This window comes from Colwellia sp. 75C3 (assembly GCF_002836255.1).
GTDB lineage: Bacteria > Pseudomonadota > Gammaproteobacteria > Enterobacterales > Alteromonadaceae > Colwellia.
Genome location: NZ_PJAU01000061.1, coordinates 229,737 through 287,407, shown reverse-complemented (window position 1 = coordinate 287,407; position 57,671 = coordinate 229,737). Strand labels below are relative to the sequence as shown.

At 37.2% G+C, this 57,671-nt stretch carries 45 protein-coding genes (2 of these 45 cut by a window edge); 15 read left to right on the top strand and 30 right to left on the bottom strand.

The window, feature by feature from the left end:
- The 5 genes from CXF85_RS22450 to CXF85_RS22430 all read left to right on the top strand — a co-directional run.
- Positions 1 to 949, top strand: the 3' portion of a protein-coding gene (locus CXF85_RS22450) for an efflux transporter outer membrane subunit (RefSeq protein WP_101230873.1). The gene continues 464 nt to the left of window position 1, outside the view; only the last 949 of its 1,413 coding nucleotides appear in the window; its start codon lies off the left edge, out of view; the stop codon is at positions 947 to 949.
- 259 nt (positions 950 to 1,208) lie between these two features.
- The gene (locus CXF85_RS22445; protein ID WP_232771309.1) at positions 1,209 to 1,541 is read left to right on the top strand and encodes a hypothetical protein; all 333 of its coding nucleotides are present in this window, start codon (positions 1,209 to 1,211) and stop codon (positions 1,539 to 1,541) included.
- Between the two features lie 92 nt (positions 1,542 to 1,633).
- Positions 1,634 to 1,942, top strand: a complete 309-nt coding sequence (locus tag CXF85_RS22440) for a DUF1330 domain-containing protein (RefSeq protein ID WP_101230872.1) — start codon at positions 1,634 to 1,636, stop codon at positions 1,940 to 1,942.
- Between the two features lie 132 nt (positions 1,943 to 2,074).
- Positions 2,075 to 2,380: a DUF962 domain-containing protein gene (locus CXF85_RS22435; protein ID WP_101230871.1), complete on the top strand. Its 306-nt coding sequence runs from the start codon at positions 2,075 to 2,077 to the stop codon at positions 2,378 to 2,380.
- 112 nt (positions 2,381 to 2,492) lie between these two features.
- The gene (locus CXF85_RS22430) at positions 2,493 to 2,672 is read left to right on the top strand and encodes a DUF6435 family protein (RefSeq protein WP_101230870.1); all 180 of its coding nucleotides are present in this window, start codon (positions 2,493 to 2,495) and stop codon (positions 2,670 to 2,672) included.
- 41 nt (positions 2,673 to 2,713) lie between these two features.
- Here CXF85_RS22430 and CXF85_RS22425 read toward each other — a convergent pair whose 3' ends face one another.
- Positions 2,714 to 3,046 (bottom strand): 50S ribosome-binding protein YggL, encoded by a 333-nt coding sequence (locus CXF85_RS22425; RefSeq protein ID WP_101230869.1) that lies wholly within the window; start codon positions 3,044 to 3,046, stop codon positions 2,714 to 2,716.
- A 931-nt stretch (positions 3,047 to 3,977) separates the two neighbouring features.
- On the opposite strand from CXF85_RS22425, the gene gltB reads away from it, so the two are divergent.
- Complete coding sequence (gene gltB, locus CXF85_RS22420; RefSeq protein WP_101230868.1) at positions 3,978 to 8,585, top strand: glutamate synthase large subunit; 4,608 nt, start codon at positions 3,978 to 3,980, stop codon at positions 8,583 to 8,585.
- 20 nt (positions 8,586 to 8,605) lie between these two features.
- Positions 8,606 to 10,096: a glutamate synthase subunit beta gene (locus tag CXF85_RS22415; RefSeq protein WP_101230867.1), complete on the top strand. Its 1,491-nt coding sequence runs from the start codon at positions 8,606 to 8,608 to the stop codon at positions 10,094 to 10,096.
- A 145-nt stretch (positions 10,097 to 10,241) separates the two neighbouring features.
- Here the strand turns inward: CXF85_RS22415 and CXF85_RS22410 are convergent, their stop codons facing one another.
- Both CXF85_RS22410 and CXF85_RS22405 read right to left on the bottom strand, forming a co-directional pair.
- Entirely contained in the window at positions 10,242 to 12,635 is a 2,394-nt protein-coding gene (locus CXF85_RS22410; protein ID WP_198555741.1) for an EAL domain-containing protein, read from the bottom strand.
- Positions 12,635 to 13,540 (bottom strand): phosphate/phosphite/phosphonate ABC transporter substrate-binding protein, encoded by a 906-nt coding sequence (locus CXF85_RS22405; RefSeq protein WP_101230866.1) that lies wholly within the window; start codon positions 13,538 to 13,540, stop codon positions 12,635 to 12,637. Before CXF85_RS22405 ends, CXF85_RS22410 begins: the two co-directional genes overlap by 1 nt.
- A gap of 289 nt (positions 13,541 to 13,829) precedes the next feature.
- Here CXF85_RS22405 and CXF85_RS22400 point away from each other — a divergent pair, with 289 nt between their 5' ends.
- On the top strand, positions 13,830 to 14,126 hold the full coding sequence (locus tag CXF85_RS22400; RefSeq protein WP_101230865.1) for a hypothetical protein: 297 nt from the start codon (positions 13,830 to 13,832) through the stop codon (positions 14,124 to 14,126).
- A 68-nt stretch (positions 14,127 to 14,194) separates the two neighbouring features.
- Here the strand turns inward: CXF85_RS22400 and CXF85_RS22395 are convergent, their stop codons facing one another.
- Complete coding sequence (locus tag CXF85_RS22395; protein WP_101230864.1) at positions 14,195 to 15,490, bottom strand: HD domain-containing phosphohydrolase; 1,296 nt, start codon at positions 15,488 to 15,490, stop codon at positions 14,195 to 14,197.
- Positions 15,491 to 15,671: 181 nt separating this feature from the next.
- Between CXF85_RS22395 and CXF85_RS22390 the strand changes: the two genes are divergently transcribed.
- The gene (locus CXF85_RS22390; RefSeq protein WP_101230863.1) at positions 15,672 to 17,141 is read left to right on the top strand and encodes a sigma-54-dependent transcriptional regulator; all 1,470 of its coding nucleotides are present in this window, start codon (positions 15,672 to 15,674) and stop codon (positions 17,139 to 17,141) included.
- 66 nt (positions 17,142 to 17,207) lie between these two features.
- On the opposite strand, the gene CXF85_RS22385 is transcribed toward CXF85_RS22390, so the two are convergent.
- From CXF85_RS22385 to CXF85_RS22350, 8 genes are all read right to left on the bottom strand, one after another.
- On the bottom strand, positions 17,208 to 18,476 hold the full coding sequence (locus CXF85_RS22385; RefSeq protein ID WP_101230862.1) for a glycosyltransferase: 1,269 nt from the start codon (positions 18,474 to 18,476) through the stop codon (positions 17,208 to 17,210).
- On the bottom strand, positions 18,469 to 19,197 hold the full coding sequence (locus CXF85_RS22380; protein ID WP_101230861.1) for an acyltransferase: 729 nt from the start codon (positions 19,195 to 19,197) through the stop codon (positions 18,469 to 18,471). Before CXF85_RS22380 ends, CXF85_RS22385 begins: the two co-directional genes overlap by 8 nt.
- Positions 19,194 to 20,990 carry a glutamine--fructose-6-phosphate transaminase (isomerizing) gene (glmS, locus tag CXF85_RS22375; RefSeq protein WP_101230860.1) on the bottom strand — a complete coding sequence of 599 codons (1,797 nt, stop codon included), beginning with the start codon at positions 20,988 to 20,990 and terminating at the stop codon, positions 19,194 to 19,196. Before glmS ends, CXF85_RS22380 begins: the two co-directional genes overlap by 4 nt.
- A 150-nt stretch (positions 20,991 to 21,140) precedes the next feature.
- Complete coding sequence (locus CXF85_RS22370; protein WP_101230859.1) at positions 21,141 to 22,280, bottom strand: glycosyltransferase family 4 protein; 1,140 nt, start codon at positions 22,278 to 22,280, stop codon at positions 21,141 to 21,143.
- Positions 22,273 to 23,550, bottom strand: coding sequence for a glycosyltransferase family 4 protein (locus CXF85_RS22365; RefSeq protein ID WP_101230858.1), 1,278 nt, complete (start codon positions 23,548 to 23,550; stop codon positions 22,273 to 22,275). Before CXF85_RS22365 ends, CXF85_RS22370 begins: the two co-directional genes overlap by 8 nt.
- Positions 23,551 to 23,572: 22 nt before the next feature.
- Positions 23,573 to 24,973, bottom strand: a complete 1,401-nt coding sequence (locus CXF85_RS22360) for an O-antigen ligase family protein (protein ID WP_101230857.1) — start codon at positions 24,971 to 24,973, stop codon at positions 23,573 to 23,575.
- Positions 24,974 to 24,975: 2 nt separating this feature from the next.
- Positions 24,976 to 26,286, bottom strand: coding sequence for a lipopolysaccharide biosynthesis protein (locus CXF85_RS22355; protein WP_101230856.1), 1,311 nt, complete (start codon positions 26,284 to 26,286; stop codon positions 24,976 to 24,978).
- Positions 26,279 to 27,352, bottom strand: coding sequence for a glycosyltransferase family 4 protein (locus tag CXF85_RS22350; protein ID WP_198555740.1), 1,074 nt, complete (start codon positions 27,350 to 27,352; stop codon positions 26,279 to 26,281). Before CXF85_RS22350 ends, CXF85_RS22355 begins: the two co-directional genes overlap by 8 nt.
- Before the next feature lie 553 nt (positions 27,353 to 27,905).
- Here CXF85_RS22350 and CXF85_RS22345 point away from each other — a divergent pair.
- Positions 27,906 to 28,616 (top strand): endonuclease/exonuclease/phosphatase family protein, encoded by a 711-nt coding sequence (locus CXF85_RS22345; RefSeq protein ID WP_157829168.1) that lies wholly within the window; start codon positions 27,906 to 27,908, stop codon positions 28,614 to 28,616.
- A 27-nt stretch (positions 28,617 to 28,643) separates the two neighbouring features.
- Here CXF85_RS22345 and CXF85_RS22340 read toward each other — a convergent pair whose 3' ends face one another.
- The 3 genes from CXF85_RS22340 to CXF85_RS22330 form a co-directional block, all read right to left on the bottom strand.
- Entirely contained in the window at positions 28,644 to 29,936 is a 1,293-nt protein-coding gene (locus CXF85_RS22340; RefSeq protein ID WP_101230853.1) for a sensor histidine kinase, read from the bottom strand.
- The gene (locus CXF85_RS22335; RefSeq protein WP_101230852.1) at positions 29,926 to 30,636 is read right to left on the bottom strand and encodes a response regulator transcription factor; all 711 of its coding nucleotides are present in this window, start codon (positions 30,634 to 30,636) and stop codon (positions 29,926 to 29,928) included. Before CXF85_RS22335 ends, CXF85_RS22340 begins: the two co-directional genes overlap by 11 nt.
- Positions 30,637 to 30,732: 96 nt before the next feature.
- Positions 30,733 to 31,878: a type 1 glutamine amidotransferase domain-containing protein gene (locus CXF85_RS22330; RefSeq protein ID WP_232771308.1), complete on the bottom strand. Its 1,146-nt coding sequence runs from the start codon at positions 31,876 to 31,878 to the stop codon at positions 30,733 to 30,735.
- A gap of 581 nt (positions 31,879 to 32,459) precedes the next feature.
- Between CXF85_RS22330 and CXF85_RS22325 the strand changes: the two genes are divergently transcribed.
- Positions 32,460 to 33,398, top strand: coding sequence for an alpha/beta hydrolase family protein (locus CXF85_RS22325; protein ID WP_101230851.1), 939 nt, complete (start codon positions 32,460 to 32,462; stop codon positions 33,396 to 33,398).
- A gap of 87 nt (positions 33,399 to 33,485) precedes the next feature.
- Here the strand turns inward: CXF85_RS22325 and CXF85_RS22320 are convergent, their stop codons facing one another.
- The 3 genes from CXF85_RS22320 to CXF85_RS22310 form a co-directional block, all read right to left on the bottom strand.
- Positions 33,486 to 35,969: an ABC transporter permease gene (locus CXF85_RS22320; RefSeq protein WP_101230850.1), complete on the bottom strand. Its 2,484-nt coding sequence runs from the start codon at positions 35,967 to 35,969 to the stop codon at positions 33,486 to 33,488.
- Positions 35,963 to 36,721, bottom strand: coding sequence for an ABC transporter ATP-binding protein (locus CXF85_RS22315; protein WP_101230849.1), 759 nt, complete (start codon positions 36,719 to 36,721; stop codon positions 35,963 to 35,965). Before CXF85_RS22315 ends, CXF85_RS22320 begins: the two co-directional genes overlap by 7 nt.
- Before the next feature lie 103 nt (positions 36,722 to 36,824).
- A complete protein-coding gene (locus CXF85_RS22310; RefSeq protein ID WP_198555739.1) occupies positions 36,825 to 40,466 on the bottom strand; it encodes a response regulator in 3,642 nt (1,213 codons plus the stop codon).
- A 202-nt stretch (positions 40,467 to 40,668) separates the two neighbouring features.
- On the opposite strand from CXF85_RS22310, the gene CXF85_RS22305 reads away from it, so the two are divergent.
- Positions 40,669 to 41,400 (top strand): hypothetical protein, encoded by a 732-nt coding sequence (locus CXF85_RS22305; protein ID WP_101230847.1) that lies wholly within the window; start codon positions 40,669 to 40,671, stop codon positions 41,398 to 41,400.
- Between the two features lie 161 nt (positions 41,401 to 41,561).
- Here CXF85_RS22305 and CXF85_RS22300 read toward each other — a convergent pair whose 3' ends face one another.
- From CXF85_RS22300 to CXF85_RS22290, 3 genes are all read right to left on the bottom strand, one after another.
- On the bottom strand, positions 41,562 to 41,888 hold the full coding sequence (locus CXF85_RS22300) for a DUF4144 domain-containing protein (protein WP_101230846.1): 327 nt from the start codon (positions 41,886 to 41,888) through the stop codon (positions 41,562 to 41,564).
- A gap of 110 nt (positions 41,889 to 41,998) precedes the next feature.
- Positions 41,999 to 43,408, bottom strand: coding sequence for an FAD-dependent oxidoreductase (locus CXF85_RS22295; RefSeq protein ID WP_232771307.1), 1,410 nt, complete (start codon positions 43,406 to 43,408; stop codon positions 41,999 to 42,001).
- A 379-nt stretch (positions 43,409 to 43,787) separates the two neighbouring features.
- Positions 43,788 to 44,657, bottom strand: a complete 870-nt coding sequence (locus CXF85_RS22290; RefSeq protein ID WP_157829167.1) for a GGDEF domain-containing protein — start codon at positions 44,655 to 44,657, stop codon at positions 43,788 to 43,790.
- A 309-nt stretch (positions 44,658 to 44,966) separates the two neighbouring features.
- Here CXF85_RS22290 and CXF85_RS22285 point away from each other — a divergent pair, with 309 nt between their 5' ends.
- On the top strand, positions 44,967 to 46,055 hold the full coding sequence (locus CXF85_RS22285) for an HD domain-containing phosphohydrolase (protein WP_101230843.1): 1,089 nt from the start codon (positions 44,967 to 44,969) through the stop codon (positions 46,053 to 46,055).
- Positions 46,056 to 46,180: 125 nt separating this feature from the next.
- Here the strand turns inward: CXF85_RS22285 and CXF85_RS23360 are convergent, their stop codons facing one another.
- The 6 genes from CXF85_RS23360 to asnB form a co-directional block, all read right to left on the bottom strand.
- Entirely contained in the window at positions 46,181 to 47,320 is a 1,140-nt protein-coding gene (locus CXF85_RS23360; RefSeq protein ID WP_198555738.1) for a YcbX family protein, read from the bottom strand.
- Between the two features lie 226 nt (positions 47,321 to 47,546).
- Entirely contained in the window at positions 47,547 to 48,242 is a 696-nt protein-coding gene (locus tag CXF85_RS22275) for a tyrosine-protein kinase family protein (RefSeq protein ID WP_101230841.1), read from the bottom strand.
- A 1-nt stretch (position 48,243) separates the two neighbouring features.
- A complete protein-coding gene (locus CXF85_RS22270) occupies positions 48,244 to 50,349 on the bottom strand; it encodes an SLBB domain-containing protein (RefSeq protein WP_101230840.1) in 2,106 nt (701 codons plus the stop codon).
- 10 nt (positions 50,350 to 50,359) lie between these two features.
- Positions 50,360 to 51,229: an OmpA family protein gene (locus CXF85_RS22265; protein WP_101230839.1), complete on the bottom strand. Its 870-nt coding sequence runs from the start codon at positions 51,227 to 51,229 to the stop codon at positions 50,360 to 50,362.
- Complete coding sequence (locus CXF85_RS22260) at positions 51,229 to 51,579, bottom strand: STAS domain-containing protein (RefSeq protein ID WP_101230838.1); 351 nt, start codon at positions 51,577 to 51,579, stop codon at positions 51,229 to 51,231. Before CXF85_RS22260 ends, CXF85_RS22265 begins: the two co-directional genes overlap by 1 nt.
- 297 nt (positions 51,580 to 51,876) lie before the next feature.
- Complete coding sequence (gene asnB, locus CXF85_RS22255) at positions 51,877 to 53,541, bottom strand: asparagine synthase B (RefSeq protein WP_101230837.1); 1,665 nt, start codon at positions 53,539 to 53,541, stop codon at positions 51,877 to 51,879.
- Positions 53,542 to 54,010: 469 nt separating this feature from the next.
- Here asnB and CXF85_RS22250 point away from each other — a divergent pair, with 469 nt between their 5' ends.
- On the top strand, positions 54,011 to 54,361 hold the full coding sequence (locus CXF85_RS22250; protein WP_232771306.1) for a DUF4156 domain-containing protein: 351 nt from the start codon (positions 54,011 to 54,013) through the stop codon (positions 54,359 to 54,361).
- A gap of 7 nt (positions 54,362 to 54,368) precedes the next feature.
- Here CXF85_RS22250 and CXF85_RS22245 read toward each other — a convergent pair whose 3' ends face one another.
- Both CXF85_RS22245 and CXF85_RS22890 read right to left on the bottom strand, forming a co-directional pair.
- Positions 54,369 to 55,316 carry a hypothetical protein gene (locus CXF85_RS22245; protein WP_101230836.1) on the bottom strand — a complete coding sequence of 316 codons (948 nt, stop codon included), beginning with the start codon at positions 55,314 to 55,316 and terminating at the stop codon, positions 54,369 to 54,371.
- 68 nt (positions 55,317 to 55,384) lie between these two features.
- Positions 55,385 to 55,894: a hypothetical protein gene (locus tag CXF85_RS22890; protein WP_157829166.1), complete on the bottom strand. Its 510-nt coding sequence runs from the start codon at positions 55,892 to 55,894 to the stop codon at positions 55,385 to 55,387.
- Positions 55,895 to 56,096: 202 nt separating this feature from the next.
- On the opposite strand from CXF85_RS22890, the gene CXF85_RS22235 reads away from it, so the two are divergent.
- Positions 56,097 to 56,858: an Hpt domain-containing protein gene (locus CXF85_RS22235; protein WP_101230834.1), complete on the top strand. Its 762-nt coding sequence runs from the start codon at positions 56,097 to 56,099 to the stop codon at positions 56,856 to 56,858.
- Positions 56,859 to 56,997: 139 nt separating this feature from the next.
- On the opposite strand, the gene yvcK is transcribed toward CXF85_RS22235, so the two are convergent.
- Positions 56,998 to 57,671, bottom strand: partial view of a uridine diphosphate-N-acetylglucosamine-binding protein YvcK gene (gene yvcK, locus CXF85_RS22230; RefSeq protein WP_101230833.1) — the 3' portion only. The gene runs 235 nt beyond the window's last position; the window shows 674 of its 909 coding nt (coding positions 236–909); its start codon lies off the right edge, out of view — the gene reads right to left on this strand; its stop codon occupies positions 56,998 to 57,000.

Here is a 57,671-nt window from a genome sequence, read left to right as displayed (position 1 = left end):
TCAAGCAAGAAATGTGGTTGAGATGAATTTAGTTGCGGATGTAGCGAGTACCTATTTTTCTTTGAAGGATATAGAAGAAAAAATACATCTAAGTCAAAGTACGATAACGCTGAGAGAGCGAGCTTTTTATATTGCTAAATTAAGAAAAGAAAATGGTGTAATCTCCGGCTTAGACGTCAGGCAAGCAGAGGTTGAATTAGAGTCTGCTAAAGTGACCATTCCTAGCCTCAAGTTAGAGCAAATAAAAACAATTAATCGATTAAAACTATTATTAGCCGATGAAAAAATTAAGATCGCAGAGAGTATCGATTTAGCTGAACAAGTATTAGCTGTTTCAATACCTGTAGCTATTCCATCGCAAGTACTCATGCGCCGTCCGGACGTACTGCAAGTTGAAGCTAAGTTACATGCTGCGACGGCCAAAATTGGTATGGCAAAGGCTAATCTATTTCCGAAGATAACCCTAACAAGTGAGTTTGGCTTTGAAAGTAGTCAATTGTCAGGGTTATTGTCTGGTGACAGTTCTTATTGGGATCTGGTTGGCGGCATAACACAACCCTTGTTTAATGCAGGTAAGCTTAGAAATGACCTAACAGCTGCGGAAGAAAGAGCTTACCAAAGTAGCTTGGAATATAAAAAAGTTGTGATGAATGCTTTTCTTGAAGTAAGTAATCAATTAATGGCATTTAAATCAAGTCAGACTATTTACTCTGCACAAAAAAAGCTACTTGTCGCAGCCAGTGAGTATGAACGATTGGCCCGTTTGCGTTATCGAAATGGCGTGGCAAGTGCATTAGATTTTATGGATGCTCAGCGGAAATTATTCGATGCCCAGTTGTCTTTTAGTTCAGCTAAAAAGGAACGATTACATTCATTTGTTAATTTGTATCGTGCCCTTGGTGGTGGCTGGACAATTGAAAACGAAGAGTTAACAACAGAAACAAAATAGTTTGTTGTATGATCAGGGAGTTAAATTTAACGCCCTGATCATTCAATCGAGTAACCAATAGCTTTAATCTTGTCCTCTTTTCTTCATCATGCCTGTATGCAATAACCAATTCCTTTTTCAAAACGTGGATGACAATTTTTATATGAGTCTGTGGTCAAACGAATGTTTTTCTTCAATTGTGCTATTAGCTAGAGAATATAAAATTAGAAATGATGTACCGAAAGCGTTAAGTGCTATATGTTAGCTGCATTAATATTCTATGATTGAAAAAAGTATGGCGTTAAAAGCGGATTTAAAACAATTTCTGGACGAAGAAGGTAACGAACTCGAGCTTACAGCACAAGCAAAAACAGTGTTCAACTTTCTAATCAAAATTGTGTTATCGGTTTCTGAAAATATCGAAAAACCACGCGTTGATGTTGATTTGAAATGCAATACCCGTGCAGCAGCACTGTCTTGCGAGGGCGATATAGAAGCAAGGTGTATATCAATTGGCATGATTGAGTGGCATTGCGACACCTGTGAAGCCGCTGGAACAATCTCTAATTGGCAGGGAAGTATGTGGGACCTACAAGAACGCACAATTCACTAGCGTTGCTTTAGGTGTTAACCAGTGTAGTGATTAAGCGCTAGGTTACTATGCAATTTCTACGGCGTTATGTATTCATTAAATTTGGAGTGTTTATGTCTTTTGAGAGAATCATGGGATTGGAAGTTATTGACGATGAAATATATCAACAATATCGTGACAATATGATACCTATCCTTAAACTTTTTGGTGGTAGTTTCGGTTTCGACTTTATCGTTAGTGATGTCTTGAAATCTAAAACAGAAGAGCCGATAAATCGTGTTTTTACTATCGATTTCCCAAGCCAAGAAATGATGGATAAATTTTTCTCTGATGCATCTTACCTTGAGGTGAAAGATAAATATTTTAAATATTCAGTAAAATCAGTTACCACAATTTCAATGCATGAAAAGAGTGCACAGTAATAAAATATACTGGAATAGGTAACCATTACCTGTCCTTTTTTCGCACAATGTATCATCAGAGTTTTTAGATGCGTAGTAACGTCTTTATGTTTTCTACCTAACCCAACAATGTAAATGTTGAAGGTGAGTACAATGACAAAAAAATATACAAAGTTTTACGACTTTTACCCGTTTTACTTGAGTCAGCATACTAACCTGATATGTCGCCGACTTCATTTTGTAGGCTCTTGTTTTATTCTTTTGTTAATTCTTTATGTCGCGGTGTTCGGTGGCTTACACTTATTGTGGTTTATACCCTTGATTGGTTATGGTTTCGCTTGGATCGGGCATTTTATATTTGAAAAAAATAGACCTGCTACTTTTATATACCCACTTTATAGTTTGATGGCAGACTGGGTTATGTTTAAGGATATAGTCATCGGTAAAATTAAATTCTAATAAGTGAAATAAATCGCATACAGCAATATTTTCATGGCTAAGTTCAAATAATAAAAACTAAAATACATCTATAAACGTATAAAGATAAATGCCCAACTAAATGGTAATTAAAATGTTTTCAATATTTAAAAAAGATCCAGTAAAAAAATTAAATAAGCGATATGAAGCCAAGCTAGAGCAAGCCATGCAGGCACAAAGAAATGGAGATATTAGATCCTATGCGTCGATTACCGCTGAAGCTGAAAAAATAGCGATAGAAATACAAGCATTAGAAAGTTTAGCCAAAAGCTAACAAAGATTAGGTGCCGAGCAGCCGGCACCTATTTCTATTTGTTACATGCCATAATTGGCATCAACAAGTTCCCCAATATTAAATTCTGATATTATACTTTGCTCTTTTAACCAAGTAGAGATACTTGATATATCAGCTTCAGTGACAGAGCCATAACGCTCCTGAGAAGAAATAAATCCAGCAAAAGAGCTTAAATCTCCGCCACCGCCGATACATAGGTTTAGCGTTCCAGTATAAGCGTAAAAATCGTTCATTATGATTTCTAACTCAGACTCTTCCTTGCAGTTTAAATTACAATCTAATTCAACACCCATGGTAGCGAATTCGTCTAAATACAGTTTTTTTCTTAATCTACGAGATTTTTGAGATTGCATAATTATTCCTTGGTATAACAGTATTTTATGAGACGTCTCAGTAATGTCCGTCCCATAAGCCTTATTTAATTGGCGTTAATATCCCATATTTTCACTACCCTATAAACTAAAAATATCTTATTTTTAATCGGAATTAAGGCCTTCCTGAAGCAGCTTAGTAATAACTCAAAAGAAATCAAGTGCTATTGCTACTAATATCAGTCAGTTAGTGGTTTTTTAAATGCGCTAGAGTTATTAATAAAACTGATTTGTTATTTGACCCGACTGATTTATTGTAAAATTTATTTAGCTTTCTTTACCAATATTTCATTATTTATAACTGTCTATAAAAATGGCTTAATGTCGGTGAAAACTTGGTAATTCAAATCTTTACAGAGTTTAGCACTCTATCTCATCATCATTTTCTAACAAATAGCTACTTTTACCAGTAGCATTTTTTGCATCTTGAATGTAACTTACCTAAAAATATAGAGTTTTTACTTTATTGTTGTTAGACGCTATCAAATTGTAGTCGCCATGAAATAATACATTATGTGAATAGGCAATATTCTCAATAAAAATAGCAAGTATCCCCAATGAGCTGGTACAAAAGGGGTAAGGGTGCTTTTTAGAGTAAACACTAGTAGTTTTTTATAATTATATATTTTATTATATATTCACATAACCAGCATATATATTCACAAATAGTTTGACTCAGCCCCCTTTTAGAGGTACTTTTTCCGACCGCTTTACATAATGATTTTCAATAATAACAGTTCGTCCAATAAAGACTTAGTCGAAGTCTGACGTTCAATGTTCAAGAAATCTTAATAATATTCTGAAGGATCAGTAGCGCACACTTAGAGCATTAGAAATAGATGCCTTAATTAGCAAGCAGCTTAATTAGCATGCAAAAGCTAATAGAAATAGTTTGATGAAATAGGAATAAACAATGAATAATATGAGCAAAAAATCACAAGGCCTTTATCGCGCCGAGTTTGAACATGACAGTTGTGGTATTGGTTTTGTCGCCAACCTTAAAGGTAAAAAATCTCACGATATTATTGAGAATGCACTCACCATGTTGAGTTGTATGGAACATCGTGGTGGTACTGGTTTTGACGTCAAAAGTGGTGACGGTGCTGGTATTCTTATTCAAATTCCCCATGACTTTTTAAGTGAAGAAACCACAACATTAGGCTTTAACTTACCAGATGCTGGAAATTACGGCGTTGGCATGATTTTCTTTCCGCGCGACAAAGCACAAAATGAAGCGTGTAGAGACATTTTAAACGAAAATATTACTGAGCTAGGCTTAACCTTATTAGGTTATCGTCATGTCCCTGGTGATAACTCAATGTTAGGTGCTGCTTCATTTGATACCGAGCCAAACATTGAGCAAGTGTTTATTGCAAAACCAGCTGAACTAACTGCACAAGAGTTTGAGCGTAAGTTATTTGTTTTGCGTAAATATACCTCACATAAAATTAATGCTACTGGTATTACTGAGCGTGATGAGTTTTACGTTACCTCAATGTCATCAACAAAAATTGTCTATAAAGGGCAGTTTACTACCAAGCAAGTGCGTGAATATTATCTTGATCTTCAAGACGAGCGTACTATCTCTGGTATGGCGATGTTCCACTCGCGTTTTTCAACAAACACTTTCCCAGCTTGGCGTCGTGCGCAACCATTTCGTTATATCGCCCATAATGGTGAAATCAACACAGTGCGCGGTAACATCAACTGGATGAATGCTCGTGAAGCATTGTTTAGCTCAGTTAACTTTAGTGATGCTGAACTGAAAATGTTGAATCCTATTTGTAATAACGATAACTCTGATTCTGCCAACCTTGATATGGCGATAGAGTTATTAGTGCTAAGTGGACGTTCGTTAGCGCAAGTTATGATGATGATGGTACCAGAAGCTTGGCAAACCCAAGCAGACATGGATCCAACTAAGCGCGCATTTTATGAATATTATGCGTGTATTATGGAGCCGTGGGATGGCCCAGCTTCGTTATCGTTTACCGATGGTAATGTTATTGGCGCGACACTCGATCGTAATGGTTTACGTCCTTCTCGTTACTTGTTAACCGAAGATGGCACCTTAGTTATGGGTTCTGAAACAGGCACCTTGTGTGTTGATCAGTCTACTGTTGTTGAAAAAGGTCGTCTGCAGCCAGGTAAAATATTCATTGCTGATTTAAAGCAAGGTCGCATCATCAGTGATGATGAAGTTAAAGCTCAAGTGAGCTCAGCTCAGCCTTACGGTAAGTGGCTAGCAGATAACAAAGTTGAATTAGATAAATTACCCGTTCCAATAGCGTCTATTGCTCAACCACCACTGGCAGAACTGCGTAAAATGCAAAAAGCTTTTGGTTATACCAGTGAAGACCTTAATGTGGTGCTTGCGGGTATGGTTGGTACATCTAAAGAGCCACTAGGTGCTATGGGCACAGATACCCCATTAGCGGTATTGTCGCATCGTCCACAGCAGTTATCACATTACTTTAAGCAGTTGTTCGCACAAGTAACTAACCCGCCAATCGATCCGATTCGTGAAGAGTTGGTTATGTCGTTACGTGGTTATATTGGAAAGTCGCTTAACTTACTTGATGAAACAGCAGAGCATTGTCACAAAGTTGAAATTGAACAACCGGTATTAACAATCGATCAATTACGCAAATTACAATATATTGATAATCATCATCTGCAATCAAAAACCATTGCTATTACTTTTAACGCTAGCGGTGGACCTGGTGCACTTAAAAAGGCGCTTGACCGTGTCTGTTTTAACGCAAAAAGTGCCGTTGAAGATGGTTATGAAATCTTAATCTTGAGTGATCGTGAAGTTGATAGTGATCATGTTGCTATTCCATCAGTATTAGCAACAGCAGCTGTTCATCATTACTTAATTCGCGAAAAATTGCGTTCAGGTGCTGATATTATTTTAGAATCAGGAGACATCCGTGAAACGCATCATTTTGCTACTGTTATTGGTTATGGCGCTGCAGCAGTAAACCCATACTTAGCACTAGAAAGTATGTATGGCTTACGTGATGAAGGCGTGCTTGACAGCAAGTTAACAGATGAAGATATTGTTGCCAAGTACACTGCAGCGGTAGGTAGTGGTTTACTGAAAACCTTCTCTAAAATGGGTATTTCAACATTACAGTCATATTTAGGTGCGCAAGTCTTTGAAGCATTGGGTATTAACTCTGATGTAATTGATGAATACTTTACCGGTACGGTTAGTCGAATCCAAGGTTTAAGCTTAGATCAAATCGCTCAAGAAGCGCTGTTACGTCATCGTGAAGGTTTCCCAGAAGCGAACAGAATTGCGATTGAAAATTTATTACCTACAGGTGGTGAATACTCGTGGCGTCATGATGGCGAACGTCATTTATTTAGCCCAACAGTTATTCGTTTATTGCAACATTCAACAGCAAGTAACGATACTAACCAATTCAAGCAGTACGCAAAAACAGTTGATGATCAAAGTAAAGACGCTTTTACTCTACGAGGTTTACTTGATCTCAGTAGCGACCGTGCTTCAATTCCATTAAGTGACGTTGAGCCGATAGAAAATATCTTTAAACGTTTTGCTTCAGGTGCAATGTCATTTGGTTCAATCTCGTGGGAAGCACACACCACGTTAGCCATTGCCATGAATCGCATTGGTGGTAAGAGCAACAGCGGTGAGGGTGGAGAAGATCCAATTCGTTTTACCCCACTAGAAAATGGCGATTCAATGAACTCGCGCATTAAGCAAGTTGCTTCAGGTCGTTTTGGCGTTACTAGTCATTATTTGGCTAACGCAGATGAACTACAAATTAAAATGGCGCAGGGCGCTAAACCCGGTGAAGGTGGACAATTACCAGGTGATAAAGTTGATGCATGGATTGGTAAAACACGTGGCTCTACGCCGGGTGTTGGTTTGATTTCACCGCCACCACATCATGATATCTACTCTATTGAAGATTTATCTCAGCTTATTTTTGATCTTAAAAATGCTAACCGTGAAGCGCGCGTTAACGTGAAATTAGTATCAGAAGCAGGTGTTGGTACTATCGCCTCGGGGGTAACTAAAGCTTACGCTGATGTGGTACTTATTGCAGGTCATGATGGCGGCACGGGTGCTTCTCCACTTAGTTCAATTAAACATACCGGCTTACCGTGGGAACTTGGTTTGGCTGAAACTCATCAGACGTTGGTACGTAATAAACTGCGTAGCCGAATTACTGTACAAACGGATGGCCAACTTAAAACACCACGTGATTTAGCGATTGCTACGTTACTTGGCGCTGAAGAATACGGCATGGCCACAACAGCTTTAGTTGTTGAAGGTTGTATCATGATGCGTAAGTGTCATTTAAATACTTGTCCAGTTGGCATTGCCACGCAAGATAAAGGTTTACGTGACAAATTCACCGGTCGTGCTGATATTTTAGTTAACTTCTTTACCATGATGGCTGAAGGGTTACGTGAGATTATGGCAGAACTTGGTTTTAGAAGTATTGAGGAAATGGTTGGTCAAACGCAGTGTCTTAAGCAACGCGAAGATGTAGACCATTGGAAATATAAGGGTGTTGATTTATCGCCGCTATTACATAAAGAAGAATGTGGTGAGAATGAAACACTGTATAAATCAATAGACCAAAAACACCTGATTGACGACATTATCGATCGCAAGATGATAAAAGATGCGCAAGCTGCACTAGATAAACAACAAAGCGTAGAGCTTGAATATGACGTTATCAATACAGATAGAACCATTGGCGCAATGATTTCCAACGAAATCTCGAAAAAGTACCAAGACAAAGGGTTACCAGAAAATACTATCAAAGTTAAGTTTAACGGCTCGGCAGGTCAGAGCTTTGGTTGTTTCTCTGCTAAAGGTTTACGTTTTGAACTTGAAGGCGATTCTAATGATTACTTTGGTAAAGGGCTATCGGGTGCAAACCTTGTTGTTTACCCAAGTAAACAAGCTAAGTTCTCGCCACGCGATAATATTCTGATTGGTAACGTCGCCTTTTTTGGTGCTACCTCTGGTACTGCCTTTATACGTGGTATTGCCGGCGAACGTTTCTGTGTTCGTAATTCAGGCGCTACCGTAGTGGTAGAAGGTATTGGTGACCACGGTTGTGAATACATGACCGGTGGTAAAGCAGTCATACTAGGCGCAACAGGTCGTAACTTTGCTGCTGGTATGTCTGGTGGTGTTGCTTATATTCTTGATGTGAATAATGATTTCGCACCAAAATGTAATATGGAAATGGTTTCATTAGAAACCGTTGATAGTGATGCTGAAAGCCTTGAGTTAAAAGCGTTAATTACTCAACACTTTGATGATACAGACTCAGATGTTGCCAGTGAATTATTAAGTGATTGGCACAACAGCGTTAAACGTTTCGTTAAAGTAATGCCAGTTGATTTCAAGCGCATGCAAGGTTACATGAATGACGTACGCGAAAGCGGTAAATTCGAGTCTGAATATGACATTGCCGTACAAGCATTCGATATCCATTTAAACAAACTAGCAAGCGCAAAAGCTTAAGCTGCCAAGGAGAATATATTATGGGAAATCCAACTGGGTTTATCAACGTAGGTCGTGCCTTGCCAACTGAACGTAATGCAGGTGAACGTTTAATTGATTGGCTTGAAGTATATGAAGAGATTCCACAAAAAGAGGTAGAGAAGCAAGCTTCTCGCTGTATGGACTGTGGTGTACCATTCTGTCAGTCGGCAAAGTCAGAGTTTGCACCTGTCGTTGCTGGTTGTCCTGTGAACAATGTTATTCCTGAATGGAATGACTTGATTTATCGAGGTCGTTGGAAAGATGCAATAGAACTATTACATAAAACCAATAACTTCCCTGAGTTTACTGGTCGAGTATGTCCTGCTCCTTGTGAAGGTGCTTGTGTACTCGGTATCAATGCTGATCCTGTCGCTATTAAATTGCATGAAAAAGAAATTATTGATCATGCTTTCAAAGAAGGTTGGGTTGTTGCTCAAATACCATCAGGTCGTACGGGTAAGAACGTTGCTGTGATTGGCTCAGGACCTGCGGGTCTAGCTGCTGCTGCACAGCTTAATAAAGCGGGTCATATGGTTACTGTTTATGAGCGTGCTGATCGTATAGGTGGTTTGCTAATGTACGGTATTCCAAACATGAAATTGCAAAAGGAATTAGTGCAACGCCGTGTTGATATTTTAGCGGAAGAGGGCATTGTTTTTGTTACTAACACTGAAGTGGGTACTGACATTAGTGTTGAACAGCTTGAAACAGATTTCGATTCGGTAGTTCTGTGTATCGGTGCAACCGTGCCACGCGACTTACCTGTTGAAGGCCGTGAACTTAACGGTGTTCATTTTGCTATGGATTTCTTGAAAGCAAATACCAAAAGCTTACTCGATAGCGAACATAAAGATGGTCAGTACATTAATGCGCAAGGTAAAAATGTGGTAGTTATTGGTGGTGGTGATACCGGTACCGATTGTATTGGTACCTCATTACGTCATCAGTGTAGCAGTGCTATTCAGCTAGAAATTATGCCACGTCCGCCAGAAAAACGTGAAGAGAATAGTAATCCATGGCCACAATGGCCAAAACGTTTGTTGGTTGATTATGGTCAAAAAGAAGCGATTTCAATTCAAGGGCAAGATCCTCGTCAATACTTAGTAATGACTAAGAAAATTGAAAGTGATGAGCAAGGTAATGTTAAAGCCGTTCATACGGTGGATATTACTTGGGAGCGTAATGATAAAGGACAAATGTTCCCACAAGAAGTCGCGGGTAGTGAAAAAGTTATTCCAGCCGATATCGTACTTATCGCCATGGGCTTTATGGGTCCTGAAGGTGGCTTGATTGAGCAATTTGGTCTTGAGCAAGACAACCGCTCTAACATTGCCGCAGAATACGATAAGTTTGCCACCAGTAAGCCAGGTGTCTTTGCTGCCGGTGATGGTCGTCGTGGTCAAAGTTTGATTGTTTGGGCTATTGATGAAGGTCGACGTTGTGCACGTGAGGTTGACAGTTACCTCATGGGTAAGAGTTATTTGCCTTAAGCACTTGTCTTAAGCAATTAACTACGACGGTTATATCCTAAAGCCAGATCATAAAAACCGCTACTTGCTTAAGTTGCGGTTTTTTGTTTTTAAATTTATTATTTATTACAAAGCACGGGCAGTTAAGGTTTTAACATTATTATAGCTAGATATCATTTTCGATTAAGCGTTCAAATTCTTTAATTGGCACGGGTTTACTGAAGAGATAACCTTGAAAATTAATACATCCTTGGCTTATTAAGTATTGTTGCTGTTCTTCATTCTCTACACCCTCTGCTATCACATTTAACCCTAAGCTATGTGCCATCGAGATTATTGTCTTAACAATAATCTTATCGTTACTATCTATACCAAGATCACGCACAAATGACTGATCAATTTTAAGTTGATATAAAGGCAATTTCTTGAGGTATTGTAATGATGAATAACCGGTACCAAAATCATCTAATGAAAATTGAATACCCATTTCAGCTAATGAATTCATTTTATTTATAATTTCTTCTATATTTATCAATAACAAGCTTTCGGTTAACTCGATTTTAAGCAGTGATGGATTAATATCATGGACATCGATCATTTTTATAATTGTTTTAACAAAGTCAGCTTGATGGAATTGTTTTGCACTAACATTAATTGATAGTGATAACACGGCAGTGTTACTGTTTTTCTGCCAAAGCTTAAGTTGAATACAAGCACTTTCGATCACCCATTTACCTATTTCGATGATAATGCCAGTATCTTCTGCTAATGGAATAAAGTTAAAAGGTGGCACTATTCCACGTTCAGGATGAATCCAACGGATCAGAGCCTCTGCACCTAAAGGTCTGTTTGAGCTATCTACTTGTACTTGATAGTATAGTTGGAATTGTTGATGTTTTAGTGCGTAGAGTAAATCACGTTCAAGTGCTACTCTATTGGTAATAGTGCTCTGCATTTGAGGATCAAAAAAGCAAAAAACATTTCGGCCTGCCTTTTTTGCCTGGTACATAGATATGTCGGCTTGTTTTAGTAATTCATCAGGGGTTGTTTGATGTCCTAGAAATAATGAGGCGCCAATACAAGTACTACTAATATAAGTATGACCTGCAATATTATAAGGCTGGTTGATCGTCGCCAAAATTTTATTTCCAATAGTCTTAGTCTCTGCTGCTGCAATAACGGCATTCTTATGTAAGTTTTCTAATAGAATGACAAATTCATCACCACCAAAGCGAGTCACCGTATCACCCTCACGGGTGATCGAAATTAATCGTTTGGCAACTTGTTGTAATAACATATCACCAATGTCATGACCTAAAGTGTCATTCAGTGTCTTGAAATTGTCCAAATCAAGAAATAACAAGGCACCATAGTGCAGATTACGATCACTAAAAACTAATGCTTGGTTTAACCTGTCATGCAATAATCGTCGGTTCGGTAATTCAGTTAAGGGATCAAAGTAAGCGAGTTGCTCTATTTGGATAGCATCGGCTTTTTGTTGACTGATGTCTTGTACCATTGCGACCAAATAATCAACACTGCCATCGTCTTTACGAACACAACGTACCACCAACATAGTGTCGATCACTTTACCTGTTCGACTAATAAAACGTTTTTCCAAGCTGTAACCATCACTTTCATTGGCTAGTAATTTGGTGAACTGTTCAACATCAGCTTCTAAATCCTCAGGGTGAGTTAAATCAACCCAAGTCATTTTTTGCAGTTCTTGTTCTGAATACTCCAACATAGTGCATAAACAAGCGTTTATACTAATCCAACCTTTTTCTGGCGATGTAATGGTTAAGCCAACTAAATCAAGTGAATAAAATGACGATAATTGCGCTTCCCTTAGCGCTAGGCTGTCGAGCATACTATCAAACTGTTTGGCGAGTAACGCTGCTTCATCCGTTCCTTGCATGTTTACACGTAGGTGGTGAGCTCCTTCTTGAACTTCATCTGCTACCTTTTGAATAACATATAGGCGACGGGTTAAATAACGACTAGCTAAAGTGGTTATAAAAACACCAAAAAAGATGGATGTGAGTGCATAATAAACACTCTTTATTTTTATTTCCGTAATTTCGTCAATATAAAGTTTCCTATCTAAACCGATAATAACCCAACCAATTTTACGTTCAGTTAGTCTTATGGCCTTTGTAACATCAATGCTATCAGTTGAAAATTGTATAAGTTGATTATTGTTATCTTGGGGAAGATTATTAATGTATAAGCCAACTTTACTTGGATCAGTATGCGCTTGAATTTGACCACGTAAACCTAAGACCATGGCATGACTTAAATTGGGGTAATGCGATACACCGTTAACTATTTCTTGAAGGCCACTAAAATCTCGCGAAGCGACCCAAATAGCAGACGAAGTCGCTAAACTATCAGCAATGGCAATAGCTTGGTCTTTATATTGCTCAATCTTTACTGTTTGTTGACGCTGCGTCGTATTCCAGACAAATAGTCCCATCATTAGTGTCACGATTATTGTCATTCCAACAATCATTTGACGACGTAATGTTCCTAACATTAATTGTTGCAGTGTTTTAAACATTAATTACCTTCCACGAGTCGCACCTTCTTTTCAAAGCGTTTTATGTACCTGCGAACAACATTATAGCTTTCATCTTTAGCCAGAGTGAATTGAGCTGTTTCCATGCCAGTTAGAATGACCTTACCTTGTGCTGACTTTGTTAAATTAACAATTAAATGCTGTATTTGTTTACTAATAGCATCAGGAAAATCATCACGTACCATTACTGAGTTATTGATCAGGGGGGGCGTTTGCCAAATTACTTTGAGCTGCTTAGCTTGTTCTGGATGGTCTTTTTGAAATAACCGCCATGGTGGTGGCCAAGTTGCACCGACAGTAACATTACCTAGATAAACATTCATTATCGATGATTCTTGCGACCCAACATAAATATTATCAATATCATTGTTGGTATCAATACCATTATTATGTAAAAAGAATTGCGGCATAATAGCCGCAGCAAGTGCGGTACGAGCAGGATAACTGACCCGCTTTCCCTTCAATTCTGAAGGTTTCTTAAGTGTATTATCCTTTCGAATAATGAATATACCTTTAAAATCTTTAGCATCTCCAGCCATAGCGATAACATGGTAACCATTATCCATTGCTTGCAATGTTTGCCATGGATTAGGTAATAACAAATCAGGCTCGCGAGCGCGAAATTTATTTTCAAAGGTTGGATAGTCTCGAGATGCTTCAAGTTCTATGTAAATAGTGGGGATTTCTTGATTAATATAGTCAACGAGTGGCTGATAAGATTCGAACAGCTTCTGGGGGTTGTGTAAGGGATGTATAGCTAACCGATAGGTTACTATTTCACTCTCAGTAGGTGAGGTACTGTATTGCAGGTTTTTTTCAGTAGGCTGTCGCTCACAAGCGGATATTAAAATAATGATAAAAGTAAATATAAAGTTTTGTTTTTTCATATAAAAAATCAACTTGTATTTAAGTATATTAGGTTTTTTTTAAACGTTACTGTTGAGTATAACTACTAATGAATATCCCACACTTATTTAGACAAATATTTGGCTGATGATAGAGTGTTGTCAAGTTAGATAAATTTATTAAGGCATGAATTGTCAGTTTCCCCTTTATTTGGAAGATTCAAACTGTATTCAGTTTCTACTGTTATCTCAATATAATTTAATATCTTATAGACAAAGTCTTTTATTGATGTAATCTAAAATAACACTTTAATTTAATAAGAATAAAAATATGGAAAGATTAAAAGAATCTCAAGAAGCGTTAACGCTTATCTATAATGCTTATAATGAAGTAGCCCCGAATCCTCTAACACCATTAGATATTGATGATGAAGCGGGATTGAAGAAATTACTTAATACCGTGATGAACCGAGAATCGGTGTCGCATATGCAAAATAAAAAAGCACTTAAAGAGAGTACTGAACTACGTAGCTCTATAGCGGATGTACTTTTGTTGTTGGATAATTGTGATATTAAGGAAATTAAAGCGAATATGAAAAAAGCGGCAGCAGCAGAAGCCGCTGAATAACTTTGAATAAGAATGTGTATCTTACCGTCAGCTTGCACAGTATTCATAAAGCAAGCTGCGGGTAAGGTTTACACTCGATTTTGAATAAATACCGAGAACTGTTCGTCCCGTTCACCACTGATCTCTATTAACTTATCTATATGACTTTGCTCAATGACAGTGCCTTTTGTTAACAATACACTTGATGAGCTGTTTACAATGTCTTGCGTTAATATTAAGCCCTCGCATAATTGCATTAAATCTATTGGAAATTCTAGGTTACTCGCTGCATTGCTCTCAGGAACTGCTGATAGCATATCAAGATATATTGATAGCAACTTAGGGTCAAAGCGGCTTCCTGCCATTTTAGCCAACCTTTCTTTTGCTTCCGTTACTGATACTGGCACTAATTGTTGTCTACCGATCACTAGATTATCAAAATGAGTTACAAGCGCGAGAATACGAGAGCCAAGAGGTATGTCGTCAGCATTTAAATGTTCAGGTAGTCCTGAGCCATCATAGCGCTCAGGGATATGCTTAATTATTTCAACAACAAAAGAAAGTTCATCGACATCACTTAATAAATCAGCACCTGTTTGGTAAAAACTATCAAAGAGTGATTGTTCTTGATGATTAAGTTGGTCATAAGGGCCTCTAAGCAGCTTTTGCGGTAATGCTATTTTTCCTGCCTCATATAATAAACCAGCGATGTATACTTGATAACTGGTTAATTTATCGCAACCTTGTAACTCGGCGATGTAACGAGCATGTGAGGCAATTCTATAATTGTGCTGGCTGTATTCCTCATTATGCAACGCAATACTGTTGGCATATATGCCAACAAAGGTATTAAAAGTTTTCTTTAAACGGGCAAAGCTTTTTGCTTCTTTTGTGGAGATTAAATCAAGTTTCTTTTTACTCTTATTAATTTCGAGCTCCATAGAGCTATTGATTAAAGAGAGTTTGGCATTTTTTTCTTTATTCACTCTGAGTAATTTCTTGGTACTTAATTCAGATAAATAGACGGTAAAAGCATCTTTCAATTCGGCAATAAGCTCTACGTTATCCCATGGTTTGGCAAAGTAGTGACTAATTTTCCCTTCATTCACGGCGGCAACCGTTAGATTTATATCGGCATGGCCAGTTAATAAGAATCGCTTCGAGCTAGGGTTAATTTCACTAATATGGCCTAATAAAGTCGCACCATCCATCGTAGGCATTCTCATATCAGACAAGACTAACGGCGTTGGCTTATCTCGATAAAATTCAAGCGCAGCAATGGGATCAGAAAAAAGGAATAATTCAAATTCTTTTCTTAAGGCTCTATTTAGTGCGTTTAGAACTTCCTTTTCATCATCAATAACCAGTAAAGCCGGTTTGCTCATTTCGTCATCCTTAGGTTTTACCAATTTATAACTCTAATATAATACTTTCACGCCAGAATAGAAGATTTTCTTTAAAAATTATTTAGTTATTAACAATATTCTTATATTGCAAATGATTTTTAGCAAAATGCGAAAATTGTCCTAGACTTAAACATACCAAGTGCAAAGACAAGTAATTCATATGAATATAGCTAACGAAACCCAAGATACATGTTTACCGCTACTGGTGTTGGTTGATGATGAACCAGAGATCCTTACGGCCTTGGAAAGGGTTTTACGTGGACTACCTATAAACATTCAAAGCTTTAGTTCTGCGCTTGCGGCATTGGATTATTGTCAACACAACCAACCCGAAATTGTTATCTCTGACCAACAGATGCCAGAAATAGAAGGGTGTGCCTTTTTACATGAAATTAAAGCACTATGGCCGCAATCTCAACGCATTATTTTGTCAGCGCATCAAGATTTTGACAAAATATCGAAAGCCTTTAATTCAGGTACAGTCGACAGGTTTATATGCAAGCCGTGGAATAATAAAGAGTTAAAGTTCATTGTTACTAAGGCATTAGATAATACCCCATTGAAAAGTACGGAAGTCGCCGAAAAAGACTTTATCAATGAGCCGATAAATTTTCATGGCATTGTCGCAGCTGATGAGGCGATGAAAGAACTATTTGTGAGTATTCGTCATGCGGCGACAACGAATGCGCCTATTTTTATAACGGGTGAAACAGGTACCGGTAAAGAGTTAGTGGCTAAAGCATGTCACAAAGAAAGTTATCAGCAAGACCAGCCTTTTATAGCCGTTAACTGCGCTAACTTTACCGAGCACTTAATGGAGTCGCAGTTATTTGGCCATACAAAAGGTGCATTTACTGGGGCTACTGCTTCGCAGGAAGGACTATTTGCAGCAGCTAAATCCGGCATGTTATTTTTAGATGAAATAACGACCTTATCAAAAACACTTCAAGCTAAGTTACTGCGGGTCGTTCAAGAACGTGAGTTTACCCCGCTGGGCACGAATAAATTAGAAAAATTTCATGCGCAACTTATTTCAGCGTCTTCAAATTCGATAAGACAAGCGGTGTTAGATGGTGATTTTCGAGAGGATCTTTATTATCGCCTAAACGTTATTACCTTTTGTTTACCACCATTAAGAGATCGCGGTGGAGATATTGTATTAATTGCCCGTTACTTTCTTAAAAAATACAGTAAGATTGAAAATAAATCATTTATCCGATTTTCAAAGGGCTGTCTTCAAATTATTTGCCAATACGATTGGCCAGGCAACATTAGGCAGCTAGAAAACATTATTCACGGCATGGTAATATTAAATACCGGCGAGAAGCTTACCAGTGAGATGATTATCAAGGCTTTATCGAGCACGGTTGGTTTATCTGATAATATTTTACCGGTATCGGGTAGGGTAACAAGACCTGCAATTCAGTCGGAAAAACGGTCTGATACCACCATTGAAAAAACGTCAACTGCGATACCCGCCAATAATCAAACTGAAATAATACCGTTATGGTTGACGGAGAAAACCGCCATTGAAAATGCGATAAATTATTGCCAAGGAAATATTCCTCAAGCAGCGGCATTACTTGAAGTAAGTCCATCGACACTGTATCGAAAAAAACTTAGTTGGTAGTACACGACTATTATAGTGCGCCTAAAATGGCTAATGATTGTTAAAGGATATACATGCTTTCGCTTATTAACACATCATTAAGTAGCGTTGAACATCCATTGCTCTACTTTCCCATGATTCATTAATGACTGATGATTTTCTTGTTGTTTTTATGTCTGTAATGGCGAGTAAGTCACTTATATTTTCAAGTTTATCAAAATTAACAGCGGGTGTTATTTCGGCATTTGCTAGCAGTATCGCCTGATGAAAAGGGGTGACATCACTAGCAATTTGCAGGTGTTTTCGATAGCCCTTTAATGCATTGAAATCTGTGGTGACTATCGGCGTACCACTAGCTAAATACTCTCTTAATTTTAGCGGGTTACACATTTGTATTTGTTTGTTATTTACAAAGGGTAACATTGCCACATTCCAGTTCTGTATGTATTTAGGTAAGTCATTATGTGGTCTAGTCCCTAAAAAATAGACATTGGAAAATTGTTGTAGTTTATCCACATTACAGTCAACTTTACCGATAAAAACAAAATGCCAATGCGGCAATGCTTTAATGGTTTTCACTAATAAATTTTGATCTAACCAAGCCGAAATACTACCGTAAAAACCAGCGATAGGTTTACCTTGTGGTAAATCATCTGGTGTATGCATTACCTGCTTACTAAAGAGTGAAAAATTGACACCATGGGGAATATTCACTGCTTTATCACGCGGGAATTTAGCTAACATTTTTTCACTGGCGGTAAAAATATAGTTAGATTTTTCAACTAACAACGCTTCTTTGTCTGATACAAATTGGTGATCAACACCTGCAAGGCTATTAAAGTCATCTCCGCAATAATAAACGCAAGGGGCATTATCAAAGAGTTCTAAATAATCAACGGCGGTAGGTAAAGATGACCAAATAATAGGATCTTTTATCGCAAGTTTTTTACATGCTAAGTTGAGCTGCCATTTTAAAATAACTTTACTCAGTTTTAAAGAAAACCAACTATCAGCGCATGGCATAACTAACGGGTTTATGATGAGGAAGTGACTGTTGGTGTCAATATTAGTGACTTCTTCCGCATCATGGCCTTTTTCATTGTTAGTGGACTGATTAACAAGGAAAGACTTAACTTTGTTAAAAAGTCGTTTGAAGTCATGTGGTGTTAGCTTTGGCTTTCTTAGTCCAATTGAATTAAGCCAAATAACCGGTCTTGTATGACCGAGAACTTTCACTATATGCTGAGTTGAGCTAGGGTGCGCTCCCCAGTCTTCGCCAAAAACGATGAGAGGTCTATTTTTAATTGATGGTAGTGACACCTTTGAAGGTTTTGAATTACTTTTCATGTTAGTCATGATTATCCTCCTCGATTGACTTAATAACCCTTGCTGGTACGCCAGCAGCGAGTACAAAACAGGGTAAGTCTTTGGTGACTACACTTCCTGCTGCGACGATGGTGCCACGACCAATGGTTACCCCAGGCATTACTTTTACCCCTGTAGCTAGCCAAACGTCGTCATCCAAAATAATGTCACCGACTTGTGAATTTTCATCTGGTTTACCTAAAGCGCGTAACTTGGCATTAATAGGATGTCCAGGATAACCGGCTAAATAACAATCACCCGCAATGCGTACATTATTACCAAGGATAATGGTATTACCCACAGATATTGAGGTACGCCAACCAATGCCAACATTATCACCAATAATTAACTGCGGAATGTTATCTCCAACAGCACGTCCACTGATTGTTGTCATCGCAGCTAGTCTGACTTTATCCCCCATAATAATATCTAAACTGCCAATTACTACAGGCAAGCCACCATATAAATACAAACCTTTAGGATTATTCTTTATTCTAGATTTAAGTAAGGGCGTGTAATAAAGAATGCGCAGCACATCAGAAATCGTTTGTTTTAAAACCACATGAACTAAATAAAGTAGCTTAAATACAACAGGGATATTCGGCATCTCTAAGGCTTTAATTTTAAACCATAGTGTTTTTATCAGCTGGGCTAAAAAGCTATCACTTGTTTTAGCCCACTGCTTGGCGTGATGTACATTAAAGGTATTCATTCTACTGTAACCGATTTAGCTAAATTTCGAGGTTGATCAACATTTTTCCCTAACATTTGAGCCGTATATAAAGCCAGTAATTGCATGGGGATAACACTGATTATCGGCAGTATTGATTCTGGTATTTCTGGCAGTTCAAAGAACTCATCTTCTTGTAAGTTGATTTGCTCTCTAATACTACTATCACCAATGATAAGCAGCGGGGCATTTCTTGCTTGTACCTCTTGAATATTTGAAAGTAATTTATCTGTTAACGCATTTTTAGGTGCAATAACCAGTACCGGCATGTGTTCATCAAGCAAGGCGATAGGCCCATGTTTTAACTCACCAGCAGCATAGGCTTCAGCATGAATGTAACTAATTTCTTTCAATTTTAATGCACCTTCTTGTGCGATAGCGGTAAGTGAACCCCGACCAAGAAATAGCGCATTTGAATAGTGAGATAGCTTTCTCGCCATTTTTTTCATATCAGTACAGCGTTGTAAAACTTTCTCCATGATATAAGGCAATTGCACAAAGTTAAGCGCTAACTGCTTAACTTCAACATCGTCGATAAAGGCTCTTTGTTTTGCGGCCTCGATAGCCATCTTATAAAATATTGCTAACTGACAGGTAAATGCTTTGGTTGAAGCAACCCCAATTTCTGGGCCAGCGAAAATTTCAAAGGTGAAATTCGCTTCTCGCGCTATGGTACTGTTCGCAACGTTGACCAAAGCGAGTGTTTGAGATTGTTTACTTTTTGCATAACGTAAGGCTGCTAACGTATCTGCGGTTTCACCAGATTGAGAGACAAAAATAACCAACTCATTGTCGATAATGATAGGTGAACGATAACGATATTCTGAGGCGATATCTATTTCAACTAAGATATTGGCGTACTTTTCAAACCAAGTTTTTGCAACAGAGGCAGCATAATATGAGGTGCCGCAAGCTATAATAGTGATCTTATTTAAGTTTATGAAATCTATTGTTGAATATTCGCCGGTGTGATTATTAACTGATAATCTTTTAAGGAGATCTACTTGCTCAAAAATTTCTTTTTCCATAAAAGAGCTATGATCTCCTTTTGATATTACCTTTGTGCAGTGTTTGTTATTAATATAATGAATTTTTTTATTGAGTGAACCACTACATAATTTTATTTCATTGGTATTTAACTTTATTAGTTCATTATCTTTAGGGTAATAAATCTTGCCGCTATCAGGGCCTAATGCCATAGCATCTGAAGCCATATAAGCACCGTTATTACCTTGTGATATCACTAAGGGACTGCCTTGCTTAATTGCATAGAGGTTTTTGCTAGCGCCATTGATTAACACACCAAGGGCATAGCTGCCTTTTAATTGATTGATCGTTTGTTCAATGGCTTCTTCCTGCGACATTTGCTGAGCCAAGTAGTGATTGATTAAATGCGGGATAACTTCACTATCCGTTGAGCTATTAAAGTGATGGCCCCATTGCATTAGTTGCTGCTTTAACTGCAAGTAGTTTTCAATAATGCCATTGTGTACAACAGAAACTTGACCACATTGATGAGGATGAGCGTTAGTGACATTGGCTTTACCGTGTGTTGCCCATCGGGTATGACCTATGCAACAGTCCCCCTCTAATGGTTGCATTGACAATCGTTGTTTTAGATTGTTAAGTTTACCCTGAGCTTTTATCGTTTGAATTTCGTTATTTGATAATATTGAAATACCTGAAGAATCATAACCGCGATACTCAAGTCTACCCAAACCTTCTAATACAGGATTTATTGCTGATTCTGCTACTGCTCCAATAATTCCACACATAACAAGTACCTCTTAATATTATTAGTTTATTTACATTGTGAGTTTATTGTTATTACTGTTGCAGTTATTGAGCCATAATGTTTTAGTATTATAATCAATAATTTACGCATCAGGTTGTGTTTTCTTTGCATTTTGCAATGTGATATTTTGCTAATTAGGAATACATTTGAGAATCTGAGAGTAGGATTGAAGATGGCAATATTGTTGTGCAGAATTTTTACCTTGTTGAGAAATTTTCTGTAAGAAAACTGGCTCTTCCATTAATCGAGTTAATGCTTGAACTAAACTATCCATGTTATTAGGATCATATTTTACACAATCGAAACCGTGCGTTAGATGTTGATCCCAATAAGCATTATCAGCGGGAATAACAATGGCGAGTCCTGCAGCCATTGCTTCTAAAATTGACAAGCCAAAAGGCTCATCTTCTGAAGTAGAAATAAACACAGATGAGTTGGCTCTGATATCATTTAAATTTTTAGGATCCGCATACCAGTGAATATTTTCGACTTTATCAAAGCTATTTATATCAACATAGGCATCAGTTTGTGGCTCAATATAACAAACACTAGCAAAATATTTATCTACGTCTCTAGAAGTGCCATTTAGCTCAGCCATAGCGCTGATAAACAACTCTATACGCTTCCATTTTAATAAAGAGGCAGCCCATAAAAAGCCGATTTTATCCTTAGGTTTATCCTCTGTCTTTTTTACTTTTATGGTTGTGCAGTCAATGCCATTAACAAAAGGCATGTACTTATCGTCCGCCATGTTCTGATTATGAAAGCGGTTACTAGGATAGGATTTTAGTGCATGTAAAATAGAGGCAAGGGTAGAGGGTAAGTAAAAGACCTTTTTTGCCCTTGCTAAACCAAAACCGGCAACGTTAGAGTGAGCTATATCTCCTTGAATAAGTTGAATAATATCTATATTTATTAGCTCAGTAAGTAGGTATAAAGAAAAATCTACGTTGGGACCAGAAAAACCAATTATTTTGCTAAATCTTTTCAGTTTCATCATATTGGCTATCAACGACAATAAATAGATAAAGTGCTTAATAAAGTAAAGTATTCCGGTGGTTTTATTTTGCAAGTAACGAGGGGAAAACAACGGTACGAAGTGAATATTCCTATTATCACAATCGTCGCCATTGTCACTCCATGAGGCTCTGTCGTTTGAAATAACCCAGACCTCAATATTGCGGGGTAATTCAGCGACAATTGTTTTCATTACTTTTTTAGATCCACCTTTAAAAGGCACGGGATCATAAATCAATACACGATTAATCATGACTTTTCCCCGATGAAAACTTGAAACCCAAGTGCTTATAACCGCTCGTTAACGCTTTAGTGATAAATGCAGTAAATAAGGTTTTAGCGTGTAATAACAACATTTTCGTTAAACCGTGTTTAGTTTTACGCTTTAACAAGGTTTGATAAGCATTATCAAAAGCAATCAACTGTTGCTCTAAAGAGAATGTTTTTACTATGTGTTTTTCTGCATTTTCAGCAAGACTCTTTCTCAACTGTGGCCGGTCAATTAACGACTTTATTGCAACAACGAGTTCATCGGTATTATTCGGTGGTACTAATAGGGCGTGTTTTTTATCGGTATATATTTCATCAATACCTGGAATATTACTGGTGATGACAGGAAGGTTAGCAATGCTTGCTTCGGCCAGCGTAAGACCAAAAACTTCTTCCGAAGGCACTGAAATAAAACAATCTGCATTGCTTGAATACATTTCAGCGACTTTATCGCAAGCTGAAAAAAATTTAACCTTGTTATGTAAATTAAGCTGATTAACCAAATGGGTTAATTTAGCTTCTTCACTACCAGAGCCGACTATAGCAAGTTTTATTTGATAACCTTGCTTTAAATTATCGACGGCATACAGTAATTGATGCACTGATTTTCTAGGGATTAATGAGCCAATATACAAGATAACAAAATCAGTACTTTTTGCTGAAAGCTCTTCTCTAATATCTATAGGAGTAGGGCAAAGTACCCTATTTGGATCAATACCATTATAGATGACATCTACGTTCTGATGGCTAAACTCATTTTGTTTAAATATCTTAGTGACTGATTGGCTGACACCTATGATGCTATCCGCGCCATGAAACAATAAAGTTAATCTGTCTCTAAACATATAACGCGCATGTAAATGCAGTAATAGCGCTGTCCCGGTAAATTTACAAATGGGTACCATCCATTGGCAGGGGGCACCATTGTTGCAATGCACTAGGGAAACGTTATGCATTTTTATTATTTTCTTAGCTTTTAGGAGTAATTTGAAAAACTGTAAAAAATCCCATTTAGGCAAGGTCCAGTAGCCCAAACAAACAAAGTTATCTTGAATAACTTCAATGCCCAAATCAGTCGCTTTTGTAGCTAAAGCATCACTATTGCACCACAGCAGTGGATCGTAATTATTTTCTTTAGCCGATTTGAGTAAGTCTAATAAAACAATTTCACTGCCTCTGATCCAGTTATCACCGTAGTGAACATATAAAACCTTCGGCTTAACTTCTTTATCTTGTGCGATATATTCAGACATATTCACTACTCCTATTTACTGGCTATAGTTTTTGTTCGTCTTGAGTCGTTGCTTGAATTGGATTGGATTTTTTTAGTTGGTTATTTTTAGAGGTTAAATAACGGTTTAACGCGATAACCAAAGCGACTTGTAAATAGATTGCCCAAATAAAACCTTGGGTTAAAAAGGTGCCAGAAACAATAAAACCAATAATACCGGCTGGGGCAGCATTAAGCGCGACACGTATGCCTGGGGTATGGCATTCATCGTTGACTGTCTTCAACATTTTTAAAGACATCAGTAAAGTGCTGACAATTAAAGAAACGAATAAGGTAAGGCCAACGAAACCAGATTCAGCCAACACACCAAACCAAGTAGAATGAACAGCATGATTTAACCCATCCCAGTGAGGGCTATAGTAAAAATAATTGTAATAAAAATTACTAATGCCAACACCTAATATGGGGTTGTCTAGTGCCATATTCCATGCGGCTTCCCATGCATATAATCGGCCCATTGCTGATTCGTCTATGCCTGCTTCTGCAGCGCCTCCGGAAGAACGTTCACTAATGCCTGCAACGATAAATAAAATCATTACAGAAATTGCACCACCTGAAAATAGTAAAACTTTAGAGCGTATACGGTTATAGGCAAATAGGCTGATTACCGCTAAGAATCCTAATAAGCCGCCTCGGCTTTGAGTGGCCAATATCGCATAAAGTAAAATACAAAAAGTAGTAAAGCTAAAAAGTCGTTCGAACTTAGAAAGCGATTTTTCTAGAAAAGTGGCTATAGCGAAGGCCATTGGATACAAAAGTACCAGCGCTAAATCATTGGGATCGCCAAGTAAAGAACCTATGCTTCGACCTATAGTGACGCGAGTGCCTTCAACTAATCCAATATTGTTGAACTTGTTATACAAGGCAACCAAACCAACACAAGCACCAGCAAAGATAAAGACTCTACTTGCGGTAATAAAGTGGATTTCTTTACGCATCATCCAAGCGATAATAAAAGTCATTAATATAATTTTGCTATACGTTCCTGACCAAGACTTTATCGCTACGGCGACATTACTAGCAAAAGGTATCGCAATAGTTACCAAAATAAAAAACAGGAATAAGTAGGTAAATTGTGGACACCAATATGGGTTAAGGTTTTTACTAATGGTCGCGCGTAAAAAAATGACAAATATTGAGGCCAACGCTAATAACAAAGGTAATTTTAACGGCTCTAGAAACGGAAAGACTTCATGGATGCGGAAAAAAGAAAAAACGACGAATGCTAAGACAATATAGAATGAGAAACTAACCATTCCCCAAAGCGCAAAGGGAATCAATCCTATAACAATGAGTATTAAGGGGTGAGGGAAAAAGAATAACGCTAATGTCGTTAGCATTAGTATCAGCACCATACTTGTCATTGCTAAAGGAGAATAAGTCATGTTTAGCTCACTTGCCCAAACCAGGTGGCGACAACAGCGGCGCTAATTGCTGGATATAAATAACCAAATTTATACGGCAGGTAGACCTTTTTTTGACTGAAATAATAGAAAAGCCCCATACGGGTAATACCGGCAACGATAAGCGCGATGAGTGCACCATCGATTCTAAATAGCGGTACCAACAGTATTAGTAATAACCCACCTATGGCACTGGCGACTAAATTAATATTCATTTGCACTTTCGAGCTTTTTTCTACAAAACAACCCAAGTTTAATAGGTCAGACAACATCTTTAATAAGGTGCACAGCAATAACCAGGGTAAAATACTAATTGCTCCATGGTAAGCGACAGGTGTTAAATGATGAATGAGTACCGGTCCTAGTAAGCCTAAACCTCCGCAGATAAGCACTGAGATGATGGCGCCAACCACAGCAAAGTGTGCATTAATGCTTTTACCATCATGTTCTTTCAGCACAGAAAACCGTTTAGGAAACCACCATAAGGTGAAAGGTTGAATAAGTAGGGTAGGGACTAAGGCGAATTTGATTGCGATAGCATAGGCAGCAATTTGAGTAGCACCAAAATGATCAGCGAGTAACCACCGGTCCATGCCTGATAAAGTAAATGTCGCCGCACCACCAATAAATATGGGACCTGCATAAATGACGATGCTTTTGATATGCTTAAAAGAAAAACTAATGTGTGTTTCTTTTAACTGAATAATACATAAAATTATCGCAACAATGACTGATGACACAGCGCCTGCAGCTAAAATACTGGTGATTCCCCAACCCTTGATCAACCAGTAAAAAGTGAGAGAAACTTGCAGCACTACTTTTAGCATCGAAATGGTGAAGAATAATCCGGCTCGTTCAGTAATCCGTAACCAAGCTAATGGAATATTAATTAGGCCACCAACAGACAATGCTACGCCAAGTAAATAAAGCTCGTTCTCTGTGATATCTCCCGGTAAAAAAGGCAATAACGCTTTAGAATAGAAATGGAAAATAGCATAAGAAATAAGGGCTATTACGCCGGCGACTAATAAGCATTCAGCGGCATGACGTTGTTTCTTTTCAATACCATCGGCTAACCCGACAAATCGATATAATGCCTCGACTAAACCAAAGCCTAAAACGATAGAAACAATATTAGAAAATACTACTAGCACTTCCAAGCGTCCGTAGTCTGATGGCATTAAGTAGCTGGTATAAATAGGCAGCATCACTAAAGAAATACCTTTCATTAGAAAAATACTGAGGCCATAAAGTGCCGATTGGTTTAAGAGGTTTTTATATCGATTATTAAGCATGAGAGCCTCCTATTAAGGCTTTGCTGTAAACATCAAAAATTTGAGGAACAACCGCGTTGGTGGAGAAGTTTTTCTTAATATGAGAATAGGAAAATGAGGACATTTTTCTTCGTTGGTCGTTTGTTAACATTTGTCCTTGTTTGATTGACTTTAAAAAGGCTGTTTCATTATATGGCGCTATTAACCAACCATTTAGTTTGTTTATTACCACAGAGGCGATGCCGCCAATATCAAAGCTAACAACAGGTATTCCTCGTACAAGGGCTTCAATAGCAACAAGTGGTAAGCCTTCTTCTCTACTGGTAATGCATAACAAACTTATTTTTGACCAGTGTGGATCCATTGACTTTACCTGGCCTTCCAATGTCACGTTACTCGTCACAGCAGTGCTGATCTCTTCTAACATAGGGCCACTGCCGTATATTGAAAAATCGTACTCGGGTAATTGCTTAGCTAGACGAATAAATACATCAGGACCCTTTTCGTAACTTAAACGGCCAACAAAAGCGATTTGTGTTGCTGGTGCTGTTTGTTTAATGGATATGGAAGGTGATTTGTTAGGTAAGTTACGAGGTGATTTACTTGGTAATTCAACAAAATTTTGAATTACCTCAGCAGTTAAATTAGCAGATTTTTTTATTTGTTCTGATACACAAATACAGTGAAATGAATAGGCCGTCATACGGTCAACCCAGCCATATAACTGCATCTTTATATTGCCTTTTTCACCAGAGTGAAAGGTCGAAACCACGGCTGTGTTCGTTAATTTACAGCTGATCCGGCCAATAATCCCCGCTTTATAACCATGGGTGTGAACAAGGTCAATAGTAGATTTTTTTAATACGTTATAGAGTGCGGCAAGGTTACCGTCTAGTTTTAATAGGATTGAACTAAGGAATTCATCGGATTCAAAAACGGGATGCTCGCCAAAGTTGTTTAACAAAATTATTTGTACCGTATGACCCGAAGAATGAAGTCCTTTGGCAAGGTTAGCAACATGAGTTTCTATCCCGCCATAATCTTTGCTATCAAGCAGTAGTGCTATGTTTATATTTTTAGTTGTCATAGTAAACCTATCTTGAATTAAGTTATCTTTGAACGTTGTATACCCGTTCCACTTGAAGTTGCATAAAATAGACCAGTTTACAAAAGCCATTAATACGGGCTAGAGCGACTTTTTTTCAAGGAGATAGCTTATTATTCGCAAATTGCACAAAGTGCTGGGATTTTGCAAAGCAAATTAGCACTGTTTAGCATTATGGATAATTCAATAACCTGAACGGGGTTATAATATTTGAGCTAAGATTTAAGGATAAGAGACATTGTTATTCTGCTGGAGTGGTAAAACGATGGAAATAAGACACTTCATACCGTTAATACTCATGTTTATTTTGGTATTAATGCCAAGCCTTATTTGGCTGTTACTAAGGCAAATTCACTCGCCGTGGTGGCTCGAAAATGCGGTTTCAACATCCTTTGTTATAGTACTTATTTACAGTATTTTGATGCTGATATTCATTCACTTTATCTCATCCTTTCATTGCGTAATTTACTTTTTTATTAACTTCCTTGTGGCTGCTTTGTTAAACAATTTAGCCAGTGTTAATAACAGTGCTAGCTTGAATCAGAAAGTATGCACAGACCCAGTTACTTTTTTTCAATTCAACATAAAATATACGGAAGAGGAAAGTGAACTCAACGAATTGATAGAACACCTTATTGCAGGGCAATATCATTTAATTACCTTACAAGGCGTCAGCCAGCAATCAAAGCAACAGATTATCGAAAAGTTAAGCCCTTATTTCCCTTATTTTATCCGTGGAGAAAGTGATAATCAGTACGTTGTGAGTGATCAACTGCTATTTAGTCAATATGCTTTTACTCGGATTAAATATCATCAAAGGGGCGGCAGTTCTTTTTTAATATCCAGTCAATGGCAGTTACCTTTTAGTGTAATAAATCTGCATACGTTACATCCGCCTTCACCACGTAATGAACAGCTTTGGCAAACCAGAAACAAAACATTGTACCAATTAAAACATGCACTTAAAAACTCATCGTTGTCTGATTCGTTAGTGAAAAAGTCACTGGTTATAGGGGATTTAAATCTTTCAAAACATTCAGGTAGAATAAATATATTAAGAGATGATATGAATACAAAATTTGTCAATTCATGGCCGAATAAAGGTTACGTGTTACCGTTTATGGGGTTTGCCATTGATCATTTCTGGGTTTCAAAGCCAGCCAATATTTGTTCAAGACAACGCATTAACAAATTTAGCTGGTCAGATCATTATGCGGTTAAAACTGAGGTTGATTTTAACCGCTAATGTTAATTAACACGGCCCACTTAACGATTATGCAAAGGTAATAGAAATCTTGGTGCCTTGCTCACTTGAAAATGTTAATAACCAACCTTGATGTTCACATAAACGTTTTACAATCGATAAGCCAAAACCATAACCGGTACTTTGGCTACCTTTAACTGCGGGGTCAGTTATTTTATCTGAAATGCTTGGTTCAATGCCAGGACCGGTATCAGCAACAATAAGTGTTTTATCTCGCATCTCAATAGTGACCTTTCCCTCTTGCGTATATTGAAAAGCATTGCCAATTAAATTGTCTAGTAATACGGTTAACATACCTGATTGCGCATAGACGGCTACGTCACAATTATCATTCACCTCTACTTCTATCGGTTTGTTATTGATGAGGTGATGCTGGTCAATAATAGATTGTTCAATTAATGGCAGTATTTTCATGTGCTTTTTGTCTGCCTCGGTATGCTCCTCCCTTGCGAGGGTAAGCAATGTGGTAACGGTCTGCTCCATTTGAGTACTTGCTTGGGATATACGATCGATAACGGGGTTATTTTCATCTGTTGAATGTTGAACACGATATACCTCTACCGCATTTTTAATGATGGCAACAGGTGTCCTTAGTTCATGGCTCACGTCACGAGTAAAGCATTTTTCTCTGAGTAGACTCTGGTTTATTCTAGTCATGGCACTTTCTAAAGTTTGCGCTAAAATACCTATTTCATTATTGGGAAACTGCTGTGCAAACTTATCAGGTATGTTTTCAGGGGCAACGCCATTCACTAAATCGGCGAGTTGCTTTAATGGTAAAGCGGTCTTTCTGCCTAGCTGCCACGCGATAACAAAGGCAAGTAATACTAATATTAAGCCAGCAATAAGCATTACTTTTAATACCGCTTCGGTGATAGGTCGAACTAATAACATTTCACTGACTTCAGCTACAAGATAAGTGTTTTCTGCTTTTGGTAGTGCTAATAAATGATAGTGCCGGCCGTTTTCCCCGGAAAATTCTTTTCTTTCAGGCTCGGTAATAGACAGTTGTTTGATATCTTCAGGTAGGGTGTTTTTTGAGAAATATAATTTCATATAGTTGACACGAGAGGCTGGCCACGCTTTGTTTTGATCATAACCTTGTTGTAAATATTGTGCTTCTTGCCTGACTTCACGTTCAATAAATTCATCTTCAAGGGTGTACATTAAGATGAAGCAAAACATGCCCCACACTGCAGATATTAGTAGGGTAAATAAACAGAATTGGCTGACAATCTTTCTGCTTAAACTGTGAAACTTTTTTGAGTTTTGAGAGTGTAATTGACTATTATTATTGTTCATTATTTTTCACATCGCTTTTTACATGTAATAAGAACCCAATGCCATGCATGGTTTTTATCATAGGATAATCAAACGGTTTATCTAAAACATTTCGTAATTGATATATGTGAGATCTAAGGGCATCAGATTCTGTTGGCTCGTCGCCCCATAGTTTTTGAGATAACTTTGAGCGACTAACCACTTGCGGATATTCTTGGGCTAAAATGAGAAGAATTCGGTAGCCCATACTATGTAACTCAAGGGTTTTTCCAGCACGGGTTACTTGTTGTCTTTTTCTATCAATGATTAACTGATCAAATGTTAAGGTATCATTGGTTTGTAATAAATGGCGTCTTGATAAAGCGAAGCAGCGAACTTCTAGTTCAGCTAAAGAAAATGGTTTAGTTAAATAATCATCGGCACCTGTGGTAAAACCCGATATTTTATCGTCGATGCTGTCTCTTGCCGTTAACATGATAATTGGCACATGATGTTTAGCTTGTTCACGTAATTGTTTACAAACTTCAAGGCCATCCATGACTGGTAAATTTAAATCGAGAATAACTAAATCATAATGATTGGTTAACGCTAGCTCCAATCCTTGATCACCTTGTGTAGCAAAATCTAGAACGTGACCTTTATCTTCCATATAATTAGCAATATTTTGGGCGATACTTTGCTGATCTTCAACGACTAGAATATATAAAGATTTATTATTCATTTAACTTCTCAAATTAAAGTGCCTTAACGATTACTTTGTTTAAACTTTTTTATTTAAAGTTACCGTTAAGGACTGACTAGTTAAGGACAAATTACCTTACAACGTTTTTAACATGTCTTGCGCGGGTTTGAAATCAGGTTTTGCAGTAATTAACTGATTCAATGTCACTTTTGCATTAGCTTTTTGGCCTAATTTAGTTTGGGTTTCTGCTATTTTCATATCTAAATTGGGGCTATCAATGGCTTTTTGAGCCACTTTCATCAAGGCTAATGATTGTTCAAAATCAAGTGTCGTATCGGCTATTTTTAGGAAGTAGAAGCCATACATTCCAACTAAAGGCATATAATATTGCGCTTGATTATTAGCTAGCGTTTCAAGCGCTGATTTATCACCCGCTATAAATTTGGCTACAACTGCCATCGTTTTATCTTCAATCTCAATTTCAGCGTTAACGGGCGTTAACCCTAAGCTCTTAACTAACGCTGTTGCTACATCGACTGTTGAAGTAGGGTTTTGACCGGTAATTAAACGTCCGTCAATGGCTACATGGCTTAACATGATTGAGCTTGATTGAAAGTTAGCACCGTGTTCAACCAATTTATCTTCAAGCATGAAGTCAAAATCGTTTATCCACTTTTTACCAAACAATTTTTCTTCTTGGTTAGTAAAACTGTTTATCGCTTTATTGGCAACTAAATAACTACCATCTTTTAGTTTTACATTAACTAATGCCGCTGGACCATGACAAACCGCTGCAACAACGCCTTGTTGTTGATAAATTTCAGCGATGACTTTATGCAAGGCAGTGTCTTTAGGTAAATCAAACATCGCACCTTTACCACCAACAACAAAAACTGCATCATAATCTTTTGCATTTATTGAGCGAGTAGTGAGGGTATTATTAAGTTTGGCCATAATAGCTTCATCAACTAATACCTTAGCATTATACGATTTTTCAGGGTTGTAGTTATCGGCTTCAACTTGACCACCTTGAGGGCTGGCGATATCAACGGCAATGCCATTTTCTTTAAAAACAGAGTACGCTTTTGAAAACTCATCAAATTCATAACCTGGTTTTTCGTCACCTTGTTCACTCGTTTGGCCATTACCACTGACGACCATTAATACTTTTTTATTAATGTCAGCGGCGGTTACTGGAGTAACGACAAATATTAAGGTGGCTGCAACCAAAATTGATTGTTTTACATTTTTTATAACGTTCATAATTTTTATAGTTTTCATAAGTTTCTCTCCTAAAGTATGAAGCTAGTTTATTGGAGGGTTTGTGAAATGGATGTGAAAGGATATTTTAAGTTATCAATAAGTAACCTTAACTCTGCTTAATACATATTGTTATAGCTGATTTTCAACCTACTTTATCGGTAAAATCCCTTACAATAGGCCAACTATTGACGCGTAAATTCGGCTTGAATTAAACTAAAATATGAAGCTATAAATACTCTCAACTGTAGAAGCTAAATAAAGATCGAAGAAAATTTAGCTGTACGTTTTATTCATCAAAAAAGTACTCAAACACGTCAAGTAAAGTTAGAACTTGGCCTTACATTAGTGGCAGTTGGCTTGTATTTTAAAGAAAGTGCGGTAATAAAACCCTGTGAAGAGTCAAAGTCTGTAGCACGACAGGATATCTTCCAACATGTTTCGTCAAGCTAGCGCTAAAGAAAGCAGTCTCAACAGTTAACGGTGAGTACCTTGTTATGTCTTAAAGTCACTTTTCTTAACAACAGCTAAAGTGTAATGCAATGATCTTAAATTCATATGTCTACGTATAAAGATTGTATAACTCATAAATAGGTTATCTTATGAATATATTTAGACTAATTAGAAGCTTGATCTTATGTGCTTCAATGGTAAGTATTTTAGGCTGCAACAGTTTACCTGGTATGCACAACAACGGAACAGACAGAACGATTCCTGTTTGGGAACAAACAGCTTCAAAGGGCGCATTAAAAGTAAATCTATTGTGGGCTAAACCAATTGCTAAGGGCCCTCTGCCTACTATTATTGTACATCCTGGAATGCTACAAAACGCCGACGATATGAGGGGAGTACTCATTGATCTTGCTAATCAAGGATTCTTATCTGTAGCTATTGATTATGAAAGACTCATTGATGGTGAATGGGCAGAATCTACTATGCCTTTACGAAAAAAGCATGAGATAGATTTTGTTATGAACCAAGTAATACAGAACCCTTGGGTTGATAAGCTCAATATTGGATTATTAGGTTTTTCATTAGGCGGTGCGCATAGCTTGAAAATAGCGGAGAGTAATCCATTAATAAAAGCGGTAGTTGTTTATTATCCAATGACTGACTTTGTTGGCTGGGCTAAATCATTTGAAAATGATTTAATTTTATCATTCATCGTGAATCAAATTAAATCATCATATTTAGATGAATCTACTAACCATACAAATGCAACACACCTTGACCTTGTCAGTAAATATTCAGCTATAAATTTTACCAATAAAATTCAAGCTTCAGTGCTGGTTATTCATGGTGATGACGACCAAATTGCACCGATAAAATACTCAAAAACATTTGTAAAATCATTACAACTAAGCGGCAATGATCGGTCAAAGTTAATGGTCATCAACAATGGGTCACATGGCTTCAATTTCAAGCGTAGTGAACAATCATTAAATTCATGGTTTACTTCTTTGAACTGGATGAGTGAGCACCTTAGGGCTGTATCACAAGAAAACCCGGTGTTAGTTTCTACTACTAAAGCTGTTTATTAAACAGAGTTCAGGTTAAATAAAGCTTAAAAAATGCTGTTATGAATAATTACAACAGCATACTTGAAGATAATTAATGTAATAAAGGGGTTAGTTATCGGCCATCAATTGTTTCACCGAACTTTTTAAACTATGTCGGCTGGCGTAAATACCTAATAATGTTACTGTGCTCAATATAATGGTCAAGGTAATGAACAAAATCAAAAAATCAGGTTGATAGGGCAGTGAGAACTGAGATTGATAAATTAACATGCCAGTAATGTATGTACCGGCTATCGCGCCTATTGCGATGATTAATGCCGTAATTAGCCATTCAATAATGTTTAGCTGTAGACAGGTTTTTTTTAAAAAACCAAAGCTCATAATAACGCTATTCTTTTTCTTTTCTTTACCTTCAAGGGCATTGATTGAAGACAAAATCACAATAATGGCGAGTAAAATAATCATCACGGCAAAACCACTAATGACTTTTGTGACCATTGCTAAGATAGCATCGAATTGCTTTGTTAATTCTTGTAGCGATACCATGCGGATTGTTGGGTGCTTTTGCCACAATTGACCTAGCAGTGGCCATTGGTCATCATTAAGCTCTAAGCTTGCCATATTGTAGTGAGGCGCGTTGATATGTTGGATCGCCGTTTGGGGCATTTGTACCCAGAATATAATTGACCCCGATCCCGGTTTATAAACATGACTTGCGGTAATAGTGAAGGTATAACTTTGTTGATTAATAATAAAAGTAAGTGTATCGCCAAGGTCCAAACCTAAATCAGTCATCACTTCTTCTTCAAGTGAAATCTGCTGCCATTTTTCAGCGTCTTTTTTCCACCATGTTCCTTGAACCAAGCTGTTAGTCTTTGGAATATCTTGTGTCCAATGAAGGCGGATAGAGTGTGATAACGTCGCTAAGCTATCACTGGGTTTTGTGGTAAATTTATTGAGTGCTTGGTTATTAATTTTTACTACTTTGGCATAGACGTAAGGTTTAGCTTGGCGCAGGTTAATATCATATTCTTTAGACCATTTTTTGATGGCATTCATTTCTACCTGACTCGCTTGTGAAACCATGACATTACCATCATGTGTTCTCTGATATGCTCCCATGGTGTTACCTAAGTCTTTTAAAAACATCAGTGTAAACAATAATAGAAAGGTGCTTAAGCCAATGCCCAATATTTGAGTGCTTTTACTTAATAAGCGCTGTTTCATCATAAAAAAGGTAAAAGGAACTAAGCCAGAAAATTGTTGGGTAGTTTTTTCACCCAAAGTTAACACTACCCAACTAATCGCAACAATTAGTATGATGGTTATTAAGATACTGCTAACCAACATCAAGGTTAATAAGCCATTATCAGAGTAGTTGACGGCCACCAAAACAAGGACGAGTAGGGCACATAGTTTAACTAAACCTAAAGACATACTTTTATGATTTTGATGAAACAACTTAGACACTGATGTTTGGCATAGTGTTAGCCAAACGGGTGAATGAAATACCGCAAAAAGTAATACACTTGTTGCTATCGTTTTAGCCGTAAGCCAAAGTTCTAATTGCCACGTTATTTCGGCAAAGGTTTCAGATAACCAACTTACGACCAACCAATGAAATACGCCAGATAAAAGGGCGACTACAGGTATTAGTACCACTATGTTAATTAGCCATTTGAAAAGTGATAATTGTAAGCCTGTTGCTTTTGACGCACCTAAGCTCATACAAATGGCTGAGAAGTATTGTTCTTTCTTTAAGTGAACTTGCGCTATTTGTTCAATAGCGATAGCGGCCATAAAAAATAAAATAATGGAGGCTAAGCCTAAAAAGTTTTCAGTTCGTTGCCAAAATAAAGCTAACGGATGGGCACCTAATTTATGGTTAATGTGAGCTGCGGGAAGTTGTTCTTGTTGCCAATCAATAAGTTGCTGCACTTGTGATTTTGACGCTGAAATAAGGTAACGATGCTGAATAAGATCTGCTGGAAAAGCCAACTTTTTCATATCACTTTTATTAACCAGTGCTCGCATCGCAACATTATGTCCTTCCATCAACCTATCAGGCTCGTGAATTAACACCTTTGATACGATAAATGTTTGCTCACCTAGTTTGATAACGTCACCAATTGATAGCGTTAAACTGGCTAATAAGCGACTGTCTAACCATATATTACCGGCTAAAGGACCACCATTTGTGACTATTGCTGGGCTTTGCAACGACGTTGACGTGAGTAATTGACCTTGTAAAGGGTAATCATTTCCTACTGCTTTTAATTTTGCACTTTGCCATTTTCCATTAAATGTCAGTGTGGTATTAATCTGCGATGTATTAACCACTTTGTCACTGAAGTTTTCTAATAAGGTTAGTTGTTTAGTTGTTAACTTGTTTTTTTGAGTTAGCACCGCATCAGCGCCCAAGAGGTTCTGCAGGTTACCCTGTAGGTAATGTTGAATGGTATTACTTGATAAGGTTAAAGTGACAATAAAAATCATTAAAATGGCTTGTACCCAGCGCAATAATTTTTGATGAGGTTGGCTATATTCTTGTTGGAAATAATACCAAGCTAGTTGTAGCTGATGTTTTAACATGATGCTACCTGCTTTTCTTCATCTTGTTGTTTGTTAACTGAGTTGGTCGATGATGTTTTAGTCAACTCGCCATTGGCAAGGCAATAGATATTCTGCGCTTTACTCGCAAGGTCACTGCTGTGAGTCACAATAATTAAACCGGCGTTGTTCTCTTTGCAGCAGGCAAATAAAATATCAGCAATTTCATTGGCATTGTGTTGGTCTAAATTACCTGTTGGCTCATCGGCAAATATAAACTTAGGTGAAAAGACTAACGCACGCGCTATGGCAACTCGTTGTTGTTCTCCGCCACTTAATTGTGAGGGTTTATGATTAGCTCTATCGGACAATCCTACTTTTTCTAGCCAGTGTTTAGCTTTTTTAATTGCCTGTTTATCACCACGTAATTTCAAAGGTAAAGCAATATTGTGTAACGCTGTTAACTCAGGTAATAAATGAAATTGTTGAAAAATAAAACCGATTTCTGAACGTAAATTATCAAGTGATGAACTGTGATTATCGTTTATCTGTTTGTCGTTAAGGTAAGTACCTTGACCTGATGTTGGCTTTTCTAATCCAGAAAGTAGCATAAGTAAACTCGATTTACCGGCACCGGAAGGGCCTGTTATGGCATATGATTGTCCTTGGTGTATTGATAAATCGAGATTTTCAAATAACGTAATAGTTGAAGCATTAACTTTAGAAGCAATACTTGCAGAAGAAATGTTTTCAAATGATTGAGAAACGCTTTTTAATTCAATTGAACAAGGCATAAAGTTGCACCACAATAATATTTCGTGATGCTATCGTAGTTAACTGTCTGTGAAACGAATGTGAAACACTACGTTCACTTAAATATTCAAGTAGAAGCTAATTTTATGTTTTTACATTTTCTGGTTGTACAACTTTTATTTCACACTTGGGTAGCCAGCGCTTTAATGCCTCTTGCAACTTATTTGGATTGACCGGTTTAGAGATGAAATCATCCATTCCTATAGATAGACACTTCTGTCTATCTCCTTGCATTGAATTAGCGGTCATGGCAATTATTGGTATCTCGCGATTAAGTACCTTTGATTCGGGAAGGCGAATTTTTTGCGTAGCTTCATAACCATCCATTACCGGCATTTGACAATCCATGAGCACTAAATCAAACGGGAGATTTTCTAAAGATTTTAATGCTTCTTCTCCATTAGCCGCTATATCAACTTGTATACCAAACTTTTTTAATAAACCTTGAGCGACTTTCTGATTAACTGCATTATCCTCAACTACCAGTACTCTTGCTTTGAATTGAGGAAGTTTCCGAGCACTGTATGCTGTGATCAGTGGTTGTTCTGTGGAGTTAACCCCTGCTATTGTCATTAAAGCATTGTAGAGAATAGACTGATCGATAGGTTTATTCAGGTATCCATTAAATCCACTCGCTTTTAATTTTTCAGCGTCTCCACGTTGTCCTTGTGATGTCAGCATCATTAAACGGATCTTTGGAAAAAGGCGACTATTATCTTTAATCTTAGTCGCCAGTTGAAGCCCATTCATTTCAGGCATTTGCATATCTAAGATGGCGATATGATAAGGAACCCCTTTCTCAGCAGCTTCGGTTAGTTTTTGTAAAGCTCGAGGACCACTATCTACCAAGGTATGTTCAACTTGCCACTTTGTAAGGATCAAGCCTAACAAAGTCCGGTTAGTAAAATTATCATCTACGACAAGTATTTTTTGATGTTGTAAGTTGTCATAAACTTGCTTTGGTGGCGGGTTATTGGCATTGGCAATCTTTAATGTGAACCAAAATGTTGAACCTTCGCCTTCAACACTTTTTATGCCTATTTCACCACCCATTAATTCAACTAATTGTTTACTGATAGATAGACCTAAGCCGGTACCGCCATATTTACGGGTAGTTGAGCCATCTGCCTGACTGAAGCGTTCAAAAAGTTTGTTTTTTTGTTCACCAGTAAGACCAATGCCTGTATCCGATATCTCAAAGAGTAGTTGTGCACCTTGAGTAGTCTGCTCTTGCACTTCACAATATACTGAAACCTCGCCTTGTTCGGTAAATTTGATGGCATTACCAACCAAGTTATTAAGTATTTGTCGTATACGGCCAGGATCAGCGATAAACGACCGACTAGGCATAATGTTAGCGGGGCAAATCAGCTCTAGTTTTTTATCATGAGCCTGAAAAGCAAAGGTACTACCAAGGTCGTGCAACAGCAGCTCCAAATCAAACTCAAGCGGTTCAAGATCTAACATACCGGCTTCAATTTTTGAAAAATCAAGAATATCGTTAATAATAGTCAGTAGTGATTCAGCACTGTTTTTTACGGTTTTGGCAAAATTTAGCTGCTCTGGATTTAACGATGTATCAAGTAATAGGTTAGTCATGCCTATCACGCCATTCATCGGCGTTCGAATTTCGTGACTCATATTAGCTAAAAAATCATTCTTTGATTCATTGGCAACATCGGCTTGTTTTTTTGCTTCAGCTAAGCGAGTAATAGTTACTTTTTGATGGGTAATATCGGTACTAATATAAGTGTACCCAAGCAATTCATCTATATTATTGTATAGTGGGACAATAGTAGTATCTACCCAATAGAGTTGGCCACGTTTGGCTTTGTTGCAGACTTCTCCCTGCCAAAAATCCCCTTTAGAAATCTCTAACAACATGTTGCACCAATAATTTTTTGACTGATTTTTAGCGTTTAAAATACTATTGTTTGCACCAATGAGTTCTTCACGGCGATAACCACTGATATCACAAAATTTATCATTTACGTAATTGATAATACTTTTATTATTAGTTGTGTATACGAGTGAATGTTGATCCATGGCTGATTTTTGTACCATTAAATCTTGTTGAGCTATAATGCGTTTTTCTTCATTTATAGCTCGCGCATTAATTTCTATTTTAAGTCTTTTGTTCATACGGAAAAAAATGAAAATGGTCAATATTAGCAATGAAATTATCGGCAGTGCCCAAACAATAATGGTTGATAATTTGGTACCTGATTGTACGTGTACCGATAACCAATTATTGGCAATAGAAGACATTTGTTTTTCATTCATCGCAGCAAAAGTTTTGTTTAAAATGGGGATGAGTGGCTCAAGTCCTTTTCGAACCGCCATGGATAATTCAAGTTTATAGGGCGTAAATGCAGTGACAATAACATTGCTAATTTTACTTTTACTCATTTCATAATTAATCGCTGCAATAGAATCAACAAAAGCATCTATTTCTCCTGACTGCAATTTTTTAATTCCATCTTTAACCGTAACTACATCTACTATATTTATATCTGGGTAATCTCGATGAATGAGTTCATTATAAATATAGCCTTTAATAAGGCCCAATTTCCTACCATTTAGTGATGATAAACTTTCAGCATAAAACCCTTCTCTTTTACTCAAAATAACTAATGAAATTTCAAAATATGGTTTAGTAAAACTGATGTTTTTTGCTCTTACTTTTGTATAAAAAATTGAAGACATGACATCAATATTGCCCAGTTCGAATTCTTTCAGCGCTTCGCCCCAAGTTATGCCTAATGTAGGTTTTAAATTTATTTGTAGTTGTTGTTGTGCATACTTCATGTAATCAGCCGAAATACCGCTATGTTTACCCTGTCCATCATTAAATTCAAAGGGGGCCCATGTAGCATCGGTACCTAAACTGAATGAATGATGTTGCGACAGCCACTTTTTTTCAGCGCCGGTTAAACCAGCAGCAGTAGATAATTTATGGAAAAAGGGTTTTAGGGTAGGTAACCATTTATTTTCTAATTCAATAATCTTATTCACAGGAATATTTTCGATACCTGCATTGATTTTAGCTAATAATCCAGGTTGTTCTTTTGCTATAAGACCGAACACATTATTAGAAACAAGTACTTCATCAGAAATAGTGAATACGCCGCTTAATCCCTGCTTGGCAATTTCTGCAAAGGCCCGAGGTAATTCAGCCACAACAGCCTGGACTTCGTTGTCTAACAACTGATTGAGGGCATCATCAAAATTTTTAAAGGTGGATCGCTCGAGATAAGTGAAATGCTCCCTAAGATAGGACTCTTGAAAGCTAGAATGTTGACTCGATATTTTTATATCATTTAATTCGCTAAGTTTAGAGCTTTTATTAATTGAGCTGTTATAAATGACACCCGTCTGTACATTATGTATAGGTAAAGAGAAATCGGCCCATTGTTCACGTTCTTTATTCCTAAAAAGACCCGCATGTAGCGTATTTTTTTGTCTTATTAACTGTAAACCTTCTTCAAACGGCACCACTACAAAATGTATGGGAATATTATTTGTTTTAGACCAGAGTTGCCAAAATTCTACATAGAGTCCACTCGGAGTGCCATCCGGTAGGTTGAAGCTAAAGGGTAAGTCATTTTCAGTCGCTACTATGGTAAGAATGCCTGACTGCTCTTGGCTCTGCTCTTCTGACAACAGTGGGGCACTGCGGAAAAGTACAGAAGTTAATAGCAGATAAAAGGCAATTTTTAATTTCATATGCTTCATATTAGTATAATTTATTCAATTTGTTCTCTTTGTTCTCTTTGTTTTTATTTCAAGACTTTACTGAGATATTCATCCCATTTAACTCCATATTCTCAGAATGACTGCTTACATATAAATAAAGCTAAAACCATTTCACCTTTATTTCACACAAAGAAGAATAGAGTTTGCTTTTAATATCCTATGAGTCAAAAACATGAAGAAGAAATATTACTTGCTACTAATCTGCTTTGGAGCCGCTTTTAATAGTATTGCAGCGGAAAATACTACTGAAGATCTTGTATCGCTTAAGGAGAAAATAAATTTCGCTATTCTAAAAGTTGAACAGACAGATAGGGCGCTTTGGTCTTATCAAATTTCTCGCTATGAAGACGAAGAAGGAGACATATCAAGCAGTATTGAGCTGCATTCCCCACAAGCAAGTGAACCATGGTCCCTTGAACAAATTAATGGTCAGCTACCGACACAAAAACAAATAAAGAATTTTGCAAAGAAAAAGTTAAATAAAGAGAACAAAAAAAATAAGGGAAATGATCAAGAAGAGAATATACAACTACCGTTACGTCAGCTAATTAATGAAGAAAGTCTGTATTTAATTTCTATTGACCAAAAACAGATTGTGATGGGATTTAACGTTTATTTGCATAAACTGGGAAAAGATTCCAATGGTAAGCTACAAGGAAAGTTAGTTTATCAAAAAGAAAAACAATTCATTGAAAAAATATCGATTTGGAATAACGCTGATTTCTCGCCTATGTTTACCGCTAATATTACAGATTTAACGCTAACGTTTACCTTTTTAAATATTAATGGCGCAATACTCGTTAAGAAAAATGAAATGAAGATGAAAGGTAGTTTTGCTTACTTCACTGAAATAAACGAAACATCCCAAGATGACTTTTCAGGTTATTTATATCAAAGTGAATGAATACAAATAGTTGGAGTATAACGCGTTACCTTTACATAAAGGTGAATAGGTGATTACTCGGATAGTTTATTTTTAGAAATCTAAGACTCTAATGAGGATGGATTTTTAAAATGTTTACTGTCCACAATAAGAGTGACGGAGGATAATTTTATTTTGGCTTATTAAAATAATGCTTGAATGGCATCTGATACCGTTGAAAAGTGAATTTTAGTAAGGCATAACTCGGCTTTATTGAACTCGTTGGCGCGAATTAAATACGTTACTTCATCGACAGTTAAAATCCGCTCTGTTTTGATTAACGTTAGTTGTTCAGGTATTAGCTGCCCTGAGACTGATTCAATTAAATAGCACAAACCAGCAGAGTCTATAACGTAGTCATCATCACTAAAGATTAGTTCTTGGCACTCTGAATTAAAATCTTGTTCAGAGGCTAAACAAATAAGCTCATCATCACCCTCGAGCTTTAAAATACATGGCCAATAAATCATAAATTAGTCTTATTAAATACTACGACCATTACCGTCGTTGTTAGTTTTCTCGTTGCTCTGTCCATTAGAACATTTAAAAATATCATTTAGTTTGCTTCGTTTGCTTAGTCTTATGATTCTTTGTTCTGTAGGCATCGCCCTCTAGGCTCATCACCTTCATGAAGTACCGTGTCAGAATGGAGGAATTGTGCAGCTTCTGCTGAATCTTTCACCTTAGAAGCACTGCGAGCTAACATTTCAGTTTCGAAGTCAGTTAATACACTGTGCCTGACTCCCGCTTTCCGCCATTGTGAACGGGGTCTACACTCTATTGAAATCTTTCGAGCCAATGCTAGTGCATCGAGTAATGCTTGATTCGCGCCTTGTCCTTTAAAAGGACTCATGGGGTGAGCCGCATCGCCTATCAGCGTTGTTTGTGTTCCTTTTTCTAATAACTCTGACTCGAGTAGTGCGCGGTCGTACACAGGATAACCAGAAACTTGGGCTTCAAGGGTCGCTGCTAAAATTTGTGGAATAGGATCGTGCCACTGACACCGTTGTAACGCTGCATCTTTAAGCGCTTTTGGTCCTAGAGCACTCAAGGCTTTTGCCTCCTCTTCGGGCATGGGGAAGCTAAGCTGCCACATTACCGAATCTGATGCATAAGGCATCATGTAAATACGCTCATGGCCATTGGCCGTTTGAAATACCGTAGCCGAGTCAAGCAAAGAACTTTCAAGTCCGTCGAGATCTGCTAAAGGGCAAATACCCAAGATCACAATGCAACCTAAGTAACGTAGAGGGCTTGTCTCGTCACCAATCAGTAATTTTCGGACAGTACTGCGAATACCATCGGCGCCAACTATCAAATCTGCCTTGGCACTTTTAATTTTTCCATCAACTTGAAAATTAAGGGCAACAGCACTCCCTTGGCATTCATCACTACTTTCTTTATCACTCTCCTTGAAACTGACTAACTGGTGTCCCCACTGCACTGCATTATGTCCACCAAGTTCTTCAAGCAAAGCTAAGCGCAAAGACTGTCGGGCGATATGAATATTAGTACGCTTGGGTGTCTTTATCGCATCAGATTGCAGCCATTTTCTGATGCCCCATTCACCTATCACTTTTCCGTCGGTGGTATGAACCACATGCCGTGTTGAAATCAGGCCGTTTTCTAACGATAAAATACCCAATGCCTCAATGGCTTTACTCGCTTGTTGCAAGGTAAGTCCATAACCTTGAGAGCGAGCATCAAAGCCACTATCGCGTTCATAAAGTGTAAAAGGAATACCGCGATGCAGACAAGCAACAGCGAGAGCAACGCCACCAATACCGCCACCGATAATAGCAACATGTGGGTAACTTTCTTTATCCGCTACAGGGTAGGTCACAGATTGAATCAAACCGGTACCGTGACAGTTCAAGCAATCGTAGAGGTGACCTTTTGGTCGAATAGGGGCTGGACCTTCGTTCTTCGTTTTTTCAAAGTGATCCAACTGTCTTTGGTAGCTCAGTCGAACCTTCTTACGAAGTCTCATTCTTTTTTTTCCTTGGCCCTGACATTCCAGGCAAGGAGTCCAGTTATCCTGTTCACTTTTCAACGCTTCACTACCTTTTTATTTGCTCAGATTTTTACTTGTTCTATGAGATATATTTTAACTGATACAAGGGATGCTAACCTAATAGTAAAATGGTGATTATGTCTTTTATTATTGATAAGCCACATTATTTCGAACTCATTGAACATTTTTTCATACACCATTGATTGGTCAGTGATGAAATTACGTTATTTCAGCGTGATGACTTCAATTCAATTAAACCTCAATGAGTGGTAAATATGGAAGGAGGGTTTGTAATGTTCATCTAAAACAGGCGACTATAGTTGTATAATTCAAATGAAGTAGTGTTTCTCAAGTCTTATTTAAAAAGACTCACTTGATTCTTACCATTTGCTTTGGATTGATACATTGCCTTGTCAGCATTAATGATTGATTGTTTTGTATCACCGTTTAAAAGGGCAATACCAAATGATGCAGTAACTTTGATTTTTTCAGAATATTCATTATCAGATATTAGCTTGCTGAGTCTTTCGATGACTGGCTGTGCTGTTTCCATATCAGTATCGGGCAAGCACAGTAAAAATTCTTCTCCACCATGCCTCGAAGCGCAATCGCTTTCTCTTATAGAGGCTCTAAGTACATCAGAAAATTCACGAAGGATCTGGTCACCCGTATCATGTCCAAATGTATCATTGACCTCCTTAAAATTATCTAAGTCTATCAAAACTAGGCTAGTCTTTGTTTCCTTACGGTTTACTCGAGATAGTTCATGTATCAAAATAGGCTGAAAAGCTCTTCGGTTCAGGAGCTTGGTTAGGGGATCAAATTGATATTGTGCTGAAATTACCTCGGTTGCAAGTTTCCACAATAATTCAAAAAACATATCATTTTGAGCTAGAAAATTTTCATAATGATCAATGTCAATTTTACCCGTATCTTTAAACTGGCTAGATAGCAATACTGCTATGGATTGAAGTTGGTTATGAAGCGCCTCAATTTTATTCATGTCGTCATTATTTTTGAACTCTTCTCCTATAAAAGAGCGAAAAAAATTATTATGAAGAGGCAGTTTTGAATGGTTCAATACTACATTTTTACTATTTTTAAAAATTAAAATCTGGTTGATTTCTCTGATAAAGCGTATGTGATCGGAAAGCATTGCTTTAATCGTTGTCGCTAATTCTTTAGAAGTTTCTAGGTCTAAATTTCTAATGATATGTTCAATCACAACTCTGCTCCAACAAACAACTACATCGTTTAAAGTGTAGTTGATAAACATAGACAACATAAACAACAGAATCAAACCATTTAAACTTGATGCTTATGGGTAAATTTAGACCACGTTGTGTTGTAGATGACAAGCTAACGGAAAAATCATTAAGCGATTAAATATCTTGTTCACAGCATTAAAAATATTGCTATTAATCAAGGTTTTTACATATTCCCGTCATTTTTCTCACTAAAAAATTAAATCATCTCCTTATTTGTTCATATATAACTATAGTTACAGTAATCATTTACAGATGGCCGACTAAAAATGTATAAAAACAAGGACAGTATTAACATTCTTATTTGCGATGACTCCGTTACTAATACACTTATTCTAAGTACTTTTTTAAACAGTGAAGGATATGTAAATACAACTATCCTTAACGATCCAGAACAAGTTTCTCCCACTTTATCTGCAGGTAATTATCACTGTTTGTTCTTAGATATTGAAATGCCAAAAATGAATGGTTTTCAAGTGATGAATGAAATAATAGGAAATAATATTGTTGACGAGTTTTTTCCTATTATTGTTATGACAGGTCTACAAACCCCTGAAACTAGAAATAGAGCCCTTGCAGAAGGCGCATCAGATTTTATTACTAAGCCATTTGACCAAACTGAAGCTTTACTGCGTTTTGAAAATGTAATGAAAATTTACTTTGCTTACAGTTACAAATCGCAAGCTAACATAAAGCTAACTGAATTGACTGAGCAACGTACAAAGGAGCTTTTGATTGCCAGTGAAATACTCATTGACCGCTTAGCCAAGGCTGGCGAATACAAAGACAGTGAAACGGGCCAGCATGTCTTACGTGTTGGTCAATATGCTAAAGTGCTTGCTGAGGCTTTATACTTTCCATCAGAGTTGTGTTTTTTAATTGAAAAATCGGCACCTTTGCATGACCTCGGTAAAATTGGTATCTCTGACGCGATATTGCTGAAAAAAGGCAAGTTGACAGTAGAAGAGATGGAAGAGATGAAAGAGCACACAAAAATTGGTGCCAATTTGTTGGAAGGTCAGGATTCTCTACTCATTAAAATGGCTGCATCAATTGCGCTTTCACACCACGAAAATTGGGACGGTTCGGGTTATCCATATGGCTTGAGAGGAGAAGCTATTCCAATTGAAGGTAGGATAACGGCCATAGCTGATGTATTTGATGCACTGACTACCAAAAGACCTTATAAAGATGCTTGGAGTATAGAAAAAACGGTAGCAGAGATAAAGTCATTAGCAGGCATTAAATTCGACCAAAATTTGGTCGATTTATTTCTTGCTAATTTAGATAAATTTGAAAGTATAAGACAAGATTTAGCTGACCCAATAGAAAACCAAAAGGTCAGAGTTACTGGCTGATAACAGCTAAGGTAAACACATCAAAAAGGTGAGCCTAAAGTTGAACGAGGTTCATTCTTTCGCTCTTCGTTTTATCAACTGAAAATAACTCGACTTTCTCAACGTAGTTGATCATTTTATCTGAGTTAACGCGCAAGAATTACGTCAGTTTTTGGAATACAACTACACATTAAAATATAATCTTCTTTCATTTCTGCTTCGGTTAAACCGTCGGTTGATAGTTGTTCTACTTGGCCTTTAACAAGCTTTACTTTACAGCGACCACACATGCCGGCTCTGCATGAATAAGGCAATATCAAACCCGCCTTTTCACCTTGATCCAATATAGTTTGTTGGTTGTCACCTTTGTGAGTTTTATTCCAAGAATCAAATTTAATAGAAACTTTTTTCTTATTTTCTCGTGAAACTGTTTTTGGTGTTGTGTTCAAGGGGATTGAAAACGTAGGAGCTGCTTTTTTCTTAATAATGGTAATCGTATCGGTTAATTTAATTTGCCCCTGATTAAGCGGGATTAAATTTTGTCCAAAAAGAATTTCGCCTTTTAAATCACCATCTGCAGCTTGTCGATACGTTTTTAAACTAGTTATCGGCTCTTGATGTATGTCTTTAATAGCTGTTTCTGGATTGATGGTAGTAAATATACAACGTGTACACGGCTTTCTTAATTCGAATTCTACTTCTCCTATGCGTATATGTTGCCAAGTATCTTCTGCAAAAGCGTCACAATTATCGATGACTAAATTAGGTCGAAATTGATTCATGGTAATTGTTGTTGAGCAACGCTTATTCAAGTCATCCAATGACGCTTGAGAAATTAACAATAGCGGGTAACCGTCAGCAAAAGCCAGCTGATTTGTACGGTTACTTGTATCCGGGACTTTGCGGGTTGATAATTCACCAAAATGTAATAATTGACATGGACGCTTTAAATAACGGCTAAACCACTGATGATGTTCAGTATTACCTTGTTGAGCATTAATATTATCATCCCAGACAAAAACGGTTTGATAAAGTTCTGTCAGTTGATGATAATTAATCACCAGTTTTGGCATATCAGGCGCAGTTAGCACTAAGCCAGTTGCTGTTATATTCGCTTGTATCAAACAGAGTGTTGGCTCCGTACGTGCGGTAATAAACTGACCTTTATCATCAGACAGTACAAACCTTCGATCAAAACTAAGACCTAATTCATCAACCCAACTGTTTGACACTTGGATGCCGGCGGAAGATTTTAATGGATAAACACTGATTTGTGATAATTGCATGCTAGAAGTCATATTAGTGAGATAGTTTCAGTAGTGGATTTAAGTAAAGCCAGTCTTATTTAGCGAATAGTATTACATTAAATAGGTAGGTTGTCGTTATAGAGTTATGATTTTATACGAGAAATATCAATGAAGAAAACAAAATGATATTACAGTTATACAACAATAACTATAGGGTGTTTATAAACCTTTTAAGCTAGAACTTAATACAATAGTATTACTACACCTAAACAGAAATATTAAGTAACACTAGGCTGGCAAGTGTTTTTCTAAACTTGGTCATTACTCTAGGAAATAGTCGGTCAAGGCGACAGGTTTCTCTTTGTAATTCAGCTAATAACGAGGGATTATTTTTGTCATTTATTATCGAGCCAATTAAGTTAACCTTTTTTAGTTTCAGTTTTTCAATACTTTCTTGTATCAAGTTTGTTGGTGTTGTTCCTGCTTCAATGACAAGTAGCGCGCCTTCACATACTTCACAAATGATTTCAGCAGGTATATTGCTTTGGTTGAGGGAGGTTAATGCGGAGGTATCAAAGATAATACAATCAAAATCAACCAGCCATTGTTTGATTGATTCAAGTAACAAATGACTTTCTCGATATTGTAAAACATCACGGATACTTTGTGGGGCAGGTAGTAGACTATAACCTTTATCTTCTACAGCAATGATCTCATTTGAAGTGACAGGGCTTGTTATAGACATGCGTAAGGCTTCAGATAAAACAGGATTAAAGGTATTCATTTCAACCAGTAACACTTTTTTACCAACCACTTGTGTTCGTTCGACAATAGCCTGCGCCACCGTGGTTTTTCCTTCTCCCGCTTTAGCAGACGTGATCGCTACGGTTCTATAACCTGCACCAATAGTCTGGTTATAAATGGCTTCTACTTCGGCATAATGAATGGGTAATTCTTGCATATTATAGTCCTCCAACAATGGCAACAAGCGACACGACACTCAGCATATCTTTGACATTAGCCATAAATACATTCCAATTACTCTGGGATACATCAGGAACAAAAATTGTATCACCCACACGTACCAGTGGTAACTTAGTGAAATCAGGATGTTCAATAAATTTTTCTAAATCAAAAACGTGACTGACATTTTCTTCTGACTTGCTTCGAGAAATATTGACCACCATGATTTTTTCTAAATAAGCCGATTCGGTAGGGCCACCTGATTCAGCGAGAAGATCTAAAATTGTCATGTCTGCACTAAATTTATAACGACCTGGTTTTTCTACCGCTCCTATGATTCGCACCGTTTGTTCTTTTTTATTGTCTATCCATGGCTTGTCTCTTTCTGGTACGTAAATTGTGTCACCTGATTTTACTTGTGGCAATAAGGTTTCATCGCCTGTTTCAAAGTACAAACCTAAATCAAGGGTGCTAACTTTACTCTGAAAACCATTACGGTGAGTAATTTTTATGTTATGAATATCTGCATGCTGATTTGGTCCATCAGCGGCTGAAAGTATATCTAAAATATGTAGTTTATTATTAAACGCGTATCGTCCTGCTTGGCCTACTTGGCCAAAAACATAAATGGATGACTCTTGAGATTGACGTAACCAACGTGCTTTATTATCGATAACATCACGTGGACGTTCACTGATAATAATAGTATCTCCAGCTCCTACTTTAGGTAACAAAGAGAAGTCGCCACCTTCCGTGATAAAGCTATCTAAATCGAAAGGTTCCATTCGTTTTGTCTGTCCTTTCTTGAGGACTCTTACTTGAGACATATCTGCATCTTGAGTGGGTCCACCAGCATGAGCTAAAATATCAAGGAAGCTCATTTCATCACCCCATTCATATCGGCCTGGCTTTTTCACCGCACCTATCACTCTTATTGCTCTGTCAGGCGTGATCTTTAGCCAAGACTTTTCATTCATATCAGTTTTTTCTGGGACAAAAATAGCATCACCTGGAGATACTGTCGGGATAGCGACTTGCGTTAATCCTTCTGTATAAGCTTGAAGATCAAAAGCATCAACTTTGCCTGTGGTGCGTAGGATCCTAATTTTTCTCGACTCGGCAAAGCGAGTAGGGCCTCCGGCATTAGCTAAAATATCAAAAAACTTAGTACCTGCAGGCGCTTCATATGCGCCAGGTTTAAACACTTCACCCATAACATAAATTGTGCGTAAACCACTTTTAACTTCTTCTTCTTGGATAGGAATAAATAGGGTTGATCCAGGGGTGATCTTAGGCATATGAGACGCATCACCAGTATCTAAATAGGTTTTTAAATCAAACAACTCAGGTGTGCCATTGTTAATCACCCGAATATGTTCAACTCCAGCATAACGCGTAACACCACCCGCTCTCATCAACATATCGACAACAGTATTGCCTTTTTTGAAAGAGAAAACACCGGGTTTCAGTACTTCACCGAAGACTTTAATTGCGGTTCCTACTTCTGAGCCATCACCACTAGCAGATAAGGTTGCTGCATCAAAGTCCATTTGTACATTACCAATTAAGGGCGAGGCGGGTACAAAGATGACATCTAAAGGCTCTATAGTAGGTAATATTGAAAAATCACCAGTGTCCAAATATTTTTTATAATCGAAGATAGTTACTTTACCTTGTCGATTTAATTGTATTCTGTCGAGTTGAGCCCCCGCTACAGCACCACCGGCTTTTTGTAATGCCATTTGTATGTTGCCGCCTTGTGGTAAATCTATCATGCCAGGGACTTTAACAAAGCCTAACACCTGAATAGGTACACGTCTTTCAACTAAGTAAACTTTGAAATTGTTGATGGCACGATACTCTTCACCTAAGAGTTTCGCTAGATCTTCATTTGCTTGTGTCAATGTTTTACCGACAATTGAAACGTTACCTACTTCGGGTAATTTTAACGTACCATCGCGTTTTACTTGAAAGGTCTTTTCAAAATCTATTTCACCGGGGATTTCAATTTGTAGTACATCACCAGGGCGTATTATAATTTCAGCTGATAGCGCATTATTCATAACAAATATACAACTCAGCATTGCTATTAATAATTTGAACATGGTCAACTCCCTAGATGTTACTTTTGCCGCTGGTATCTAAAAGTAAAGTGATTGATGTATAACGATTAAACGCCCTTGAAACATCATTTATCTCTACTTCCCTGATATTTTCTTCACCCTTACTTTTTAAAATGATTTGTGAAGATTCAATACCTTTATCAGTAAAATACTGTGCAACGCTTTGCGCTCTTCTTTTACTGAGTTGACTGTTATATACAGTGCTGCCTTTACTATCGGTATGTCCGCTGATAAGTAATGTGGAATTTGGATAACTTTTAATTAATTCAACCAGCTTGTTTAGCGAAGGGTAATATATTGGTTTTATTTCATCTTGATTAAAATCATGCAGTGTTTCAGTAATTAATAGGTGATTTTGTTCAAGTATCTCTTTTTCTATTTTTTTTGTAACGACTTGCGGTTTTATTGCTGTTTTAGCGATTGTTGAGTTGTCACATTGATTGAAGTCACCTTCATCGTACCATCGTTTAAGCACTACTTTTTGATTTGAATAGCTACAACCCAATTGCCCCTTTATATACTGATTAATGCAGTGGATTTTACGTATTTGTCGGTCAAAATCGATTAATGTTATAAAAGCATCTTTTTCCATTTCGGCATTATGTTCTGCTGTTGCACGTGTTAAATAAGATTGTGCAATAGCTAATTGACCTGAGATACACCGTTTAGACTCTTGTAGTTCTAATGACAACAGTTGAGACTCAGCGTTGGCAATATAAATGTGCATTTGTTCTTTGTCGAAATTTGCTGAATTTTCAATATCAGTAAATATATGATCATTGTGACTAGTTGTTTTTGATGTACTACATGCTGATAATGCCATGACAGCACATAGCGACACCAAAACAGCTTGAGTATTCATTAGCTGGCAACTTGCAAAATGTTTGATGTTTCGAAGTAACAGTCAACATTTGCGTAACAATTGATTGTTTTATCTAAAAATAGCATTTGAAACAGCTCTAGGGGCTGTTGTGTTAAACCGGTTACGGAGACACTAAAACCTTTAGCCACCATTCTTTTATATAAAAAAACGATTGCACCAATGCCTGATGAGTCGATAAACGGTACTTGTTCGAGGTCGAAGATAATATTGCTACTATATTTACTGTACGCTTCGATATCATCTTTCATGACCTTTACCGTATCGGCATCAAAGTTTCCGTGGAGTTTAATAATAAAATCGTTATTTATTTTATAAGTTTCATTTAACATAACAAACCCACCTTTTAAGTTAATACACAGTAGGTTTTGCAATGTTCGCGCCAAAAATAATATAACCAAATATCAATTACTTATATTTATGGTGTTCACTTGGACAATGAGAGTAAAGGTTAAATGCAAATTGCGAATCGCAAGATGCAAATTAGGAACAGGTATAAAGGTTTTTCTGCAACCGATGTTTTAGCAGACAAACAAATCATATTTTAGACATTAAAAAAGCCGATAATAATTATTTATTATCGGCTTTTTCTTTTTACTGTTATCAAGTAATGGTCTTACCTGAAGCAACTAGTAACTTTCGTTATGAACGCTCAGCACAGCGCGACCCGACGGATCGGCGTTGTTTTGAAAACTCTCATCCCAGGCGAGTGCTTCTTCTGTACTACAGGCTACAGATTTTCCGCCTATAACACACTCAGCGGCAGACGCTAACGGGAATCTTTCTTCAAAAATACAGCGGTAGTAATAGCCTTCTTTACTATCCGGTGTATTTACCGGAAATCTAAAGCTAGCACTTTCAAGTTGTTGATCAGTCACTTGTGCTTCAACATGAACTTTTAAGCCGTCAATCCACGAATAACCAACACCATCAGAAAATTGCTCTTTTTGTCGCCATAAAATCTCTTTAGGTAAATAACCTTCAAATGATTCGCGTAAAATTGCTTTTTCCATTTTGCCATTGCCACAGAGTTTATCTTCAGGATTGATGCGCATAGCAACATCCATAAAGTTTTTATCTAAAAATGGTACTCTGGCTTCAATGCCCCAAGCAGACATGGACTTGTTAGCGCGTAAACAATCAAATTTATGCAGTCTATCTAACTTACGGTTTAATTCTTCATGAAATTCTTGTGCATTTGGCGCTTTGTGGAAATACAAATAGCCACCAAAGATTTCATCTGCACCTTCACCAGAAAGTACCATTTTAATGCCCATCGCTTTGATTTTACGTGCCATTAAGTACATTGGCGTAGAAGCGCGGATAGTTGTTACATCGTAGGTTTCTAAATGGTAAATCACTTCTTTAAGCGCGTCGATACCTTCTTGCTCAGTAAAAACAATGCTGTGGTGAATAGTACCAATACTATCAGCGACGGTTTGAGCAGCAATTAAATCAGGAGCGCCTTCCAGACCACAAGCAAATGAATGTACTTTTGGCCACCAGGCTTCTGCTAAATCGTTATCTTCAATTCTGCGTGCAGCAAATTTTTGCGTAATAGCTGAAATTAATGAAGAATCTAAGCCACCCGATAATAAGACACCGTAGGGTACATCGGTCATTAAATGACTCTTAACAGACTCTTCTAATGCTTCGCGGATTTTAGTGGTACTGGTAGTATTGTCTTTAATCGCAGCATACTCTTGCCAGTTACGTTTATAATACTGTTGTAATTTACCAACTCGGCTATCTAAAATGTGACCAGGAGGAAATTCAGAAACTGTTTTACAAATTGGCATTAGTGCTTTCATTTCTGAAGCAACGTAAAAGTTACCATCACTATCATAGCCAGTGTATAAAGGAATAATACCAATATGATCACGGGCAATTAAATAGCTATTATCTGCGGCGTTATATAAACAAAAAGCAAACATACCTTGAAGTTTATCAACAAACTCAACACCAAACTCTTCATATAAAGGTAAGATAACTTCACAATCAGATGCAGTTTGAAAAGTATAATCAACGTTTAAGTTACTGGCTAATGCCTTATGGTTATAAATTTCACCATTAACTGCGAGTACATTGCTTTTATCACCATTGTATAACGGTTGCGCGCCATGCTCAGTATCAACAATTGATAAGCGCTCATGCACTAATATTGCATTATCGTTGTGATAAATACCTGACCAATCAGGTCCGCGGTGACGTAAAAGACGAGAATATTCTAACGCTTTTGGACGAAGTGCATCAGCACCTGTTTTTATATCTAATATACCAAAGATTGAACACATTGAAGCGCTACTCCTTTAATTATTGTTTGAATTGAATTGTGGACTGAATACAATTATTACTGTTAATCAGTAATGATGAATAACTATTCAGCCTGTACACAGTGCCACGTTATAGAAAAAAATCAATACCCATAAGTAAAGTTTTTACACTAAATGATATAAGCGACAATAACATTAACTCTGTTACGTTGAGTAACACTAATACTTTGTAGTGTTTTTGAGCAGGCTAGAATGACAGTGTAGCTATATCTAGCACTTACTTCTTACGCCTTTAAATATAAAGTCACCTAAGAAAGATGTATTAAAGAAAGTCTCACATTTAATCTAAATTATTCACATTATTTAAAATCTCTTCAGCCATTAATTATATTCAGTTAGGAGCCGAAACAGATTAACTAATTGATGTAATATGATTATAATTCATCGAGAGATATGTTTTTACACAATGAGTTGCAAGGAATTAGGCTTTATGAGTTCAATTAACATTAAAAATTTACTTCTGCTAGTGGGCTGTTTATCGATCTCATCATGTAGTTTGTTAGATACTCACCAAGTAAATGAAATATCTGAGCAAGTAAAAATTTATGATGATTATGAACAAGTGCAGAAATGTCGTTATCTGGGCGAGTTAGTTGGCTCTGAAGGCAGCTGGTATACTTTCTTTTTTATCTCTAATACTGATTTGACCCTTGCGAGTATTGCGGATTTAAAAAATAAAGCTATTAGCATAGGTGCTAATAGTATTCATATAGAAGACCATATGGGTTTTAGTACATCAGTGACTTTTTTAGGGCATGCTTATGAATGCCCTCAATCATAAATTGGTATTAATCACCATAATAACTGATTAAGTTGAAAGCAATACCGACTTCTCTTCTAAAGTCATTTAGCTGATTAAACTCAATAAAAGGCTCAACTTCAAAGTACATCCAGGATTTATAAAGAAGATTTCTATAACGTGTTGATACAACGTAGTTTTCATTAGCAATATCAAGCTTATTATTACTTTTATTATATTGCACCCCAGTGACTAATATTTGGTCTCGACCTGTGCTTTTTATATGAAAGAAACCCACTTTTCGACGCGATCTTGACTCGTTTTGTAGCTTTTGCCAACTTGCAGATAAAGAAAAGTAACTCTTTTCAAGTGGGTAGTTAATAACGCCTTTAACACTGGGTCCCCAACCGTCTTGTAAGAAGTAATCGAGCCTAGGTTGTAATCTAAAAGCAACGTCTTTTATGTGCCAATTAAATTGTATTTCACTACGAAGATATAACTGCTTTCGACTCACACCTAGTCTGTTTTTTATTTGCCATTTTTCATTAAATTGCTTTACGTATTGAAGTGCAACGTTTACACCTGACTGGTCAGTAGGGGAGTTATCGGTTTCATAATCGAGTAAGAGTTCATCTTCATCATCATTATCGATAATTAAAGCCAGCCTGTCGTTCCACTCAGGTAAATTAAAATAGACTTTAAATTTTGCATCTACGTCATCTAAATCACCTGTGCGAGGCAGCCAAGATAATTGTAAATAGCCGTTAGCAGAAGCATTGTCAGTTTTATTAGTCGAATTTTTTTTGTCACTTTCATTGCTCTCAGCAGTGTTACTATCGCCAATATTGTCTAACCATGATGCGGTATTTTGCATCATGGTATTGAGCTTACTTTGCAGGAGGTCGGCTTTAGGGCGTTCTGCAACAACAGACTCACCTGCAATACTGCACAAGGGGAATATGAGTAAACAGTAAATGAGTGACTTGATTGATGCCATTGGATATTTGCTAGTTATATAGATAATTATATTCGTTATTAAGCTCAACAGATAATATCACTTTCAGTTTAACTGCCCATCACATTATGGTGACATTGCACGTAAAGGGTATTGACATTACTACCGCCATTTACATTACCATAAAAGTCAGAACTAGCAAAAATACCAGAACGATGATGTACAGACCAACCCAAGTAACACTCTTTAAGTTTTGGCACTTTAAATACGTCACCAATACTGACATCAATACTCCAATCTATATAATTGAGGAATTTAGACGCGGAACGATTTTTTGCTTCAACATGTTCTCCTTCAACAAAGGGTACTTTAGCTGCGTAAGATACTCCTTCCGCGATCCCGATACGGGTTTTGATAGTATCAGACCAAGGGAATTTCGAGAAATACGCTTTAAAACCTAATACATATTCATTAAAATTATCTTGAAATCCTTTTTCAAAACGTCTTACGTAACCACCAGTAACATAGGCATCAAGGGGTAACCACATAAAGTTATCTGCTATTTTTTTACCGACAAATACACTAGCCAATCCTGTGCCACGCTCTTCAGGTTTAAACATGTTTTGAAAACGTACCAGTTGATTAAAGGTTGTCTCGGTATGGCGCCCAGCGGCTACTCGCCAATACCATTCACCCTTTGTTAAATCTTTGGTGATACTGCCATTTACATAAGGATTGTCTTGGTAATCATTAAACTCATAGCGATAGGTAGCAAAGCTACTAAACTGGCCATTTATCGCTAAACCTATTATCCCTGAAAAAATGTTTAAAATTATGGCGCAATGGATTTCACCTAAAAAATCATCCTCGACTGTTTTAGCACAAGATACGCTACACACTGGGGCTAAAGGTAATAAGGTTGATTCGTTAGCCAATTTAAGAACAGAGCCGGATTTAAAAGCTGCAGACGTCATTCAAGGCCTAGTACTTGATAACACGAACGAAATTGATATTGAAAAGGGCTTAATGCATTGTGGCGGTAACGCTGCACTTTATCGCAAGCTATTAGGTAAATTTATTCAAAGCAATGATGATGTTTTAAAGCAGTTTCAAGCATTGGGAGATGATCATGAAGGTAAAAAACGACTCGCTCATAGTATTAAAGGTAATGCCGGTAGCTTAGGTTTAACACAGGTCTATCATTGTGCGGTATTATTAGAACAAGCTTGCTTCACTAGCAGTGATATAAACGCGAGTGAGGTCGTTGATTCACTCGCAGTAGATCTTGATATCGCAGCGAAAAAAGTCATTAAACAACTTAACAACCAGCTCTCTTCTACTGACGTCAGTGAAAGTACATTGATTGAAATGACTTCAATAGAGGTAACTGAACACTTTATGGTATTACAACAAGCGATTGTTGATTACGATAGCAGTGCTATCACCAGCTTAGAAACACTGCAACAGGTAAGTCGTTTACAACCCATAAAAGCAGAGCTGAAAGTTTTAGCAGAGCAACTTGAACGCTTTGATTTTGAGAGTGCCAATCAACTTATGGTAACTATTATGAAAGAGTTCAATTGAGTTTGACTTGATTTATTTGGAGTTTAAATTTACTTATTGCTGTGTAATTTGATGATATTGATAGCCATGTGTTTTATTGTTTAGGACATATGAAAAGGACCAATAAGGTAGCCGCTTTGGCATCTATATCCTTTAGTCACTATCGTTGAATTAGCTCAAGTAGTTGTTCTCGATAAAACGTCTGTTGATGTCTGCCGCTTGTATCGGCAGGAAGCTCAGCGATGGTATAAGGTTTACATAATTCGATAGAATCAGGAATGCGATGACGAGGAATTAAAGAGTGAACGGCTTTTGTTAATCCTAATTTTTTAATGAATTCAAGCTGATAATGTATTTCTTCGTGTTGCTTGTTGAGTGCGTTGTTAAACTCGTCTTTAACATTGGTAATAAAATAAATTTTCAATTTGGTATTTTGATTAATTACATCAATGACAGCATCCATTAAGAGGCTGGGTAAGGTACTGGTATAAAAACTACCAGGACCAAGAAATAAAATATCCGTATTTCTTAGGGTATCTAAAACTTCTTCACTTGGCTTAACGTCTGGTGTTAAGATGAGCTTACTAATGCCTTGGTTAGCGTGTTCATCTACTTCAACCTCACCAAAATAGCAGTGCTCAGCGCAATGACTCACTAGGTGTGTTACCGCATCAGACATAGGTAAAATGTTTGCCTTAATACCTAAATATTCTCGCATTACCTGCACCGTTTCGGTAGGTCTGATACAAAGGGAATCAACGGCGCAGAACATTAAATTTCCTAAACTATGCCCCGATAGATCACCTACGTTGTCGAAGCGGTATTCAAATAATA

Coding starts and splice junctions, on each gene's coding strand:
- CXF85_RS22445 (WP_232771309.1), top strand. CDS start 1,209: ATGATTGAAAAAAGTATGGCGTTAAAAGCGGATTTAAAACAATTTCTG.
- CXF85_RS22440 (WP_101230872.1), top strand. CDS start 1,634: ATGTCTTTTGAGAGAATCATGGGATTGGAAGTTATTGACGATGAAATA.
- CXF85_RS22435 (WP_101230871.1), top strand. CDS start 2,075: ATGACAAAAAAATATACAAAGTTTTACGACTTTTACCCGTTTTACTTG.
- CXF85_RS22430 (WP_101230870.1), top strand. CDS start 2,493: ATGTTTTCAATATTTAAAAAAGATCCAGTAAAAAAATTAAATAAGCGA.
- CXF85_RS22425 (WP_101230869.1), bottom strand. CDS start 3,046: ATGCAATCTCAAAAATCTCGTAGATTAAGAAAAAAACTGTATTTAGAC.
- gltB (WP_101230868.1), top strand. CDS start 3,978: ATGAATAATATGAGCAAAAAATCACAAGGCCTTTATCGCGCCGAGTTT.
- CXF85_RS22415 (WP_101230867.1), top strand. CDS start 8,606: ATGGGAAATCCAACTGGGTTTATCAACGTAGGTCGTGCCTTGCCAACT.
- CXF85_RS22410 (WP_198555741.1), bottom strand. CDS start 12,635: ATGTTTAAAACACTGCAACAATTAATGTTAGGAACATTACGTCGTCAA.
- CXF85_RS22405 (WP_101230866.1), bottom strand. CDS start 13,540: ATGAAAAAACAAAACTTTATATTTACTTTTATCATTATTTTAATATCC.
- CXF85_RS22400 (WP_101230865.1), top strand. CDS start 13,830: ATGGAAAGATTAAAAGAATCTCAAGAAGCGTTAACGCTTATCTATAAT.
- CXF85_RS22395 (WP_101230864.1), bottom strand. CDS start 15,490: ATGAGCAAACCGGCTTTACTGGTTATTGATGATGAAAAGGAAGTTCTA.
- CXF85_RS22390 (WP_101230863.1), top strand. CDS start 15,672: ATGAATATAGCTAACGAAACCCAAGATACATGTTTACCGCTACTGGTG.
- CXF85_RS22385 (WP_101230862.1), bottom strand. CDS start 18,476: ATGACTAACATGAAAAGTAATTCAAAACCTTCAAAGGTGTCACTACCA.
- CXF85_RS22380 (WP_101230861.1), bottom strand. CDS start 19,197: ATGAATACCTTTAATGTACATCACGCCAAGCAGTGGGCTAAAACAAGT.
- glmS (WP_101230860.1), bottom strand. CDS start 20,990: ATGTGTGGAATTATTGGAGCAGTAGCAGAATCAGCAATAAATCCTGTA.
- CXF85_RS22370 (WP_101230859.1), bottom strand. CDS start 22,280: ATGATTAATCGTGTATTGATTTATGATCCCGTGCCTTTTAAAGGTGGA.
- CXF85_RS22365 (WP_101230858.1), bottom strand. CDS start 23,550: ATGTCTGAATATATCGCACAAGATAAAGAAGTTAAGCCGAAGGTTTTA.
- CXF85_RS22360 (WP_101230857.1), bottom strand. CDS start 24,973: ATGACTTATTCTCCTTTAGCAATGACAAGTATGGTGCTGATACTAATG.
- CXF85_RS22355 (WP_101230856.1), bottom strand. CDS start 26,286: ATGCTTAATAATCGATATAAAAACCTCTTAAACCAATCGGCACTTTAT.
- CXF85_RS22350 (WP_198555740.1), bottom strand. CDS start 27,352: ATGACAACTAAAAATATAAACATAGCACTACTGCTTGATAGCAAAGAT.
- CXF85_RS22340 (WP_101230853.1), bottom strand. CDS start 29,936: ATGAACAATAATAATAGTCAATTACACTCTCAAAACTCAAAAAAGTTT.
- CXF85_RS22335 (WP_101230852.1), bottom strand. CDS start 30,636: ATGAATAATAAATCTTTATATATTCTAGTCGTTGAAGATCAGCAAAGT.
- CXF85_RS22330 (WP_232771308.1), bottom strand. CDS start 31,878: ATGAAAACTATAAAAATTATGAACGTTATAAAAAATGTAAAACAATCA.
- CXF85_RS22325 (WP_101230851.1), top strand. CDS start 32,460: ATGAATATATTTAGACTAATTAGAAGCTTGATCTTATGTGCTTCAATG.
- CXF85_RS22320 (WP_101230850.1), bottom strand. CDS start 35,969: ATGTTAAAACATCAGCTACAACTAGCTTGGTATTATTTCCAACAAGAA.
- CXF85_RS22315 (WP_101230849.1), bottom strand. CDS start 36,721: ATGCCTTGTTCAATTGAATTAAAAAGCGTTTCTCAATCATTTGAAAAC.
- CXF85_RS22310 (WP_198555739.1), bottom strand. CDS start 40,466: ATGAAATTAAAAATTGCCTTTTATCTGCTATTAACTTCTGTACTTTTC.
- CXF85_RS22305 (WP_101230847.1), top strand. CDS start 40,669: ATGAAGAAGAAATATTACTTGCTACTAATCTGCTTTGGAGCCGCTTTT.
- CXF85_RS22300 (WP_101230846.1), bottom strand. CDS start 41,888: ATGATTTATTGGCCATGTATTTTAAAGCTCGAGGGTGATGATGAGCTT.
- CXF85_RS22295 (WP_232771307.1), bottom strand. CDS start 43,408: ATGAGACTTCGTAAGAAGGTTCGACTGAGCTACCAAAGACAGTTGGAT.
- CXF85_RS22285 (WP_101230843.1), top strand. CDS start 44,967: ATGTATAAAAACAAGGACAGTATTAACATTCTTATTTGCGATGACTCC.
- CXF85_RS23360 (WP_198555738.1), bottom strand. CDS start 47,320: ATGCAATTATCACAAATCAGTGTTTATCCATTAAAATCTTCCGCCGGC.
- CXF85_RS22275 (WP_101230841.1), bottom strand. CDS start 48,242: ATGCAAGAATTACCCATTCATTATGCCGAAGTAGAAGCCATTTATAAC.
- CXF85_RS22270 (WP_101230840.1), bottom strand. CDS start 50,349: ATGTTCAAATTATTAATAGCAATGCTGAGTTGTATATTTGTTATGAAT.
- CXF85_RS22265 (WP_101230839.1), bottom strand. CDS start 51,229: ATGAATACTCAAGCTGTTTTGGTGTCGCTATGTGCTGTCATGGCATTA.
- CXF85_RS22260 (WP_101230838.1), bottom strand. CDS start 51,579: ATGTTAAATGAAACTTATAAAATAAATAACGATTTTATTATTAAACTC.
- asnB (WP_101230837.1), bottom strand. CDS start 53,541: ATGTGTTCAATCTTTGGTATATTAGATATAAAAACAGGTGCTGATGCA.
- CXF85_RS22250 (WP_232771306.1), top strand. CDS start 54,011: ATGAGTTCAATTAACATTAAAAATTTACTTCTGCTAGTGGGCTGTTTA.
- CXF85_RS22245 (WP_101230836.1), bottom strand. CDS start 55,316: ATGGCATCAATCAAGTCACTCATTTACTGTTTACTCATATTCCCCTTG.
- CXF85_RS22890 (WP_157829166.1), bottom strand. CDS start 55,894: ATGTTTAAACCTGAAGAGCGTGGCACAGGATTGGCTAGTGTATTTGTC.
- CXF85_RS22235 (WP_101230834.1), top strand. CDS start 56,097: ATGTTTAAAATTATGGCGCAATGGATTTCACCTAAAAAATCATCCTCG.